Genomic DNA, 56,442 nt, shown 5'->3' with positions numbered 1-56,442 from the left:
GGCGATGCCTGCGAGTTCGTCGATGCGAACGCGCTCGCCACCCGCCTGTTCGGCGACACGATCTTCGCCAACCCGCTGCTGCTCGGCTATGCCTGGCAAAAGGGCTGGATTCCGCTCGGGCGCCAGGCGCTGCTGCGCGCCATCGAGCTCAATGGAGTGGCGGTCGAGAAGAACCAGCGCGCGTTCGAGATGGGCCGCCTGGCGGCCCACGATCCGTCAGCACTTGCAGAGAGCCGCAGGGCGCAGGAGACGGGCGCGGTCGTGGTGGACATGCCCGTGACGCTGGAGCGCCTGGTCGAAGAGCGCGCCCGGCTCTTGCGCAGCTATGGAGGCGAGGCCTATGCGCAGCGCTACCGGGCCGCGGTGGCGCGCCTGCGCGCTGTCGAAGCGGATCTTCCCAGGCAGCGCCGCCAGCCGCTGACCGAGGCGGTGGCGCGCAATCTCGCCAAGCTGATGGCCTACAAGGACGAGTACGAAGTGGCGCGCCTGCACAGCGCGCCCGAGTTCCTGGCAGCCTTGCGTGCGCAGTTCGAAGGCGAGCCGGGCAAGGATTACACGCTGAACTTCCACCTGGCGCCACCGCTGCTGGCACGGCCCGGCGCGGACGGACGGCCGGCCAAGCGCCGCTTCGGCTCATGGATGATGCCGGTGTTTCACCTGCTGGCGCGCATGCGCTGGCTGCGCGGGACCGCGTTGGACCCGTTCGGCATGAGTGCCGAACGGCGTCGCGAGCGCCAACTGGTCGAGGACTATTTTGCCCTGGTTGCCCTGTTCTGCGAAACGCTCACGGACGAGCGCATGGAGACGGCGCTCGCGTTGGCGTGGCTTCCGGAAAAGATTCGCGGCTACGGCCACGTGAAGGAAAAGGCCATGGACATGGCCGACGAGAGGCGTGCGCAGCTGATGGCACAGTATGGCGCGCCCGTATCCCAACGACAAAAAGCCTGAAGGAGAACTGCATGAAAATACTGGTACCCGTCAAACGCGTGGTCGATTACAACGTCAAGGTCCGCGTCAAATCCGACGGCAGCGGCGTGGATATCGCCAATGTCAAAATGTCGATGAACCCGTTCGACGAGATCGCGCTGGAAGAAGCCGTGCGCCTGAAGGAATCCGGCAAGGTCACCGAAGTGGTCGCCGTGTCGGTGGGCGTGGCCCAGTGCCAGGAAACTCTGCGTACCGGCATGGCGATCGGCGCCGACCGCGGCATCCTGGTCGAAACCAGTGTCGAGACCGAGCCGCTGGCCGTGGCCAAGATCATGAAGGCGCTGGCCGACAAGGAACAGCCGCAACTGATCATCCTGGGCAAGCAGGCGATCGACGACGATTCGAACCAGACCGGCCAGATGCTGGCTGCGCTGCTGGGCTGGCCGCAAGCCACCTTCGCATCGAAAGTGGTGCTGGAAGACGGTAAGGTGACCGTGACCCGCGAAGTGGACGGCGGCCTGGAAACGGTGCAGCTCACCCTGCCGGCCATCATCACCACCGACCTGCGCCTGAACGAGCCGCGCTACGTGACGCTGCCGAACATTATGAAGGCCAAGAAGAAGCCGCTGGAAACCGTCAAGCCGGAAGACCTGGGCGTCGACGTGACCCCGCGCCTGAAGACCCTGAAAGTGACCGAGCCGGCCAAGCGTTCGGCCGGCGTCAAGGTGCCGGACGTGGCGACCCTGGTGCAGAAGCTGCGCCTTGAGGCCAAAGTCATCTAATCATACTTAGGAAAAGAACATGGTCGCACTCGTCATTGCAGAACACGACAACGCCTCCCTCAAGGGCGCTACCCACCACACCGTGACCGCGGCCGCCCAGTGCGGCGCAGGTGGTGCAAATGAGGTCCACATCCTGGTCGCCGGATCGGGCTGCGGCGCCGCCGCCGAAGCCGCCACGCAGATCGCCGGCGTCTCGAAAGTGCTGGTCGCCGATGCGCCGCACTTCGCCGACGGCCTGGCCGAGAACGTCGCCGAGCAGATCCTGGCGATCGCCGGCAGCTACTCGCACATCCTGGCCCCGGCCACCGCCTACGGCAAGAACATCCTGCCGCGCGTGGCGGCCAAGCTGGACGTCGCCCAGATCTCGGAGATCACCAAGGTCGAGTCCCCGGACACCTTCGAGCGTCCGATCTACGCCGGTAACGCCATCGCCACCGTGCAGTCGAGCGACAGCGTGAAGGTCATCACCGTGCGCGGCACCGCGTTCGACGCCGCAGCAAGCGGCGGTTCGGCCGCCGTGGAACAGATCGCAACCAGCGGCGACATCGGCAAGTCGGCCTTCGTGGGCCGCGAACTGGCCAAGTCGGACCGTCCGGAACTGACCGCCGCCAAGATCATCGTGTCGGGCGGCCGCGGCATCGGCTCGGCCGAGAACTTCAAGCTGCTCGAGCCGCTGGCCGACAAGCTGGGCGCCGCCATGGGCGCATCGCGCGCCGCGGTGGACGCGGGCTTCGTGCCGAACGACTGGCAGGTCGGCCAGACCGGCAAGATCGTCGCCCCGACCCTGTACATCGCGGTCGGCATCTCGGGCGCGATCCAGCACCTGGCCGGCATGAAGGACTCGAAGACCATCGTCGCCATCAACAAGGACCCGGAAGCGCCGATCTTCTCGGTGGCCGACTACGGCCTGGTGGGCGACCTGTTCGACGTCGTTCCGCAACTCGTCGCGGAAATCGACTAGGCCCGTGGCCGGTGGTGCAGTGCCGACCCATCGGCGTTCCCGGAATACGCCATGACTGCAAGCACTCCATCCACCGATCCATCTCCGGCCGAAGAGCGTCAAGTACACATCCACCTACGCAAGATCCCGCTGCTGGCGGGGCTGTCGGGCGAGGAAATCATCCTGGTGAAGCAGGAAATCCGCATCCGCCAGTACGGCAAGCGCGACATCGTGCTGCAAAAAGGCGGGCATGGGGATGGCCTGCTGTTCCTGCTCTCGGGGCAGCTGCAGGTGGTGAACGTAACCGAGGACGGGCGGGCGATTGGCCTGCGCATGCTGGCGCCGGGGGATTTCTTCGGTGAGATCGCGCTGATCAACAATTCCACCCGTACGGCATCGATCGTCGCGATGTCCGAGGCGCTGGTGGGCTTCCTGCCGGCGGCCACCGCGCTGCACTTGTTCTCGCACTCGCCGTCGGTGGCAATGGGGATGCTCCGGCACCTGGCCGAAAAGATCGAGCGTGACTCGGAGTTCCGATCCCTGCTGAGCATTAACAACACGGCCAAGCGCATCTACACCTACCTGGTGCTGATGCAGAAGAACAAGCAGGACGACCCTGGCGCCCCGGCGGTGGTCGAGAACCTGCCGACCCACCAGGACATCGCCAACATGATCAATACCAGCCGCGAGACCGTGACGCGCGCGCTGGCCGCGCTGGCCCAGCAGGGCATCGTGCAGAAGGATGCGAACCGGCTGATCATCATCAAGCCGGACGCATTGCAGAAGCTCGTCAAGGGCTCCTGACGCGCGCGCTCAGCGCTCGAAGATCTCTTCCGGCGTGCGCACGCTGGTGCCGAGGATCGGCCCGACCAGCTCATGTCCCCAGGTCGACAGCTTTTCCGGGTTCAGCTCGTAGCCGTCGTCGTGCCATGGCTCGAGCTCGGCGATGCACTCGATGGCAAAGCCGGACGGCGTGAAGTGATAGAAGGACATATGCGGATCCTGGACGTGCTGGCCCAGGGTCATCATCATTTGCAGCCCCTTCTTGCGCACCAGGTCATAGGTTTCGCCGACGTCGCGCACCGAATTGACCGTGATGCCGACGTGCTGGACCCCGGCCTTGCCCGGCCCGAAACCGTAGGCGATGTCGTGGCTGGTGTGATTGTTGAGCTTGGCGCGGAAGAAGCCGGTCTTGCCCTTGCCGGCCCCGGCGCCGTAATAGCGCATGCCCATGATCCCGGTGAGGAAGTGTTCGAGTTCCGGCGTGTATTCGGGGGTGATCACCACCACGTGGCCTACGCCGCGCTGGCCGCAGGCGAAACCGCCGTGCGGGCGGCCCGGCTGGAACGAGCGCGGCATCCATTTCTGGGCGTAGAACAGCTCGTGCTGGTAGCCGACCGGATCGCGGAAGCGCACCAGTTCCTTCACGCCGCGGCGCTCGCGCAGCGCCTCGTCCGCGACCGTCACTTCGATGCCGTGTTCGCGGAAGCGCTCGACGGCGGCCTGGAATTCCAGCTTGCCGCGGGCTTCCCAGCCGAGGTAGGCGAGGCGGTCGATCTTCCCCGGATGGAAAGCAATGCGATGGCGCCGGTCGTCCATCCTGAAGTACAGCGAGTCAAGATCGCCCTCGGGTGAGGCGCCGATCTGGAAGCCCATCACTTGCGGGCCGTATTCGCGCCATGCATCCAGGTTCGCGGTTTCGAACCCGAGGTAGCCGATGCCGATGATGTCCATATGTCTTCCTCCTCCTACTGTTGTTGTGTGATCGGTGCGCCGGACTAGATGGCGAGCAGGCCGCCGTCGACCACCAGGTCGGAGCCGGTCATGAAGCGCGCTTCGTCGGATGCCACATACAGGGCGAGCGACACGACTTCCTCCGGTTCGCCGGGGCGGTCCTGCAGGACGCCGTCGAGGATGATCCGGCGCGTGACCGGATTGTCGACGAAGGCGGCGGTGCCGGGCGTCCTGACGAAGCCTGGACTGATGCTGACCGCGCGGATGCCGAGCGGCGCGCCTTCGACCGCCAGCTGCCGGGTGAAGGAAACGACGGCGCCCTTGGCGGCGCTGTGCGCGCTGATCCCGGCGGCTTTCGAGCCGCCCCATGCGGCGGTGGATGCGATGTTGATCACCACGCCGCCGCGCACCCCTAGGTGTCGCCATGCGTACTTGGTGGTGAAGAAAATGAGGTCGAGTTCGTTACGGATGGTGTAGTGCCAGTCCTCGATCGACATGTCGCCGACCCCGCCGAACTTCGCAGCCGAGGCATTGTTGTACAGGATGTCGATGCGGCCGAGTTCCTCCGCGCTTGACTCGACCCAGCGCCTTGCCTGTTCATGGTCGCCAAGATCCACCGGCGCATTGCCATGCAACGTAAAGCCCTCGGCCGCCATCAGGCGCGCCGTCTCTTCGTGCGCGGCGCGATCGACATCGCAGCCGACCACGGTGGCGCCTTCGCGGGCGAACTGCAGGGCCGCGACGCGCCCCTGGCCGCCACCGGTGCCCGTAATCAGGGCAACTTTTCCAGCTAATCTATTCATGGATCATCCCAGCAGGAAAGCGGGCCACCCGCGCAGGCGCCGCATGCGGCGCGCGAGCGGGCCGCATGTCGGGCATACCCATGGCGTGGACCGCCAGGGTTGAGATTCAGGCAGGCGCCTGGACCGCGATGGCTTCGGCCGGGCAGGCGGCGGCGCCTTCGCGCGCCGCTTCCAGCAGTTCGTCCGGCACCAGTTCGTTGTCGACATACACGATGCCGCCGGCGTCGAGCTTGTAGACTTCAGGGCAGAGGGCGGCGCAGAGGCCATAGCCGCAGCACTTGCTGCGTTCGATGATAACGCGGTGAAGCTGATGTTCGCTCATGATTCGTCTCTTTAATAATTATCCGACCGCTGGGGTCTGTGAGACGATTATGCACACAAATCGAAAATCTGTCACGTTTTGTGTGCGAGTGATTAGAACAGGATGTTGCCGGCCTTGGAGGCCAGCTTGCGCAGCAGCTCGCCGAGCTTTTCCACCCCGTCGCGGTCGTACTGCCCGCGGAAGGTGACGGCCGAGATGGCGTAGGCGATGGCGCCGCTGCGATCGTTCACCGGCGCCGCCACCGCCAGGATGCCGGCCGAGAAATAGCCGTCGTCGACAGACCAGCCGTTCTCGCGGGCGTCGGCCACCTGCTGCCGATAGTCCTCGAATGCGAGCGGGCGTGCCCAGCGCACCTTGTCGAAGGCGGCGCGCAGGCGCGTGTCGTCCAGGCCGAGCTGGGCGGCGAACAGGCGTCCGCTGGCGCCCATCAGCACCGGCAGGCGCTGGCCGATCGCCATGTCGATGCGCAGGTCCCCGGGACTCGTCTCTGCGCTGACCAGCACGATGCGGTCATTGCCCATGCGGCGCCACAAGGTGACCGTCACGTGGTGGGCCGCCGCGAACTCCTGCATCAGCGGCCGTACCACATCGAGGCGCTGGCCCTGGGTGACCAGGTGCTCGACCAGCTTGGCCAGGCCCAGGCCGGTGGTATAGGTCTTGGACAGGGGATCGAAGTCGAGCATCTCCTCGGCGACGAGGGTGCGCAGCGTGTTGAAGCAGGTACTGGGGTTGATCTCCAGTTCGCGCGCGATGTCGGCCGCGCGCTCCGGGGAGCCGGAGGTCGTCAGGAAGCGCAGGATGCGGATCGCATTGACGACCGGCTTGACCGTCACGCCGGTCGACGTGTCGGGACGCTCTTCGTTGCTGTTATCTACTGCCATGCGCGCTCCGGTAAGCGAAGGGCGAGCCCTTCGGCCACCAATCGCAATCTAAAATATCATTCTAAAGTTAGAATGGTTGAGCGGCAAGGACGGCGCGCGTGGCGTGCTAGTCTTTTACCAGCAGCAGGCTGCCGGCCAGCGGCCCGCCGCCGGACGCCACCACCGAAGCGTGATGGGGCGCCACCTGGCGCGCGCCGCCGCGTCCCCAGAGTTGGGTGCAGGCCTCGTGGACGTAGCCGAGCCCGTGGGTGCGCCCACCGGAGAGCTGGCCGCCGTTGGTATTGACCGGGATCTCGCCGCCGAGCGCAATGCGGTGCCCGCCCTCGACGAAGGGCCCGCTCTCGCCTCGCGGGCACAGGCGCAGGGCTTCCAGCCACATCATGGTCAGGATCGAGAAGCCGTCGTAGAGCTGCGCAGTGCCGACGTCGGCAGGCTTGATGTCGGTGCGCGCCCACATCATGTCGGCCGCATCGCGCGTGGCCATCGCGGTCAGGTCGATCTGGTCCCAGGACCATGGCTGGTGCAGGGCGGCGCCGATCGCCTCGATGCGGATCGGCGGGTTGGGGCCGTGCGCCGCCGCGTCGGCGCGCGACAGGATGATGGCGGTGGAGGCGTCGCAATGCACGTCGCAGTCGAGCATGCGCAGCGGGGTCGAGATCATGCGCGAGGCCATGTACTCGTCCATCGACAGCGGGGTGCGGAACACGGCCTTCGGATTGAGTACGGCATTGGCGCGGCAGGTGAGGGCGATCTGGGCCAGCTGTTCCGGCGTGGTGCCGTACTCGTGGAAGTGGCGCTGCGCATACATCGCCATCAGGTTGGCCCCCGAGAGCACGTTGAAGGGGGTGTACCACTGCCAGAAAAAGCTGTTGTCGCGGCCGACCGTCTTGTTGGTGAGCGCGCTGGCGCCCTTGTCGGTCTGGCGCCGGGTCGCTTCGGTAATGGTGCGGAACACCAGCACATGGCGGCACAGCCCGGCCGCGATCGCCATCGCGCCGTTGATCACGCCGGCCAGCGGCCCCGGTCCTTCGTAGCCGCCCCCATACCAGTTGACCTTCAGGCCCAGGGTGCCGATGAGCGCATTCGGACCGACCGGGGAGAAAGCATCGCCATTGTTGTTGTCGCCGGGCCAGCACGACACGCCGTCGATGTCGTCGCGGCTCAGTCCCGCGTCCGCGATCGCTTCCAGGCAGGCGTCGAGCGTGAGCCGCATCGCGGACTTGCTGGACGGGCGCCCGACTTCGGACTGGCCGATGCCGCTGATTGCGACGTCTTTTTCGTAGATCCGGTCGAACATCATGCCGCCTTCTCGAAAAGGGGAAGCCAGACATCCTCGACCTGCTCGAAGCGCACGCGCACCGGCATGCCGATGTGTACCTCGGCGGGTGGGGAGCCGACGATGTTGGTGACGAAGCGCAGTCCCTGCTGGTCCGCCAGCTCGACGATGGCCACCACGTAGGGTACTTTCAGGTCGGGGCGCCAGGGCTGGTGGTTGACGGTATAGGTGAACACTGTCCCCCGGCCCGACACCGGCCTGGGGCCGACCTCGGCGCTCAGGCACTGCGGGCACACCGGCGCCGGAGGGTGGAAGAAGCGTGCGCAGGCGTCGCAGTGGTGCATGCGCAACTCCTGCTGCGCGCCGCCTTGCCAGAAGGCGCTGTTGTCTGGAGTGAGCGCCGGGAGTTTTCTTGTCATGTGCTGGACTTTCGGGAAGATGCGGTGCAACTGCGACGCTGACGCTGTCGATGCAAGGATTCTACAACTATGTAGACAGAATTGGAAAATCTGTTTAAAGTTTTCAGCAAGTTCCTGCAATTGCTGTCCGTTGCCACCTGACCCGATCGGAAAGACCAGCCATGCCTGCACCACTCGACACCCGCATCATCGTCATCACCGGCGGCTTCGGCACGCTTGGCCGCGCCGTCGCGCAGCGCCTCCATGCCGACGGCGCACGGGTCGCGCTGCTCGACCGCGCACCCGCACCCCTGAGCGGCCTGCCCGCCGGCGCGTTTGCGCTCGGCGTCGTCGAACTGGCCGACGAACAGGCCTGCCACGCAGCTTATGGCCAGGTGCGCGAAGCGTTGGGCGGGATCGACGGCATCGTCAATGTCGCGGGCGGCTTCACCTGGGAAACCCTGGAAGGCGGCGCGCTCGCTTCCTGGGACCGCATGTACGACACCAACCTGCGCACCGCGGTGGCCAGCTGCCGCGCTGCGCTGCCGCACCTGCTGGCGCGCGGCGCCGGGCGCATCGTGAATGTCGGCGCGGCGGCGGCGCACAAGGCCGGCATGGGCATGGGCGCCTACGCTGCCTCCAAGGCCGGGGTGGCGCGGCTGACCGAAGCCCTGGCCGAGGAACTGAAAGACCGCGGCATCACCGTCAACGCGGTACTGCCGAGCATCATCGATACCCCGGCGAACCGTGCCGACATGCCGGACGCCGACGCCAGCCGCTGGGTGGCACCAAGCCAGCTGGCGGCGGTAATCGCCTTCCTGCTGTCCGGCGACGCCTCGGCGCTGACCGGCGCCTGCATCCCGGTGAACGGCCGGGTCTAGGAAGCAGGGCCGGCAAGCAGCGCGCCCGCGGGGGCGCCCGATCCACCACAAGGAGGGCCAGGCCGCCAGCGGCGGTACCGGCCCCATGGAGACAAGCAATGAGACTCGTTACCTACCGTGACGAACATGGCGCAATGCGCCCCGGCGCGCTGATCGAATCGGACAGCGCCATCGTCGACCTGAGCATCGCAGCCAGGAGCACCGGTCTCGGTGCCTGGCCGGCGTTCGGCAGCATCCTGGCCCTGGTCGAGGCGGGACCGGAAGCGATGGAGGAAGCGCGCCGCATGGTGGCGCTGGCGCCGAGCGCTGCGGTGATCGAGCGCGCGTCCGTGAAACTGTGCGCCCCGATCCAGCCGCCGCCCCAGATGCGCGACTGCTCCTGTTTCGAGCTGCACCTGAAGCAGAGCTTTGCCGCAGCCCGCCGCGCGCGCGTCGCCCACCTCCCGAATCCGGAAGAAGCGCTGGCCCAGATGAGCACCCGTGCCGACGAGCGCGTGGTCGCCACCTTCAACCGCCAGCCCATCTATTACAAGTGCAACCGCTTCGCCGTCATCGGGCCTGACGAGGACGTGATCTGGCCAGCTTACAGCAAGGCGATGGACTTCGAACTCGAATTCGCCTGCTACATCGGGCGCAAGGCCAAGGACGTCCCGCGCGAGAAGGCGCGCGACTACATCGTCGGCTACACGATCTTCAACGACATGAGCGCCCGCGATACGCAGGCGGTCGAAATGGGCGGCATGCTCGGCCCGGCCAAGAGCAAGGATTTCGACACCGGCAACGTGATGGGGCCTTGCCTGGTCACCGTCGACGAGCTACCCGACCCATATGACCTCACCATGGTCGCACGCGTCAACGGCGAAGAGTGGGGCAGGGGATCGACGCGCGACATGCGCTGGCAGTTCGAGGACCTGATCGCCCATATCTCGCGCTCCGAAACCCTGTATCCCGGCGAAGTGCTCGGTTCGGGCACGGTGGGCAACGGCTGCGGCCTCGAGCAGCTGCGCTACCTGAAGCCAGACGACGTCATCGAGCTCGAGGTCGAGGGCATCGGCACCCTGCGCACGAGAATCCGGCTGCCCTGAGCGGCACTGCAACAGTCACGCCGGTGCTACCTGCCGCAGAGCGGGGGCGCCGCTTCCACGACCTAACAGGAGACAATCATGGTCGCAACAAAGAACGGCGCGGCGATCGACTTCGCCGAGTTCAAGCAATCCTGGCGCGTACTGCTGCTTGCCATCACTGGCATCATGATCAGCATTAACGCCGCCCTGCTGTACGGCTTCGGCGTGCTGGTGATCCCGCTGCAGGCCGAATTCGGCTGGGAGCGCCCGGCGCTGCAGGCGGCGATCAGCTTCCTGTTCGGCGGCGCGGTGGTCGGCCTGCAGCTGGTCGGCTGGCTCAACCTGCGCTTCGGCATCAAGCGTGTCACCGTGGTGTCGCTGCTGACGATGGCGCTCGGCTACCTGGCCACGACCCAGATCGGCGGTTCGGTGTGGACCCTGTACGCGGCATTCTTTTTGCTGCCGATCGTGGGCATGGGCGCGCTGGCCGTGACCTGGACCCAGCTGCTCAACCTCTGGTTCCTGCGCAACCGCGGCCTGGCGCTGGCGCTGGGCCTGTCCGGTACCGGCATCACGGCCGCGGTCACGCCGCCGCTGTTTGCATGGGGCGTGGCGAACTGGGGCTGGCAGGCGCCCTTCGTCATCCTGGCGCTGGTCAATGTCGTGATCGGCATTCCGCTCACACTCGCCTGGTTCCGGCTGCCGGAGACGGCAGCCGCTGCCAAACCGGGGACCGCCGCAGCGGCCCCGCTCACGGGAATGGCCTTCCGAGAGGCGCTGGCCTCGCCCAAGTACTGGATCTGCAACCTGGCCTTGTGCCTGGTCGTCTCGGCCGTGATGGGTGTCGTCACGAGCACTGTACCGATGCTGCGCGACCGTGGGCTGGATGCCGGCGCGGCCGCCCAGGTGTTCGCCTGGTTCGGCATCGCGCTGGTGCTGGGCCGCCTGGTGGTCGGCTACCTGCTCGACCGCCTGTGGCCGCCGGGCGTGGCAGCCGTCAGCCTGGCGCTGCCTGCGATCGGCACCATGATCTTCCTGTCCGGGAACGACGATATCGCCATGCTCAGCCTCGCGGCGGCGCTTGCGGGACTCGGCGCCGGCGCCGAATTCGACATCGCCGCCTTCCTGATGGCGCGCTATTTCGGGCTGAAGGACTACGGGCGCATCTTCGGCCTGCACCAGGGCTTGATCACGGTGGCATCGGCCGGCGCACCGCTGGCCTTCGCCGCGATGTTCAGCGCCACCGGCGGCTACGGGGCCATGCTCACCTACTGCACCGCCAGTACGCTCGCCGGCGCCGCCATGCTCTTGACGCTGGGCCGCGGTCCCCGGGCTGCGGTGCAGCCGCAGGCCGCGCGCGCCTGACCTGCCGGGCCCCCAACGGGGCCCGCACTCCATCTTGTAAGGAAACCAACATGTCGCTTCAATCCGTAGTGATTGCCGGCGCCGGGCACGCCGGCGTACAGGTGGCGCTGTCCCTGCGCCAGGAAGGCTATGCGGGGCGCATCGCCCTGGTCAACGACGAACCCTGGCTGCCCTACCAGCGCCCGCCGCTGTCGAAGGCCTTCCTGCTGGGGAAGATCAGTGCGACGGCGATGCAGTTCCGCCCCGAGGAGTTCTACACCGAGCAGCGCATCGAGCTGCTGGCCGACCGGGGGATGGCGATCGACCGCCAGAACCGGCGGCTGGTGCTGGCCTCCGGCGCGGCGCTCGACTACGACCACCTGGTGCTGGCCACCGGCGCCCACAATCGCCCTTTGAGCGTGCCCGGGGCAGGCCTGTCGGGCGTGTTCGGGATCAAGACGCGGGCCGATGCCGACGCGGTGGCGCCGCTGCTCAAGATGGCGCGCCGGGTGGTCGTCATCGGCGCCGGCTTCATCGGCCTGGAGTTCGCCGCGGTGGCGGCGGCCGAAGGGGCAGCGGTCGAGGTGCTGGAGCTGGGCGAACGGCCCATGGCGCGCGCCATCTCGCCGCAGATGTCCGAGGTGTTCCGCAACGCCCACGAAAGCTGGGGCGTGCATTTCAACTTCCGCAGCGCAGTATCGGAAATCGAGGGCGACAACGGCAGGGCGGTGGCGGTCATCACGGCCGACGGACGGCGTTTGCCGGCCGACCTGGTCGTGTACGGGATCGGCGTGGTGCCGAACGTAACGCTCGCGCTGGAAGCGGGACTGAACATCGACAACGGCATCAAGGTGAGCGCCAGCCTCTTGACTTCCGACCCGAACATCTCCGCGCTCGGCGATGTCGCGGCCTTCCCCTGCCTGCAGAACGGGTCGCAGCTGACCCGGCTCGAATCGGTGCAGAACGCCTGCGACCAGGGCAAGCTGATCGCCGCGCGGCTGGTGGGCAAGCCCGCTCCGTATACCGCCTTGCCGTGGTTCTGGACCGACCAGGGCAGCCTGAAGCTCCAGATCGCCGGCCTGGCGCTGTGCGCCGACAACCATGTGGTCCTTGGGGATCCGGCCGCCGGCCAGGTGTCGGTCCTGTGCTTCCGCGGCGAGCAGCTGCTGGCAGTGGAGTCGTGCTGCCGCGCGGGCGACCACATGGCGGCGCGCAAGATCCTGTCGCGCCCGCCCGCGCTCACCCCGGCGGTGGCGGCCGCGCCCGGCTTCGACCTGAAGGAATGGGAGGTGGCCAACCGCTGATGCATGCAGTTTGCCTGCCCATGCCATGCCGCAGGCCCAAGGCTCGTCGAATCACACTATTCCAACAACAAGCAGAGAAAGTGGAGACAAACGTGAGCAATCAATCCGTATCGGAAGTCCCGGGCGTTCCCTGTTCCCTCGTGCTGGCGGCGGCCCTGTTGTCGGCCTGTGGGGGCGATGGCAAGGACGCGCCAGTGGCGCAGGTGCCATCGACCCGGCCTCTGGCGCCTGTCCTGTCCTGCAGCACCAGCAGCCTGCAGGCGGGCGCCGCCGGCGCGACCCTGACTGCGGCTTCCCTGGTCACCGCATCCAACGGCGCCTCTTACTGCCGTGTCGACGGCCATGTCACCACGCAAGGCCCGGCGGCTACCAGCAATCAGGTCAGGTTCGTTGTGGCCATGCCGCAGTCGTTCAAGGCGCGCTACTTCTTCGCAGGCGAAGGCGGCTCCGCCGGATTCATTCCTGCGCCCGACGAGAAACTGCTGGCCGAGGGCTACGCGTTTGCCGGGAGCGATGCCGGTAGTCCAACGCCCGGGCTGAACTGGATGTTCGCCGCCGACCGGACCAAGGCCACGGATTACGACCAGCGCGGCGTGCATGTCAGCTCCGCCGCCACGCAATCCCTGGTGAGCGCCTACTATGGCCTGAAGGATGCCGCCAACGCCAACCGCAAGATGTACCGCTATTTCGATGGCTGCTCCGGCGGCGGGCGCATGGGCCTCGTGGCAGCCTCCATCTACCCGGACGATTTCGACGGCGTGGTCGTGGGGGCGCCCGGCCTCAACGTGAACAACCAGGTGATGTTCGGCAAGGTGAGCAAGTACCTGATCGACCATCCCGATGCCTGGATCTCGCCAACGCAGCTGCAAGCACTTGACGCCGCACTGTTGCAGAAATTCGACGGGGCCGACGGTGCCGTCGATGGCCTGATCTCCGACCCGGGCAAGGTATCCATCGACGCGTCGATGTGGGCCTTGTTCACCCCGGCCCAGCAGGGATTGCTGCGCATCGTGGTGGACGGGATGGACGACTTTGGACAGACCTATCCCGGCTTCACGCTGGGGAACCCGAACGGGTGGACCGCCTTCATGTTCGGCACCACGCCTCCGCCGTGGTCGATGAATCCGGCGGACGGGCGCCTGCCGCCTGCCAGCTACCTGGTCTTCGATACGACCTCGCGCGGCATGTTCGGCCCGACCTACGACTTTGCCACGCGATTCAGTTTTGCCGACAGCCTCGACGTCAATGGCTGGAACGCAATGTACAAGAACGTCTACCCCGCATCGGGAAACATCAAGGTGGCCAACCTGAACCCCTTCTTCCAGCGCGGCGGCAAGATGTTGTTCTGGCATGGCACGGCCGACAATGGCATCTCCCTGACCGACACCCGGCGCTTCTACGCTGACCTGGCCGCGGCGCAGGGTGGGCAGGCCAAGTTGTCCCAGATGGCCCAACTGTTCGAAGTGCCCGGTACGCAGCACTGCGGTGGCGGCATCGGTGCGCAGGACGTAGCGGCCCAGGCGCTGCCGGCGCTGGTCGACTGGGTGGAAAATGGAAAGGCGCCGGCCCAGTTGATCGGCAACCGCGCAGCCGGTGCCGCACTCCCGGCGCGCAGTTTCCTGCTCTGTCCGTCTCCGCAACGCGCGGTATTCCGTGGCGGGGTAGCGAACCCGGGCGGCCTGGACGTCAACAATGCGGCGAATTGGGACTGCAAGTCATCCTGAATGAGGCGCGCATGCAGCCGTCCTGGGCGCATGCGCGGGACGGCTAACTTCAGGCAGATCCTTCGGGAACAGTGGCGCTGTCGAAGTCGGCGAGCCAGGCCTGGTCGTCGCCGCACAGCGCCTCCGGCTTTTCCGTGAAGTCCCAGGTCGAGCCGACCATGCGGATCGCCTGGGGCGCCCGGTGTGGCTGCTGCGCGTAGCAGCGGCCTGTCAGGTGGGCATGAGGTTCCTTGTCGATGTCTTTCAGCCGGCCCAGGGAAATCAGCGCACAGCGGCGCAGCACCAGCGCCGCTTCCGCTTCCTCGGCGGGGAGGGTGCCCAGGGCCCAGCGCGCCATGCCCTGGCGCATGTCGATGCCGGTATAGGGATCGGGCCCGAGGATGGTGCTGTTCTCGACCGACCAGTCGAGCAGCAGCCGGCCATCGCGTTCGAGAAAGGCATGGGTACAGCCATCGATGTGGCGCGGAATCTCGATGTCGTAGCGCCGCGCGCAATCGCCACGCGCGGCGGCGGCGACGGCCAGGCCGGCAAGGTCGAACATGTGGGTGCACTGCTGGGTCGCATCGGTGTAGAGGTTGACCGAATGTGCGATGTCGTCCAGGCGCATGCCGGCCAGACGCTGCAGTTCCGGCGCTGCGCCCGGGCAGGCGGTGAACGGGTGGCGTGGCGCTTCTCCGCGCACCGCGGTCACTTGTCCGCCCTGGTGGTCGACCACGACGCGGAAGTGGTGGAAGTCATCCTCCAGTACGGCGCGTACCTGTCCGCCCTGGCGGTCATGGCGGCCCGCCATTTCGATTCGCCTGCGAAAACGCTGCATGTGTAATTCCTGGTATGGGTTGTTGGCACTAATGTGTACAATAACAGAAAATCTGTATAAGAACCTATGTGGGCATATGTTCGATAACGAGGAGACTAGCGTGGGACTGTTGAATGACAAGGTGGCTTTGATTACCGGTGCCGGCGGCGGCATCGGGCGCGGCGTGGCACGCCGCTTCGCGCGCGAAGGCGCCGCGGTGGTGATTGCCGAGATCGACCGCGACAGCGGCGCCCAGGTGGCGCGCGAGGTCGAGGAGCTGGGCGGACGGGCGCTGTTCGTGCACACCGACGTGCTGCGCAAGGAATCGGTGCTGGCCGCGATTGACGCGGCGGTGGCGCGTTTCGGCGGCCTCGACATCCTGGTCAACAACGCCTTCGTGCCGACCCCGAACATCCTCCTCGAGGACAAGACCGACGAGATGCTCGACCAGACCTTGACCTCGACCATCAAGGCGGCCTGGTGGGCGATGCGCGCGGCCCTGCCGCACATGCGCGCGCGCGGCGGCGGCAAGATCGTCAACTTCTATTCGATCGACGTCGAGCTGGGCGCCTGGCTGCATGCCGACTACAACACCGGCAAGGCCGGCATCGTCGGCTTGACCCGCAGCGCGGCGGCCGAGTGGGGGCGCTTCAACATCACCGTCAATGCGATCGCGCCGACCGCGATGGGGGCCACCTTCCACAAGCTGGCGGCCGAGAACCCGGGATTCGCCGAACGGGCGGCCGCCATGCGTCCGCTCGGACGCTGCGGCGACCCGGAAGAGGACATCGGGCCGGTGGTGGTGTTCCTGTCCAGCGACATGTCGCGCTACGTGACCGGGGAATCCTTCCACGTGGACGGAGGCTTGCACCTGCCCGGCTACAACTCGAGACCGGCCAACGTGCCGGTGCGGGAAACTTAGAAGCCGCCACGGGCGGCGATTCACAGGAAAGCACCAATCATGCAGTCAGTCAGGCGCGCCAGCGTCAGCAACATCACCAGTACCAGCAAGGTCACCAGCAACGTCACCAGCAACCTCGCCAGCACCAGCGCCGATGGCAGGCGAAACCGCCGCGCCGAAACCACCATCGCGTCGATCCTCGCGGCGACCGAAGAGATGGTGCTGCGCGAGGGATCGGAGCGCATCTCCGTGCTCGATGTCTGCGCGCTGGCCGGGGTCTCGCGCGGCACCTTCTACCGCTATTTCGCCTCGCAGGAAGAGCTGCTTGACGCCTTTGCACGCCACAAGCGGGCCTCGTTCCAGCAGGCGATGTCCGATGCGGTGACGCCCTATGCCGAGCCGGGCGCGCGCTTCCATGCGCTGGTGCGCTACCTCGACGACTATGCGGCGCATGGCCAGGCGCGCCTGCTCCTGCGCGCCGCGCCCGAGTACACGCTGCGCCTGTTCGGCCGCCTGTTCAACGAATCGCTGGTGCGTATCGACGACCTGATGCGCATCGTGTTCGATTCTTGGGACCGGCGCTTGGGCATCCGCACCGACCGCGAACTGATCTGCGAGCTCCTGATCCGCTGCGTGCTGAGCGAGCTGGTGGTGCCCAACAAGCGTCCCGAAGACGGGGTGCAGCGCATTGTCGCCTTCCTGTATTCGATCGTCGAGTGCCAGTCGCGCGACGACGCGAAAAATAAAAGTTAAACACATTTGCCATTTCTGTCTATCTTTGGCAATATAGGTCCCGATGCAAAAGCACCGACCGAGTGCCGCGGGATGGAGACATGTGTTGCTTGTGGGTTGGCCGTGCCGATGGCCGGCCGATGTGTCCTGCCAATGCGCCTGCTGTCGGGATAACCAATCGTCACAGGGAGACACCACATGCTCATCGACCTTCACGCCCACGCCCCCCACCCCGATTACTACAACCAGCACCCGCACTGGGGCCCGTTCTTCGAACAGCGCCCGGATGGCGACATCAAGCTGCGCGTCGGCCACTGGATCCTGTCGCTCGGCTCGCCCGAACGTCGTGCGGCCCTGCAGAAGGCCCGTGCCGAAGGCAAGACCCTCGACATCAACCAGTACCTGGCGCGCTGGGCCGATCCGAAGACCCGCCTGGCCGGCATGGACGCTGCAGGGCAGAGCGCCCAGGTGGTGTCGGTGCCCTCGCACTGCTACATGTACTGGGCCGAGCCCGAATTCGGCGTGCCCTTCGCACGCAAGGTCAACGACGTGCTGGCCGAATACTGCTCGGCGGCCCCGAACCGCCTGATGGCCTGGGCGCATGCGCCGCTCAACGCGCCGATCGAGGCGGCCAAGGAAATCCGCCGCGCCTGCACCACGCTGGGCGCCAAAGGCCTGGTTGCGGGCGGCGCCAATTTCGGCGGCCTGGAATTCGACTCGCCCGAGATGGATCCGGTCTGGGAAGCCCTGTGCGACCTCGACCTGCCGATGTTCGTGCACGGCTATAACCAGTCGGTGACCTGGGGCGAGGATGCCAACACCGACCGCTACGAAACCACCGCCATCGTCGGCATGAACTACGACGAGACGAAGTGCTTCTGGAACATGATCAATGGTGGCGTGTTCGACCGCTTCCCGAACCTCAAGGTGTACATCACCCACGGCGGCGGCTTTGTGCCTTACCAGCTGGGGCGCCTGGCGCAGACCAATCCCAACCTGGACGTCGCGCACAACAAGAAGCCGGTGCTCGACTACCTGAAGAACTTCTACTTCGACGTCGAGCTGCACGAGCTGCCGATGCGCCAGGCGATGATCGAGATCATCGGCGCCGACCGCGTGCTGTACGGCTCCAACTTCGGCGGCAGCGACGCCGTCCGCCACGACCTGACCGACGGCCTGCGCATTTCCGACGAGGACCTGCAGAAGATCCGCTGGAAGAATGCCTGCGAGCTGCTGCACATCGATCCGGCCACGCTGGTCGAACCGGCGAAACCAGCGGCGCTGGCGGCATGAAGATCGCACGCTGCACTGACGGCGGTGCGCCGTTCTGGGCGCTGGTCGACAGCGAGGCGGGACTGCTCCGCCCGATCGCCGGCGCGTTTGCGGACTGGGGCCCGGCACTGACCCGTGCGATCGCGGCCGGATGCGCCGCGGCGGGCGAGGATGCGCTGCCGATCGACGGTCCGGCTCGGTCACTGGCCGGCGTGCGCCTGTTGCCGCCGGTTGAACCGGTCAACCGCGTGGTGGTGGCCGGCGCCAACTATGCCAAGCACCTTGCGGCCGACTTCGGACTCAAGACGCCGCCGCAACCCATCGCTTTCCTGAAAGCCTATGGCGCCCTGATCGGCGCGAACGATCCGATCCGCTACCCGCCGCTGACGAAGGAGCTCGATCACGAAGTCGAGCTGGTCGTGGTCATCGGTGACGCCGCGATCGTTGATGGCGACCCGCTCGCCGCCGTGCTGGGTTACGCGGTCGGCAACGACGTCTCGGCGCGCGACTTGCAGCGTAGCGGCCCGGCCGGCATCGGCATGGACCTGTTCGCGGCCAAGAGCCAGGATTGCAGCACCGGGGTCGGTCCGTGGATCGTCACACGCGACGAGTTCGGGCCCGGCAGTCCGCAGCTGCGCCTGACGCTCAAGGTCAACGGCCAGGTGCGCCAGGATGCCAGCACGGCGGAAATGACCTGGGATGTGGCGCAGCTGGTGCGTTTTGTCCAGGCCCGTTCGAGCTTCGCCGCCGGCGACATCCTGTTCACCGGTTCGCCCGCGGGCGTGGGGCAGGGCACGGGCGTGTACCTGGAGCCGGGCGACGTGGTGGAAGCGAGCGTCGAAGGTATCGGCACCATCTGCAACCTCGTCGGGCCCCGGCCCGGCGCATGAGGAGACAAACATGATCGACAAGAACCAATCCGTGGTGGTGGTCGGCGCCGGCCTGATGGGCACCGGCATTGCGCACGCTTTTGCCAGCAGCGGCTTCGCGACCCGCCTGGTCGACAGCAATGGCCAGGCGCTGGAGAAGGCGCTCCAGAATATCCATGCGATCCTTGACGGGGGCGTCAAGCTCGGCAAGCTTGCGGCGGACGTGGCTGAGGCGGCCAAGGCGCGCCTGACGATCCACACGTCCCTGGCCGAAGGCGCGCCAGGGGCCAGCCTGCTGGTGGAGACCGTGTCCGAGAACTTGGCGGTCAAGAAGGCGGTGCTGGCCGAGGCCGTGCCGCTTCTGCTTGACGGTGCGCTGCTGGCGACCAACACCTCGGCGCTGTCGGTGACCGAGATCGCGGCATCGGTGCCGCATCCGGAGCGGGTGATCGGGATGCACTTTTTCAATCCGGTCCACAAGATGAAGTTGGTCGAGCTGGTGCTCGGCATCGCCACCGATGCTGCCACCGTCGCGCTGACGCGCGAATGGGTCGAGGCCATCGGCAAGACCTCGATCCTGGTCAACGAATCGCCGGGACTGACCACCAGCCGCATGTCGGCGATGCTCGGCAACGAGGCGATGTGGATGCTGCAGGAGGGCACCGCCAGCGCCGAGGACATCGACACCGCGCTGCGCATGGGCTTCAACCATCCGATGGGCCCACTGGAACTGGGCGACCTGACCGGTTGGGATACCCGCCTGTCGGTGCTGCGTTACCTGCATTCGACGCTGGGCGAGAAGTTCCGCCCGTGCCCGCTGATCATCAAGATGGTCGCCGCCGGACGCCACGGCCGCAAGACCGGGCACGGGGTGTACCAATACGACGCGGCCGGGCAGCGCGTGCCGGGTTCGGGCCTGAAGGCGAGCAACCTATGAACGACATCTACATCGTCGAAGCGATCCGTACCCCGGTCGGTAAATACAAGGGCAGCCTGGCCGGCGTGCGCGCCGACCACCTGGGCGCCCACCTGCTGGGCGAACTGGTCGCCCGCGCCGGCATCGACGCCGCCGAGGTGGACGACGTCATCTTCGGCTGCGTCACCCAGGTGGGCGAACAGTCGGCCAACATCGCCCGCACGGCGGTGCTGGGCGCGGGCTGGCCGGCCGCGATCCCGGGCCTGACGATCGACCGCAAGTGCGGTTCGGGCGAGGTGGCCGTGCACATGGCCGCCGGCCTGATCGCCGCCGGCGCCGCCGATGTGGTGGTCGCGGGCGGCGCCGAGAACATGAGCCGGGTGCGCATGGGCGGCAACCGTGAAATCTACGGCGAGGCCTTCGGCGCGCTGGCGTCCGCCAGGTATGAGCTGACCAGCCAGGGCGAGGCGGCCGAGCGGGTGGCCGACAAGTGGGGGCTGGGCCGGGAACAGCTCGACGCCTATGCCGTCGAGAGCCACCGTCGCGCCGCCGCCGCCGCCGCCGCGGGGTGGTTCGAGCGCGAGATCGTGGCGGTGCCGGTTGCAAGCCTGAAGGACACCGCCTATGCCGAGCCGGCGCCGGACAGCTTCGGGGCCGACGAAACCATCCGTCCGGGCAGCAATGTCGAAAAGCTCGCCACCCTCAAGGCCAGCTTCCGCGACGACGGAAAGCTCACGGCCGGCAATTCGTCCCAGATCTCGGACGGCGCCGCAGTCCTGCTGCTGATGTCCGGCGCTGCGGTGGACCGCCTGCGGGTGAAACCGCGGGCGCGCATCCGCGCGTTCACGACGGTCGGCTCGGATCCGACCCTGATGCTGACCGGCCCGGTGGCCGCCACCCGCAAGGTGCTGGAGAAGACCGGGCTGGGCGTCGACGACATCGATTTGTTCGAAGTGAACGAAGCCTTCGCGCCGGTGCCGCTGATGTGGGCGCAGGAGCTGGGCGTGGCGCACGACAAGCTCAACGTCAACGGCGGGGCGATCGCGCTCGGCCATCCGCTGGGCGCCAGCGGAGCCCGGATCATGACTTCGCTGCTGCACGAGCTGGAACGGCGTGGCGCGCGCTACGGCCTGCAGGCGATCTGCTGCGCCGGCGGCATGGGAACGGCCACGCTGATCGAGCGCCTCTAGCACAGGCAGACACGGTGCGGCAGGCCGGCATAGAACCGGCCGCCGCAAGAAGCAGCACCTACAACGAGGAGACAGCAATGCACATCGACCTGAGCGGCAAGCGGGTGATCGTGACCGGTGCTTCGCGCGGCATCGGCTTGGCCATCGCGCGCAGCTTCGCGGCGGAGGGCGCGCGGGTTGCCGTCTGCGCCCGCAACCTGGAAGCGATCGAGGCTACCGGGCGCGAACTGGCGACCCGGGCGCAGTCCGTGATCGCGCGCGCGGTGGACGTCACCGATACGGCTGGCGTCAAGGCCTTCGTCGAGGAAGTCGCCGCGACCTGGGGCGGCGTCGACGTCCTGGTCAACAATGCGGGGCAGGGGCGTGGGGGCAACCTCGACACGCTCACGCCGGAACAGATCCTCGAGCACGCGAACATACTGCAAATGGGGCATTTCCGCTTCGTGCAGGCGGTGGTGCCGCACATGCGCCGCCAGCGCTGGGGGCGGATCATCGAGATCAACGCCCTGGCCGGCGCCATCCCGACGCCGGACGGCATCCCCTCGGTCATCAACCGCGCTGCCTGCCTGGCGCTGTCCAAGTCGCTCGGCATGTCGCTCGCCAGGGACAACATCCTCGTCAACTCGCTCAACATGGGATGGATCGATACCGGCCAGTGGGACCGCCACTACGGCGAGGTCGGACCCGGCGTCTCGCGCGCGGAGTTCGACGCCATGGCGCTGAAGGTGGTGCCGCTGGGACGCTTCGGCAAGCCGGAGGACGTGGCCGGCATGGCGCTGTTCCTGGCCAGCGACTACGCCTCCTTCATCAGCGCCGCATCGATCGACATCTCGGGCGGCCTGCAGGGGCAGATCGCCTACTACCCGACGCTCAAGCGCGAATTCGCCGAAATGGCCAAGAATCGCGTGATTCTAGATACAGAATCCTAATCGAATAGTAGAATTCCGCGATTAATCGCGCTACAATCAATTTGCATCACGCGTCTCGTTTCCGTTGGGCCGAAGACAGTCGAGCAGCACGGTTCACTGGAATGACAATCTGGCAGTGCTGAACGATTCAATAAAAGCGGTTCAACCGCTATAACAGGAGACAGGTCCATGAACCAAGCAAGCGGTATGCATCGCCACACCTGTCACGCGGTGCGGTCCATCGCGGCAGCCGCCGCACTTGCCTGCGCCGTCCCGGCGTCGGCAGCCGAAATCATCGTCGCCAATCCCGATATCAAGATCCGGCTCGACGCCACGATCCGCTACACCGGCGGCGTCCGCATGGAAGGGCAGGATAGCCGCCTGCTGCGCAACTACATCTACGACGAGGGCGATTCGAAGTTCGACAAGCACGACATGGTGACCAACCGCGTCGACGTGCTGACCGAGTTCGACGTCAGCTGGCGCAACAAGATCGGCGCGCGGGTGTCGGCCGCCGGCTGGTACGACGAAGCATATGACGACCACGAGGTGCGTTCGCCCGCCGGCCTCTTGACCGCTTACCGCAACGGCAGGTACAACAATGAGGTGAAGCGCTACGTGAACGGGCCGTCCGGCGAGATCCTCGACGCCTTCGTGTGGGGCAATGTCGACCTGGGGCCGGTGCCGCTGAACATCAAGGTCGGCCGCCAGACCAATGTCTGGGGTGAAGGGCTGCTGCTCGGCGCCCATGCGATTTCCTATGCCCAGTCTCCGGTGGACGGCGTCAAGGCCGCGATCAATCCGGGCGTCGAGACCAAGGAAGTGTTCCTGCCGATCGGCCAGGTGGCGCTGAGCGCCCAGGTGACCGACAATCTGACCCTGGTCGGCCAGTACTATTACGAGTGGAAGCCGACCCGGGTCCCGCATGCCGGCACCTATCTGATGGGCGCCGATACCGCACCCTCGTCGGATTACCTGGTGTTCCCGATCCCGGGCGTGGCGGCGCAGATGATCGAGGCGCGCAAGCCGGGCGACCACGGCAACTGGGGCGTCGGTGCGCGCCTGAACGTCGAGGCGATCGAATCGAGCTTCGGCGCCTACTATCGCCGCTTCGACGACTACTCGCCGGAGTTGGGCGTGCAGCTGCTGAACTTCAGCGGCCCGCTGCCGACCCAGGCACGTTTCGTGTACCCGGACAAGATTGATCAGTACAGCCTGAGCTTCAGCCGCGTGATCAAAACCGTGGCGGTCGGCGCGGAACTGTCGTATCGCAAAAACGGCGCCCTGAATACGCCGTCCTCGATCACGACGCCGACCGGCGCGCGCGGCGATACCTGGCACGCGGTCGTCAATGGCATCTACATGCTGCCGGCGACACCGCTGTGGGCGACCGGCACCCTGGTCGCTGAACTGGCCTATAACCGTCTCGATGAGGTCACCACCAACCCGGCGCTGTACCGTTCGGTGGGGGCGGCGAGCTGCGTGGATTCGCGCACCAGCGTGGCCCGCTCGGGCACCAAGGATGACGGCTGCTCGACCAAGGACGCATGGCTGATGGCCTTGCGCTTCACCCCGCAGTACCTGAATGTGCTGCCTTCGTGGGACCTGTCCGTGCCGGTGAGCGCCACCTACGGGATCTCGGGCAACGCCCCGTCCTCCGGCGGCGGCACCGAAGGCGAGCTGCGCTGGTCGATCGGCGCCACCGCCACCTACGCATCGAAGTATGAATTCTCGCTCCTCTATGCCGACCGCAAGCTGCCCGTCCGGGAGCTGAACGGACGGATCACCGGGGGCGCGGCCCACAGCAATTCGTCGGTCGGCGTCATCGACCGCGGCTGGCTGTCCTTTACCTTCAAGACGGCATTCTAAGCGCCGCAAACAGGAGACTCGACATGAACATCAAGCGACTCATCATCGGCTCGCTGGCAGGGCTGGCAGGCCTGGCCAGCGGCACGCAGGCCCAGGTCACCCCCGACGAGGCCAAGCAGCTCGGCAGCACGCTGACCCAGCTCGGCGCCGTCAAGGCCGGCAACAAGGAAGGCACCATCCCGGCCTATACCGGCGGCCTGCAGAAGGCGCCGGCCGGCTTCAAGGCGGGCAGCGGCGTCTGGGCCGACCCGTTCAAGGACGAGGCGCCTGTCCTGCGCATCGACGCCAGGAACTACCAGCAGCATGCCGACAAGCTGTCCGACGGCCAGAAGGAGCTGTTCAAGAAGCATTCGGGCTTCTACATGGACGTGTACCCGACCCATCGCACCGCCGCGGTGCCGGAGCGCGTGCTGGCCAAGACGGTGCGCAATGCGACCAGCTGCAAGACCGCCAAGGGCGGCCTGGCGGTGGACCAGGCCTGCCGCGGCGGCATCCCGTTCCCGATCGCGAAGACCGGCAACGAGATGATGTGGAACCAGCAGCTGCGCTACAAGGCCGACACCACCACCCGGTCCTCGCGCTCGTGGGTGGTCGACGCCAGCGGCAAGGCCGTCATGACCTCGCAGCAGCAGACCTTCGAGGAAACGCCGTACTACCACGAGGACCTGGATGGCCGCGACGAGCAGATGTACTGGCGCACCTACTCGGTCACCAGCGCGCCGATCCGCAAGGCGGGCGAAGTCACCGGCCTGATGGACTTCCTCGACCCGACCCAGAAGCCGCGCCGCGCCTGGAGTTATGCGCCGGGCCAGCGCCGCATCAAGCTCGCGCCCGAGTTCTCCTACGATACCCCGGTGGCCAGCATGGGCGGCGTCACGCTGTTCGACGAGCTGTTCGTATTCTCGGGCCAGATGGACCGCTTCGACTTCAAGCTGGTCGGCAAGAAGGAAATGTACGTGCCTTACAACGCCTACAAGCTGTACTTCGGCTGCGGCGTCGAGGAGCAGTTCAAGGAAAAGTACCCGAACCCGGCCTGCTGGCGCTGGGAGCTGCACCGCATGTGGGTGGTCGAGGCGACCCTGAAGCAGGGCTTCCGCCACGCCTACGCCAAGCGTACCTATTACATCGATGAAGACAGCTACGGCGCCATGCTGTACGACGCCTACGACCGCAGCGGCCAGCTGTACCGCTCGATCTTCAACTCGATGATCCAGCTGTACGACGTCGATGCGCCGTACACCGTGAAGAACGTGATCTTCGACTTCAACAAGGGCATGTATGCGCTGGTCAACGACGGCCTGGTCGGCGGCTATGCCGTGGTGACCAAGCCGCGCTCGAACCGCGACCTGAACCCGGAGACCATCGTGGCGAAGGAAACCGCGCGCTGATATAGCGCCGTTTTCCGCGAGTGCTGCCCGCCGCCTGCAGGCTGCAGCGGCGGCGCGGCAGCCGTCTAGATACATGCACGACCACGGAGTCTCCGGTGAACAGCTTCAAACTCTTTTCCTACGGCCCGGGGCGCCACGCCCCGGCGCCGTGCCGCGCGTCGATGACGACCCGCGCGGCGATCCTTTGCGCTGCCGTCCTTGGCGCCGCGCTTCCCGCCAGGGCGGAAGTCCTGGACAGGCCGGCCGAGCGCTCGGCGGCCGCATTCAAGCGGCCCATGACCGGCATCGCAGTCCAGGGCGACAGCGCGATTTCGGTGGGCGTACACGGAACCATCCTGGTGTCGCAAGATGCCGGCAAGACCTGGAAGCAGGCCGTCGTGCCGGTCTCCTCGGATCTGACGAACGTACGGTTCAGCGGTCCAAAACTGGCTTGGGCGGTAGGGCATGACGGCGTGGTCCTGCGCAGCCTGGATGCCGGCCAGACCTGGACCCGGGTCCTTGATGGACGCACCCTGCTCGCCGTGCTGGACAAGCACTATCGCGCCCAGGTCGCGATGGGTGTCGCGGACGCCGCCGCGATCGTCGACGAAGTCGCGCGCGCGGCGGCGCTGTCGGCGACGCCCGGCGTGCTGCCTTACCCCTTCCTCGACATTCGCATCGGCGCCGACGGCGAAGGCTTCGTGGCAGGCGCCTTCGGGCTGCTGCTGCGCACCGGCGACGGCGGCAAGACCTGGGAACCCTGGCTGGAAAAGGCCGGGAACGACCGCCGCATGCACCTGTATGCCCTCGAGCAGACCGCCGACGGCAAGCTGTACCTGGCCGGCGAACAGGGCCTGCTGCGCAGGCTCGACCGCGCCGCGGGCCGCTTCGTCGAGGTCGCGACGCCTTACGGCGGCACCTGGTTCGGCCTGGCCTCGAACGAGGCCGGGCTGGTCGCCTTCGGCCTGCGCGGCAACGCCTACCTCAGCGCCGACGGCGGGACGGCCTGGAAGCCGCTGGCGCTGGGCACCCAGGCAACCGTCGTGGGCGCGTTTGCCTGCGCACCCGGCGAACTGGCCTTCGTGACCCAGGCCGGCCAGGTCCTGATCCACCGCGGCGGCGCCACTGCCGATGCGCAGGTAGCCCGCAATGGCGAAATATTCGGCGCCGCGCCCGCCGGAAGCGGGCAGGTCGCCCTGGCCGGCACCGGCGGTGCACGGTTAGCGAAGCTGCCGGGCTGCGGCGCCGATGCCGCAAGAATGGGGAAGAACTGACATGGCCGCCCACAGCGAACAGCCGCGCATGCCCGTGATCCGGGACCTGCAATCCTTCGACCGCCGCTCGGGCAACCTGCTCGAGCGGGTCATCTTCAACAACCGCATCCTGGTGCTGCTAGCCTGCCTGCTGGCGACCCTGTTCCTCGGCTACTCGGCGACGCGGATCAAGGTCAACGCCAACTTCGAGCGCATGATCCCGCTCGGCAGCCCCTACATCCAGAACTACCTGGCCTACAAGGACCAGCTTCCGGGCCTCGGCAACACGGTGCGCATCGTGGTCGAGAACAAGACCGGCGACATCTACGACCCGGCCTTCCTCGAGGTCATGCGCAAGGTGAACGACGACCTGTACATGATCCCGGGCGTCGACCGCTCCTGGATGAAGTCGATCTGGATGCCGATCGTGCGCTGGCGCGAGGTGACCGAGGACGGCATCACCGGCGGCGCGGTGATGCCGGCCCAGTTCGACGGCAGCCCGGCCGAACTGGCCAAGCTGCGCGAGAACGTCGCCAAGGCCGGCATCATCGGCCGCCTGGTGGCGCTTGACATGAAGTCGAGCATGATCGTCGCGCCGATGCTCGACACCGACCCGAAAACCGGGGAAGCGCTCGACTACGGCGCTTTTTCCCAGCAGCTGGAACAGAAGATCCGCAGCTACGAGAGCGACAAGGTCGGCATCCACATCGTCGGCTTCGCCAAGATCGTCGGCGACCTGATCGAAGGCCTGAAGTCGGTGATGCTGTTCTTCGCCGTGTCGGTGGCGATCGCCACCGTGTTCGTCTACCTGTACACGCGCTGCCTGCGCAGCACCGCGCTGCTGGTGAGCGCGGCCGTCCTCGGCGTGGTCTGGCTGCTGGGGCTGATGCAGCTGCTCGGCTACGAACTCGATCCTTATTCGATCCTGGTGCCCTTCCTGATCTTCGCCATCGGCCTGTCGCACGGCGCCCAGAAGATGAACGGTATCATCCAGGACATCGGCCGCGGCACCCACCGCTACGTGGCGGCGCGCTACACCTTCCGCCGCCTGTTCGTCGCCGGCGTGACGGCCCTGCTGGCCAACATCGTCGGCTTCGCGGTGCTGATCATCATCGACATCCCGGTGATCCGCGACCTGGCGATCACCACCAGCATGGGCGTGTCGGTGCTGGTGTTCACCAAGCTGTTCCTGATCCCGGTGGCGCTGTCCTACATCGGCATCAGCCCGAAGGCGGCCCAGCGCGCGCTCGAGGAAGACCAGGAAATGGCCCAGGGCCGTTCGGTGCTGGGAAGGGTATGGGCGCGCCTGGACCGCCTGACCGAACGGCGCTGGGCGATTCCGACGATCGGCGTGGCGCTCGCCGTGACGGCGGTGTCGGCGGTGGTGATGCAGGACCTGCGCATCGGCGACCTCGACGCCGGCGCGCCCGAGCTGCGCCCGGATTCGCGCTACAACCGCGACAACGCCTACATCACCCAGCACTACGGCCTGTCGAGCGACCAGTTCGTCGTCATCATGAAGACCGCCGACGAAGGCTGCCGGCTGGTGTCGGCGCTGAACCGGATGGACGGCCTGGCCCAGCTGCTGCGCGCCGACCCGGCGGTGCAGACCACGACTTCGCTGGCCGAGACGGTGCGTTTCACCACCGCCGCCATGACCGAGGGCAGCGGCAAGTGGCTGACGATCAGCCGCAACCAGTCGATCACCGACGGCGCGATGTCGGCCGCCGCCATCGCCACGCCCGACATCACCAACCAGAGCTGCTCGGTATCGCCGCTGGTGGCCTACCTGGCCGACCACAAGGCCGACACCGTGGCCCGCATTCTGAGGACCGCCGAAGGCTATGCGCAGCTCAACAACACCGCGCCCGGCGCCAAGGAACCTGTCGAGTTCCTGCTGGCCGCCGGCAGCGCCGGCATCGAGGCCGCCACCAACATCGAGGTGGGCAAGAGCATCATCACGATGTACCTGGCGGTGTACGGCTCGACCGCACTGCTGTGCCTGGTGACCTTCCGCAGCGTGCGCGCCACCATCGTCGCCCTGATCCCGCTGGTCATTACGACCATCCTGTGCAAGGCGCTGATGGTCTGGCTCGGGATCGGCCTGAAGGTCGCGACCCTGCCGGTGATCGCGGTCGGCGTCGGGGTGGGCGTCGATTACGCGCTCTACCTGCTGTCCGTGCAGGTGGCCTGCCAGCGCCGCGGCGACAGCCTGCGCGCGGCCTACCGCCGCTCGCTCGATTTCACCGGCAAGGTGGTGGCCCTGGTCGGCCTGACGATGGCCGCCGGCGTCGTCACCTGGGCCTGGTCGCCCATCAAATTCCAGGCCGACATGGGCATCCTGCTGACCTTCATGTTCCTTTGGAACATGCTGGGGGCGCTGATGCTGACGCCGGCCCTGTCGTACTTCCTGCTCAATCCAAAAAGCGCACGTGAAGATGCGCGCCTGACCCCAACACTGGAGAAGAACTATGTTTGACCTGCTGCTGTCAGCCGACATGATGCTGCCCGACCCGGACGGCATGACCGAACTGCTGGTGAAGAAGCTCGGCGTGCACAGCCACCCGAACTGGCGCCAGGCCTTCGACAACCACCCGTACATCGCGCACTTCCTGCGCGTGCACAAGTCGCTGGCCGTGTCGCCGACGCGCCTGGAGCCGCAATGGCACCTGGACTACGAGAACCCGGGCGACCCGATGTTCCACGAGTTCCTCGAGAGCCTCAAGGACTACCAGGGACGGCATCGCCCGATGCTGACCCATTCGGTCGTGCTGGCGCTGCAAGGGCCGAAGTTCGATGCCTTCGTCGACAAGCTGATGCGCCGCGGCCTGGCCTTCCGCATGGCGCAGCGCACGCCGGAGATGCCCTTTGACCGCCTGTGGCTCGGCGCCACCCCCGAGCGGCCGCGCTACTCCCCGGAAGTGGACGGCGGCCTGTGCATCGAAGTGATGCCGACCGAGCCGCTGCAGATGCCGCCGGAAACCTTCGCTGCAACGCCGGCCCAGCCGCGCGATCCGCGTCCGGGCGACATGGTGCGCGTCAGCTCCCGCGCCTTCCTGGTGCGCGACCTCGACCACACGCTGCGCTGCTGCTCGAAGAACCTCGACTGGGAACCGCAGGGCGGGGTGGAACTGCTCGGCCGCGAAGGCCAGCGCCGCGCCATCATGCCGTTCACGGTGGCCAACAGCGCGGCGCTGCACGTAATCCAGCCGACCGCCTGGAACACCCCGGCGGCGCATTACCTGAACAACTGGGGCCCGGGCCTGTATTACATCCGCATCGCGGTGAATAACCTGGCGGCCAAGGCCGAGGACCTGCGCGAACGCGGCACCAGATTCACCTGGGTCGAGGAGTCGGAATCGGCCGATGGCAAGCCGCTGATCCGGATCGACGCATCCGAGCTGCGCGGGCAGCTCATCGAGTTCGAGGAAGCCTGACATGGACGTGCTCGACCAGAACCCGACAGCCGCCGCCACAGTGGCCGTGGTCAACAGCGCCGTCGCCATCGAACGCGAGGGCGCGCTGGCCTGGGTGGTGCTGACCCGTGCCGCCCAGATCAATGCCATCAACGACGACATCCGCCAGGGCGTGCCGCAGGCGCTGCGCGAACTCGACGCCGACCCCGAGGTGCGCGTCATCGCGATTCGCGGCGACGGACAGCGCGGCTTTTGCGCCGGCGCCGACATCAAGGAAAAACGCGCCCCCGAGAGCGCCATCGAGGTGCGCCGCCGGATGCAGGGCGCGCGCTGGATCGAGGCGATCGACGCCGTGCAGAAGCCGGTCATCGCGGCCGTCCATGGCTACTGCATGGGCGGAGGCATGGAACTGGCGCTGGCCTGCGACATCCGCTTCGCGGCGCCCGACGCTATCTTCAGCCTGCCGGAGACGGCGCTCGGCCTGATTCCGGGAGGCGGCGGCACCCAGCGCCTGGCGCGCGTCGTCGGCCCGGGGCGGGCGATGGACCTGCTGCTCACCGGCGAGCGGCTCGATGCCCGGGCCGCCAGGGATATCGGACTGGTCACCCGCATCGCGAGCGAATCCGGCGCGCTGGTCGAGGAAGTGCGCGCCTTCGCGCTGCGCATCGCGGCGCGCGCACCCGCCGCCACGCTGTCGGTCAAGCGGGCGGCGCGCAGCGCCCTCGAGCTCGAACTGCGCCAGGGCCTCGACCTCGAGCTCGACCTGTTCGCGATGCTCAAGCCAAGCGAGGACGCGCGGGAAGCCGCACTGGCTTTCAGCGAGAAGCGGCCGCCCCAATTCACCGGCCGCTGAAGGCGGCACACTGACGGAGACAGCAAGATGAATAACAAGAAACTGGAAGGCCGGGTCGCCATCCTGACCGGTGCCGGAAACGGACTGGGCGCCGAAGCAGCGCGCGTGCTCGCCGGGCATGGAGCGCAGGTGGCGATTGTCGACATCGACGGCGATGCCGCACGGCGCGTGGCGGCGCAGATCGAGGATCAAGGCGGACAGGCGCTTGCGGTGCCGTGCGATGTTTCCCTCGAGGCCGAGGTGCGCAACATGGTCGAAACGGTCGTCGGCCGCTTCGGCCGCGTCGACATCCTGCACAACAATGCCGCCGTGCTGAGCGTGGAACAGCGCCAGCGTGACCGCGACGTGATCAACATGGATGTCGAGGCCTGGGACCGTGCGATGGCGGTCAACCTGCGCGGCGCCATGCTGTGCAGTAAATACGCGATCCGCGAGATGCTCAAGAACGGCAAGGGCTCGGTGATTTTCGTCACCTCGGGCCTGGGTGTGCAGGGCGACCTGTCGCTGTCCGCCTACGCGGCGTCAAAGGCAGCCCTGATCATGCTGAGCCGCTCGGTGGCGGCGCAATATGGCAAGCAGGGCATCCGCTCGAACGCGCTGCAGATCGGCCTGGCCCCGGCCGAGAATGCGCACAGCAGCATGCCGGCGCCCCTGCTCGACATCCTGCGCGACAACCACCTGACCCCCGAGCTGGGAACACCGCGCCAGATCGCCGACGTGGTCGCCTTCCTGGCATCCGACGAATCCGCCTTCGTCACCGGCACCACGCTGGTGGCCGACGGCGGCTTCGGCAGCCACACGCCCTCGCTGGTGGCGATGAAGGCCCTGTTCGCGCAGACCGGCGCGAAGGGGATGTGATGAAGGCCGCCATCATCCATGAACGCGGCGCCGCCCCCGTCATCGGCGAGTTCCCCGAGCCGGGCCCGCAGGACGGCGCCGTACTGATCGAGGTCGACACGGCGGGCCTGGGCGGCTGGGACGTGCTGGGCGCCTACCGCCTCGGCGTGCAATACCCCTGCGTGATCCGCGGCGAGGGCGTCGGACGGGCGCCTGACGGACGGCGGGTCTACTTCGGCGAACGCTCGGTGCTGCCTTACGGCGCCTGGGCCGAGCGCACCCTGGTGCCGGCCGAGGAAGTGTGGGAGGTTCCGGACGATGTCGACGATCGCACCGCCATCACGATGGGCATCGCCGCCACCGGCGCCCTGGTGCCGCTCGAGCAGGCCAGGATCCAGCCGGGCGAGCAGGTACTGGTGCTGGGCGCCACCGGCACGCTCGGCCAGATCGCCCTGCAGCTGGCGCGCTATCTCGGTGCCGGTCGGGTGGTGGCGGCCGCGCGCTCGGCCGAGGCGCTGGCTAGATTGAAGGAGCGCGGCATCGCCGACGAGGTCGTGGTGCTGGGCGGCGCGGACGACGTCGCGGCGCTCAAGGCGGCCGCCGGCGAGGGCTTCGACGTGGTACTCGACCTGGTCTGCGGCCAGCCGATGATCAATGCGCTCAAGGCCACGCGCTGGGGCGCGCGCATCATGACGATCGGCACCGGGGCCGGGCGCCAGGTGAACCTCGACATCGCCGACCTGCTGTTCCGCACCCTGTCGTGCATCGGTACCGGCCAGCGTCCGCCGGCCGACCGCCGTGCGATCTGGGAACGGCTGCTGCGCATCGCGCGCGAGCAGGACATCCAGGTCGACTACGCCGACTTCGCCTTCGACGACGCAGGCAAGGCTTGGGCAGCGCAGGCCGGCGGACCGCATGCGAAGATCACCGCGCGCCTGCGTGGCTGAGGGAGTGTGCCGATGACGACTGGACAATGGTGGATCGTGGCGCTGTCGGAGCAGCTGGCTCCGGGCAAGACGCTGGCGGCGGTGTGCGACGGCCGGCAGCTGGCCCTGTTCCGGAATAGCGAGGGCGAGGCCTTCGCACTGGAAGACCGCTGCCCGCACCGGCGCGTGCCGCTGTCGCCGGGACTGGTCAAGCCGGGCGGACTGCAATGTCCTTACCACGGCTGGACCTTCGACGGCGTAAGTGGAAAATGTACCGACATCCCCAACCTGCGGCGCGAGGAGAAGATTCCACCGGCTGTGGCACAGGCTTACCCGGTCGCGGAACTGAACGGTTTCGTGCATGTCCTATTAGGTGATGCCGCGCGCAGTGGCGAATCCGATGCCGAACTGCCGGCAGCCGCCTACCGCGCGGGCGGACGCGAGTACAGCGGAACCGCCGTGGCGGGTATCGCCTTCGAGGAATACCTCGACGTCATGCTCGACGGGCCGGAATGCCTGCTGGACTTCCCGGGCGTCGCGATCACCGATTTCTTCCTGGGCGATCCACGCCGCGACGGCCGCCATCTGGTGCTCGACCGCGGCGCCGTCTGGAAGGGCAAGGGCATCGGACCGGCCTTCGTGCGCGACCACCCGCTGCTGGTGCGCACCCGGGTCCCGCTGGCTGGCGGCGACCTCATGGTGGAGCTGCTGGACGCCGGCGAGCGCGCGCTGGTGACGGTACTGGTCGCCGCCAGCGCCAACCGCCGCGGCACCACCAGCCTGGCATGGCGCGGGTTCGCCCACGCGCATGCGGGGGACGCGCCGCTGGGCTGGCGCCTGCGCCGGCTTGCCGGCAGTGCGCCGTTTGCCGTCAAGAGTATGATCGACGGACGTGCCGTCGCCGCCCTCGAGGTGGCGCCGTCGCGCGATCGCAGGCCGGTCGCGTCATCTGCGCAGGAAAGGAGCTTCGCATGAAGCCGGAAGACAAGGGAATACGCTTTGCCGCGCCGGACGAGAAACGCGACTGGGTGCCGGGTAACATCGACCTGCGCGATACCTGGTTCCCGGTGGCCTACAGCGCCGACATCGGCGGCCGGACGGTGCGCCGGGTCATCCACGCGCAGGACGTCTACCTGTGGCGCGAGCAGGGCCGCGTGCGCGCTGCCGAGCTGCATCCGGAACTGTCCGGGCAACTGCGCCGCCGGCCCAGCGCTTTCACAGGCGGATCGGGCCACTACCCGGTCCGGGAGCGCTATGGCTACGTCTGGGTCTGGTATGGCAATCCGGACAATGCGCATGAGGAGCTGATCCCGCGGATACCCTTCCTGCCCGCCGACGGCATCGGTATCCCACGCTACACCCAGCGCTCGGTGCGTTTCGATGCGTCCTCGCCGCTGTCGGTCGAAAACCTGATCGACCTGACCCATGCCGATTTCCTGCATGCGAACACGATCGGCGATGGCCAATCCGACAGCGACGTCGTCGAGTTCAGCTCGACCTCGGAGACGCTGACGCGCACCCGCATCGTGACCCGCAAGTCGGTGGCGCCGGTGATGCGCTGGATCGGGGGCGTGCGCGCCCAATACCAGGACCTGCGCGCGGTGCTGCATGTCCACCTGCGCAACAACCTCTGCATTTCCTACCCCAGCTTCGAGCCGGGCTACGCGATCCCGAACGTGCAGCCCTTCGTACCTGTCGGCAGGCACCGCAGCCGCGTCGACCAGACCAACTACACGGTGCATGCGCCGGCGCCGTTCCGCTGGCTGATGCCGCGCATCTCCTACGTCATCCAGCCGCAGGACAATTCGGTGCTGCGCCCGCAGAACGCGCGTTACTTCGACACGGGCCAGCGGCGCGACCTGAGCTCGCGCTTCGACGCGCCGGGCAACCGCTACCGCGTGCTGCTGGCGCGCCTGGCGCAGCGCCAGCAGCAGGGCGACTTCAGCTACGGCGCCGACGCCGATCCGGCGATGGACATCTCGCAGCTGCTCGGCATGAAGGCCTGAGTGCGGGCCGCGTCCACGGCGACTGCGCCGGGCACCTTCGGGATCACCCTGATCCTGGCCGGGCTGGCGATGCTGGGGCCGTTCTCGATCAACGCCTACCTGCCGTCCTTCCGCGAGATGGCCGTCGTGCTGCGGACCGATGCGGTGGCCTTGCAGCAGACCATCTCCGTGTATTTCTTCGCTTTCGCCTTCATGTCGCTCTGGCATGGGGCGATATCGGACTCCTTCGGCCGGCGCAGAGTGGTGCTTTGGGGCCTGGCGGTCTATGCGCTGGCCTCGCTGGGCTGCGTGTTCGCCACGGCCGTGGAGCAGTTGTGGCTGCTCCGCGCGCTGCAGGGATTCTCGGCCGGCGCCGGCATCGTCATCGGTCGCGCGGTGGTGCGCGACCTGCACGAAGGTCCGCTGGCACGGCGCATGATGTCGCAGGTCGTGATGATCTTCGGGGTCGCCCCGGCGATCGCGCCGCTGGTCGGCGGCGCGCTGCAGATCGCGTTCGGCTGGCGCTCGGTGTTCCTGTTCCTGGCGCTGCTGGCCGCCGGCCTGCTGGCGGCGGTGGTGCTGCGCTTGCCCGAAACCCTGCCGCCCGAGGCGCGCCGGCCGTTCGATGTGGCGGACCTCGGACGCGGCTATCTTGCACTGCTGCGCAACCGCGGTTTCGTGGCCTGGACCCTGGCGTACGCGCTGATGTTCGGGGCCTTCTTCATCTATGTCCTGTCGGCGCCGGTGTTTGTGATGACCCACCTCGGCCTTGGGGAAGGCGACTTCATCTGGCTGTTCGGGCCGGCCACGGCCGGGCTGGTGTTCGGTTCGGCACTGGCGGGCCGGGTGGCGGTGCGCTGGTCGCTCGGGCGCACGCTGGCGGCCGCGTTCACCCTGATGGGCGCGGCAAGCGGCTACAACCTGCTAGTGGCATGGACGGCGCCGGAGGGCGCAGGCTGGTATGTCGCCTACCTGTTCGTCTTCAACCTGGGGATGTCGCTGGCGATCCCGGCCATGACCATCCGCGGCCTGGACTGTGTGCCGGACCGCCGCGGCATGGGCTCCTCGGTCCAGCTGTTCGTGCAAACCGCTTTCAATGCCGTCCTCGCCGCCTTGATCGCGCCCTTGATGTGGGGTTCGCCGCTGTCGCTGGCTTGCGGCGCCGCCGGACTGTGGCTGTGCGCCGGCGCGGGCGTGATTGCCGCGCTGCGCCTTGCAAAAGAAAACCCGCCCGGCGCCTGACGGCGGCGGGCGGGTTCGCAAGGGCGGCCGCTTACAGGAAGATGCCGAGATTCGGCGTTCCCAGCACGGCCTGGTCGATGATGACCTCGCGCCGCGCCAGAAGGTAGCCTTCGTCGGTCTTGCGGATCACGTCGTGGCGTTCGCACGGGATCAGGTCGAACGTGTCCTTGTCGAAGCGGTTGCGGGTCAGCAGCAGGTAGCTGTGGACCTTGAACTCATTGTCCTTGTCGGTGCGGTAGACCCGGATGTTCGACACCATGTGCTTGGTGCGCGAGGGCGGATCCTCGCCCCAGGCGCTGCGCGTGTCCATCACCCGCATCACGCGCAGCATGATCGAACGGTAGTCGTCGAACATGTGCTGCACGGTGCGCACGACCGACTTGTCCTGGTCGCGCGTGGCGCGGGTATGGCGCAGGGGCACCGTGTATTCGATGTCCTTGGCGACCATCGCGATCCAGTCGCGCAGGCGCAGCGTGTCGAAGTATTCGGCTTCGTCGTACATGAATTCGACGATGTCGTTGTACACCTGGCTGCCGATGGCGACCCGGTTGGCGCGCACCGAAGGCGGCAGCGGCGTCGGTTCGAGCGGATTCTTTTCCATGTGAGTCTCCTGATGGTGTTGTAGGGGTTCGCGCTGATCGTTCATTCGGCGGTCATCAGCTCGTGCCAGTACTTCCACCATGCCCACTGGGTGTCGTCTTTCGTGAAGCCGTCGCCCACATGGCCGGGGCCGGGCCAGCCTTCCGGGGCGCCCTTGTCGAACTTGGCCTGGTACTTCAGGGTGATGGTCTTGCTGACCGCGCCCTTGGCCACCTCGGTCTGGTGCGGCCAGGTATCCGAGTCTTCCATCTCCACCATGCCCGAGGTGCCGAGCATCTGGACCGACTGGCGCAGCATGCGCGCCTTGAGTTCCGGCGGCGTGTCCTTCTCGGCGAAGATCCAGTTCATGAACTCGAGCTTGTCCGGTCCCTTGGGAATGTAGGCATGCAGCGCGCAGGCGCCGACGATGGTGCCGTCCGGCTGCGGCAGGTAGATGAACTCGAACAGGCCGTTCGGGAAGAAGCCGCCGACCTGCGGCGGGCGCCAGGACATCAGCTTGAGCTGGCCGTCGTCGAAACGTTCCAGCAGTTCGGGGACCATCTCGGGCGTGATGCCCGGCGGGGGCAGGGCCCTCAAGCGCTCGACCGGGGACAGCTCGGCCGGATCCTTGCCGGTCAGGCGGACGATCTTGCGGTCCAGGTCGATGCAGCGCATGGCGTGGCCGTGGTCGGTCCAGACTTCGCTGCCGTACATCTCGGGCGACAGGTCGGCGCCCTTGCCTTCGGCGTCCGGCTTCTTCGCGTAGGGGCCGACTTCGGCCAGCCAGCGGTGCAGTGTGAGCGTGTGGAAGCCATCGGCGGCCGATTGCTCGCAGGCGGTTTTCCAGTTGGCGTTCAGGCGGAAGCGCTGCGGCGGGCCGAGCACCTCGAGGCCGCCCTCCGTGCGCAGGAACAGGGTATCGAAATAGTATTTGGCGTCGCCGAAGAATTCCTCGAGGCTCGGGCCGTCGATGTTCCAGGTGGCGAAGATCAGGCCGCCGTACAGCGCCACGCGCGCCTTTTTCAGGCCCAGCTGGTCTTTCGGCGTCATGTTGCCGTGCATGCATTCCTTCTCGACGGGGGCGCCGATGAAGTCGCCGTTCGGCTTGAAGGCCCAGCCGTGGTAGATGCACATGTGAACGTTGGCATTGCCGGCGTCGTGCGTCTGCACCTTCATGGCGCGGTGCGGGCAGACGTTCAGGGAGACGTGGATCTCGTTGTCGCGGTCGCGCGCGACGATCACCGCATCGGAACCCATGTCGCGGGTGATGAAGTCGCCCTTGTTCGGGATCTCGGTCTCGTGACCCAGGAAGATCCAGGTCTTGGCGAAGATCCGCTCCATCTCCAGCTCGTACAGCTCCGGATCGGACAAGGCCCGTACCTTGACCTCGCGTGTCTCGTGATTGATCAGGTCCGAGATCCTGGTCCCGTCCCGCAGTCTCGTTTCGGCATTCTGGTGCATCGTTGTCTCCTTTGTTTTACCTTCTGTTTAATTGTACACAAATAAGAAGTATGTTCAACAAATGAATGCGGTGGGCGCGAATTATTTCACCGTGCGGGTACAAAGAAAGACAACGGTGCTAGGCCTGTTCCGTCGCCGCGCTTTCGGTGGGGCTGCGGCGCAGGACGACGGGAGTGCCGCCCAGGCGTTTTTTCACGAGCCACTGGGCCAGTGAGGCGTCCATGTAATCGGCATGGGCCGGGAACCAGCGGCTCAGTTCCCGCGCGAGGGCGCGGCAGGTCGCCTCATGCCCGCCGCCCGCCAGCAGGGCGCGCACTTCATGCACCGACGCCAGGACGGCCTTGTGTTCATCGATGTGGCACTCGGCGGCGGGGAAGCCGGTGGCGAGCATCGACTGGCGTTCGTCCTCGAAGTGGCGCTCGGCGTGGCCGGCGAAGTCATCGAGCAGGCGCGCGAGCTCGGCGTCGGGAGCCGCCAGCATGGCGCCGACGAGCTCGACGAACTCGCGGTGGGTGGCGTCCATGGCCTCATGGCCGACCAGGAAACGGTCGGACCAGGTGAAGAGTTCTTCGGTGTTCGCCGACATGTGCTTGCCTCGCTAAAAGAAATGTGTGACACTTTTTGATAAAGTGTCTACCAAAAATGGTAGCACAGGTTTGCAGGCCTTCTGCAAAATCGAAATCGAAAGGGAGCACGCACGATGGAAACGCAGATCGCCGGGGTACCGTTCCGGCTGATGGATGGCAGCGAAGCGACGCTGGCCGACTATGCCGGCAAAGTCGTACTGGTCGTCAACGTCGCTTCGCAATGCGGGCTCACTCCCCAGTACGAAGGCCTGCAGCGGTTGTTCGATATCCGGCGCGGCGACGGACTGGTAGTGGTGGGCTTCCCCGCGAATGATTTTGGCGCCCAGGAGCCGGGCAACAACGAGACGATTGCCCGTTTCTGCGAGACCAGCTTCGGCGTGGACTTCCCGCTTGCGCAAAAAGTCGCCGTCACCGGCCCCGGGCGGCATCCTCTGTACCGTGAGCTGACGCGGCTGCAGCCTCAGGCGATCGATCCTGCCGGCGGCGCCATGCGGGCCAGGCTCGCAGGCTACGGCCACCAGCCGGCTGATCCCTCGGATGTCCTGTGGAACTTCGAAAAGTTCCTGATCGGGCGTGACGGCCGCGTCACTGCGCGTTTCAGTCCGGACGTCGCGCCGGACCATCCAGTACTGGTGGAATCGATCGAACGTGAGTTACGGAAGACCTGAGGCTGCCGCATCCGGTCTTCTCCGAGAACGCCTCGGCGCGAGTAAGCAATTTCTATTGTTAGGAGCAGGGTATGAAACGAGAAGTGGTCATCGTCAGCGGCGTGCGAACCGCCATCGGCGGCTTCGGCGGAAGCCTGAAGGATTTTCCGCCAACCGAGCTGGCGGCACGCGTGACCCGCGAAGCGCTGCTGCGTGCACGCGTCAGCGGTTCGGAAGTCGGCCATGTGGTGTTCGGCAGCGTGATCCACACCGAGCCGAAAGACATGTACCTGGCGCGGGTGGCGGCCGTTAACGCTGGAATCGGTCATGAAACGCCTGCCTTGAGCGTCAACCGGCTGTGCGGTTCAGGCCTGCAGGCCGTCATCAGCGCGGCGCAGGCGGTGCTGCTGGGAGACGCGGATGTCGCCGTTGCCGGTGGCGCCGAGAGCATGAGCAGGGCGCCGCATTCCACGGGCGCCGTACGCTGGGGCAACCGCATGGGCGAGGTCACGTTCACCGACATGATGACCGGCGCCCTGACTGATCCATTCCACGCCGTTCATATGGGGATCACGGCCGAGAACGTGGCTGAACGTTACATGGTTTCGCGCGAGGAGCAGGACTCCCTGGCCCTGGAATCGCACCGCCGCGCCGCCAATGCGACCGCATCCGGATACTTTGCAGAGCAGATTCTCCCCATTGCCGTCAAGACCCGCAAGGGCGAAGTAAGCTTCCTGAATGACGAACATGTGCGCAGCGATACGACGATCGAAAGCCTGGGGGCGATGCGTTCTGCCTTCAAGAAGGAGGGCAGTGTCACCGCTGGCAATGCGTCCGGACTGAACGACGGCGCCGCCGCACTCGTGCTGATGGAGCGTAGCGTCGCCGAGCAGCGCGGCGTCAAGCCGCTGGCGCGCCTGGTGGCGTATGCACATGCGGGCGTCGATCCGGAATATATGGGCATTGGGCCGGTTCCTGCCAGCCGCAAGGCGCTCGAGCGCGCAGGCTTGAGCATAGCCGACATCGATGTGATCGAAGCGAACGAGGCGTTTGCGGCGCAGGCCTGTGCCGTAGCCAGGGAGCTCGGGCTGGACCCGGCCAGGGTCAATCCAAACGGCTCGGGCATCGGCCTGGGGCACCCGATCGGCGCGACCGGAGCGATCATCACGGTGAAGGCATTGTATGAGTTGCAGCGTACTGGCGGCCGTTATGCCCTGGTCACGATGTGCATCGGCGGTGGGCAAGGTATCGCTGCAATTTTCGAACGTTTGTAGCCTGGAAAATCTCCTATAAGGTGCTTCACCATGACCAAGTTGTTCGATGCTGGGCTGGACGTACTGATTCCGGCGACCGCCCTGACCAAAGGCGTGTACGTCGCGTCGTTCGAAAACCTGCGCATGACCGACGTCGAGTCGGTCGGCGGCAAGAACGCCTCGCTCGGCGAGATGATCTCGCAGCTGGCGAATGCCGGCGTGCGCGTGCCGGGCGGCTTCGCCACCACGGCCGATGCCTTCCGCGATTTCCTCGAGCATAGCGACGGCGGCCCATCCTTGGCCCAGCGCATCGCCACCCGCCTCGAAGGCCTCGACATCGACGACGTCCGTGCGCTGGCAAGCGCCGGCGCCGAGATCCGCCAGTGGATCGTCGACACCCCGTTCCAGCCGCGCCTGGAACAGGAAATCCGCGAGTTCTACGAACGCCTGGTCGCCGACTCCGACACCGAAGTCTCCTTCGCCGTGCGTTCCTCCGCCACCGCCGAAGACCTGCCGGACGCGTCCTTCGCCGGCCAGCAGGAGACCTTCCTGAACGTGGTCGGCATCGACAACGTGCTCGAAGCGATGAAGCACGTCTTCGCCTCGCTCTACAACGACCGCGCGATCTCCTACCGCGTTCATAAAGGCTTCACCCACGCCGAAGTGGCGCTGTCGGCCGGTGTGCAGCGCATGGTGCGTTCCGACACCGGCGCGGCCGGCGTGATGTTCACCATCGATACCGAGTCCGGCTTCAAGGACGTGGTCTTCGTCACCTCGAGCTACGGCCTGGGCGAGACCGTGGTGCAGGGTGCGGTCAATCCGGACGAGTTCTACGTGCACAAGCCGATGCTGGCGCAGGGCAAGCTGCCGGTCATCCGCCGCAACATCGGCTCCAAGCTGATCAAGATGGAGTTCACCAACGAAGCCAAGGCCGGCCGTTCGGTGCGCACCGTCGACGTTCCGATCGAGATGCGCAACCGTTACTCCCTGACCGATGCCGAAGTGGTCGAGCTGGCCAAGTACGCCGTCATCATCGAGAACCACTACGGCCGTCCGATGGACATCGAGTGGGGCAAGGACGGCCGCGACGGCAAGCTCTACATCCTGCAGGCGCGTCCGGAAACCGTGAAGTCGCAGCAGAAGGCCACCGATGCCCAGCAGCGCTTCAGTCTGAAGGGCACGGGCACGGTATTGACCTCCGGCCGCGCGATCGGCCAGAAGATCGGCGCCGGTCCGGTGCGCGTGATCCACGACCCGAGCGAGATGGAACGCGTGCAGCCGGGCGACGTGCTGGTGGCCGACATGACCGACCCGAACTGGGAGCCGGTCATGAAGCGCGCCTCCGCCATCGTCACCAACCGCGGGGGCCGCACCTGCCACGCGGCGATCATCGCCCGTGAGCTGGGCGTGCCGGCGGTGGTCGGCTGCGGCGACGCCACCGACGCGCTGAAGGACGGCACGTTTGTCACCGTCTCGTGCGCCGAAGGCGACGAAGGCAAGATCTACGACGGCCTGCTGGAAACCGAGATCACCGAAGTCTCGCGCGGCGAGCTGCCGCCGATCCCGACCAAGATCATGCTCAACGTCGGCAACCCGCAGCTGGCCTTCGACTTCCAGTCGGTGCCGAACAACGGCGTCGGTCTCGCGCGCCTCGAGTTCATCATCAACAACAACATCGGCGTGCACCCGAAGGCCATCCTCGAGTACCCGAACATCGACGTCGACCTCAAAAAAGCGGTTGAGTCGGTGGGCTGCGGCCATGCCTCGCCGCGCGCCTTCTATGTCGACAAGCTGGCCGAGGGTGTGGCGACCATTGCCGCGGCCTTCTGGCCCAAGCCGGTGATCGTGCGCCTGTCCGACTTCAAGTCGAACGAGTACAAGAAGCTGATCGGCGGTTCGCGCTACGAGCCGGACGAGGAAAACCCGATGCTGGGCTTCCGCGGCGCCGCGCGCTACCTGGCCGAGGACTTCGCCGAGTCCTTCGAGATGGAATGCATGGCCATGAAGCGCGTGCGCGAGGACATGGGCCTGACCAACGTCGAGCTGATGATTCCTTTCGTGCGCACCCTGGGCCAGGCCGAGAAGGTCATCGAGCTGCTGGCGAAGTACGGCCTGAAGCGCGGCGAAGGTGGAGGCGCAGGCGGCCTGCGCGTCATCATGATGTGCGAAGTGCCGTCCAACGCCATCCTGGCCGAGCAGTTCCTGCAGTATTTCGACGGCTTCTCGATCGGTTCGAACGACCTGACCCAGCTGACGCTGGGCCTGGACCGCGACTCCGGCATGGAGTTGCTGGCCAAGGACTTCGATGAGCGCGACCCGGCGGTGAAGGCCATGCTGTCGCTGGCAATCAAGGCCTGCCGCGCGCAGGGCAAGTACATCGGCATCTGCGGCCAGGGTCCGTCGGACCATCCCGACTTCGCGCAGTGGCTGGTCGATGAGGGTATCGAGTCGATGTCGCTCAATCCGGACTCGGTGATCGAGACGTGGCAGAGGCTGGCAGGGCACCAGGCGACATGATGAGATCAGGTTTCCCCGACGATTGCACGGCCGGGTCGATCCAAATTCAGGTCTAAAATGATATTCCGGAAGTGCAGCGGCTGGGCATCCAGCCTGGCCGGCCGATCACGATCGCGTCGCGCCGCGGGGAGGTGGTGCTCTACGCCCGCGCTGACGACAGTTCGCCGGTGGGCGCGGTCTTCGTACCGTTCTGCTACTACGAGGCGGCGATCAACCGCCTGACGAACGCAGCGCTCGATCCGTTCGGCAAAATCCCGGAATTCAAGTATTGCGCCATCAAGATCAGTCCCGGCGGAGTCATGGCCCGGCAAGGCAGTTACGGTGGCGGCCAGATCCTCGCCGGATACGCGAAAGCGGCAAAATGATTCGCCACGATCTGCCCAATGGTTATCCGCTATCGTCCTGCGCAAGCAGCAGCTTGTCCTGCCTTGTCATTAACATCCCAGGATGGGGTTCCTGTGTCAGAACTGGACAAAATCGCAATGGCTGCAGCGAGGTCTGGCGCATGGATGGATTGATGTAGTGCCAGCGTCAAGCAAGTGCGGGCGCCGGCAGCCACGGGTCGCTGTCCGGACGCGGGAACTGGGCGGCCATGAAGTCGACGAAGCTGCGCACCTTGGCTGACAGCAGGCGCCGGCTCGGGTAGACCATCATCACCGAAAGCTGGCCCACGTGGTGGCCCTGCAGCAGCTGCACCAGGCGGCCGCTCTCGAAGTCATCCTCGAGCGTAAACGAGGAGCGCAGCATGATGCCCATCCCGGCCAGCGCCCCCTGGCGCAGGATGTCCCCGCTGTTGGACACCATCCGGCTCGTGATGGGGACATGCACCACCTCGTCGTTCCACGCCACCGGCCAGGTGTGGCGCAGCTGCTCGAAGGCGAAGCAGGCAGTCGTGCTGCGCGATGTCTGATGGCTTGCCCGGGGCGCCACGGCGCGCCAGGTAGTCCGGCGCGGCGCTCAGCACCACGTTCGAGGTCGCGAGCTGGCGCACAATCATGCTGGCGTCCAGCTTTTGCAGGCCGATGAAGATGCCTACATCGAAACCCTGTTCGACCAGGTCGACATCGTGGTCGGCCAGCGTGACGTCGAGCACCACGTCCGGGGTGGCCTGTGCAAAGCGCGGCAGCAGCCGGGCGAGTTGCGCCTTACCGAAGGCAGGATGGCAGTAGATGCGCAGGGTGCCGCTCGGCTGTTGCGAGCTGGACGAGGCGGCGGCGTCGGCGTCGTCGATGTCGAGCAAAATCTGGCGCACCCGGTCGAGGTACTGCTGGCCGGTCTCGGTCAGCGACAGGCGGCGTGTCGTGCGGTTCAGCAGGCGGGTGCCGAGGTGGGTCTCAAGGTCGGCGACATTACGCGTGACGACAGCGGCCGACATCCCCAGCGCGGCGGCCGCTCCCGCAAAGCTGCCGTGGTCCACTACCTTCACAAACACGCGCATCGAGACCAGCCTGTCCATCCCTGCTCCTGATTATTCCAATATACGCAATTATACATTGCCCGAAAAGCTCTTTATTGCGGGCGCTGCAATGTCTAGACTGTTTGCATTCCCGAGCGACAAAGCTGTCCAACACGCTTCGCCTGCCCGGTCTTTCATCTTGAGGAGAAAGTCATGAACGCCAAGAGTTTCATTGCCGCTGCTGCTTTGTTCGTTTCCGCTGCTACCGCCTTCGCTGCCGACAATGCAGACGCGGACGCAAAGACTAATACCGCCATCACCGGCGCAAGCGCAGCTGCATCCGCCAGCGCATCGAAGCTCAACCTGCCGGCGGTTAGCGCTCCTTCCCGCATTTCGCGGGACGAGGTGCGCGCCGAAGCAGTCGAGGCCGTGAAGAAATACAAGCCGACGCTGGCGGGCCAGCTGGATCAATACAAGAATTGAAGCACGTGAGGTTCGGCCGCCAGGCCTGCCGGGATCGGTATTAATAAATCAAGGGCTTTCGATGCGTCGTCACTCCTTTTTTGTTTGCACCGAGGCCGTTGGCTGTCTCCATGAGGGGCAGGACATCGAGCAGTTCGAGCGGCACCAGCGCCACCACACGGCCGCCACTCCCGCCACCGGTCATACGCACGCCCCGACGGGTGGCGGAGAGTCAGTATGATGATCTCGAAGTTGTCTTGCATTGTGAGGGACTTGCGCGGTAGCCGAGCATGACTCGTGACATGGTATTTTCGTGGTACTGATGTGCTTGCCCGAGCGTTAAGGTCTTTATTAACAACGGATTAGCTCAGCAATTGATCATTGAGTGGGAGTGATCCGCAGATCGGCAATGACTGGCAGGCACAGGCATTAAAGATGACCCAAACCCCCGAATCCGGGGGCTTTTTATTGTCGAGGTCGAACGAAGCTGGTAATTGTGGATGATGGTGCCGGAGGGAACGATGCCAATGTAAGACCCGGGTCGAACGCAAGGCATGGATCGTTCGGGGCGCTTGCCAGGCACTGGCCATCGCTGGTGCCTGTCATGGTGCCGGGGCGGCGTGAAACTGGTCGCGCTTCGGCTGTTCGGCGAGGTCCGCATGCAGGATGCGGCGCAATTCCAGGATGGCCGCGGCTGTCTCCTGCACGCTGTGCCCCGAGACGATGACCTTCTCCGAGATGGCGCCTGGCAGATGCGCGCTGCGGTAGGGAACCAGCCCGTCGTCGGTATCGGCCAGTGCCCCGTCGGCAGTGGCACGGGCAATGATGGAGTGATAACGGACCTGCGGCGAGATCGGCAATTCCGCCGCGGCCCGCACGAAACGGTCGTCGTCCCTGAGATTGTCGAGGCTGTTCGGCAGGCGCTTGGTGCCCGCTGCAGCGCTTCCGGCGGCGTCGCCAGGAATGAGGTCGGCCAGTCCTTCCAGGACCGTCAACGGCAGGCGGATGATGTCTGCCAGCAGCAAGCCGAGCCGCCTGCGCGCGATGGGCGTACCCCGGTGCGGAGCGGCGAGGAACACGGCGCGCCGCGCCTCGGGCATCGGTGCGAAGTCGATCAGCGGAGCGAGACGCGCCTGGAGCCGCTGTTTCTGGCCGCTGTCGAAAGTGCCTTCCTCGATCAGCCGGCTCAGCGAACCGTCCTTCGCCGAGGACACCATCAGCCGTGCGATCAGCCCGCCCATGCTGTGCCCGATCAGCACCATGTCACGCGAAGCCGGGGCCGCGCTGCCGGGGTCGAAATGGCGGAGCGCGTCGTGGACCGCCCGGCGTATCTGGAAATGGCTGAGCGCGACCGGAAGGTTGGTCGGGTAGTAGACCTGCCAGACCTGGTAATGCCGGCGCAGCGTTTCGTCGCCCATGATCTCGTTGGCCATGTTGACCCAGGCGTCCGGGCTGCTGGCCAGGCCGTGGATCATGACGATGACGCGGCGCCCGGGGTCATAGGGCTGCATGAGATACAGGTGTGGCCGGTCGATGCCGAGCTTGCGTCCCAACAAGGCCTGTATCGATTGCCTGGCGAAGCCCGAGCGTGCCAGCCACAGGCCGTAGCCGGCCGTGAAGTGTCCTGCGAGCGGCACCTGCTCGTCATTCAGCGTGATCTGGTCGTGCTCGTAGGGATCGTAGGCGGTGATCGTCAATGCGTGGGTGGACAACACCTCGGCAATCGTCCTGCCCTGGAAGTGGGCCAGCGCGGTCAGCGCCCGATACGGCATGGCGCTCCAGGCCGCACTGCGCTGCGGCCCCGGCCGGCCCGGCGCGCCGGCGCGCGCCGCCGGGCCACGCAAGGACGCGTCGGCATCCGCGTCGATGACCGCGACCAGTTCGGCCCCGAACCCGTCGCGCCGGTACTGGCTACGCAGGCCGGAGAACGCCAGCGCGGAGGCGGGAACCAGCTCCTGCGGCCGCTCCAGTCCCGGTTCCATCCTGACACGGGAAAGGTCGGTCCGGATCGCCCACGTTCCAGCACGGATGAGCGCGCCGCCGCCGTCCGCCGGGGCGCGGCCGTGCTGCCGTGCGAACAGGATGACGGCGGCTTCCTGCACCGCCAGGTTGTAATAGTCGCGCACCTGCGTCTGCCGGTCCTCGAAAGCGCGCTGGCCAGGCTTGCGTCCAGTAAAGAACAGATAGGCATAGGCATGGCGTGCAGCTTCCAGCCAGGCGCCGAGCCGGGGTTCCGCAGCGCCGTCCTGCGTGCCGGTGGGCAGCGACAAGGCTTGCTGCACCCATAGTTCCGACAGCGCGGACAGGCGCCGCTCGTCTTCGATGGCTGCCGCGCGTGCCAGCGCAGCGATGCATTCGAGGGAAGGCTTGTCGGGCCTCGGACAGGCGCCGTCGAGCGCTGCGACCCTGATCGTTTCCAGCGTGGCCTGGCCGGGTCGGCCGCTGGTCAGGATGTCGCCGCGCTTGCGGGCGATGTACTCGCCCGGCTGGACCGGGCGCACCGCGACCCGGTCCTCGAACTGCTGCAGCACAGAGCAGCCGGCGAGCAGCGGCGCGACCAGCAGCAGGTGCAGCAGCCGACCGCCGATCGAGCGCGGGTTCATGTTCCTCCCCAGCCGGCACGCCGGGCAGGCCGGTCCGGACGCAGGCAAGCTCCGGGGTGCCGGCTCACTGTCCGGCTTTCCCGGCGGCGCCCCGCCATCCGCCGCCCAGTGCGCGGTACAGCCCGACGATGTTGTTGAGCTGGTCCTCGCGCACGCCGATCGCATCCAGCTCGGTCGAATACAGGCTGCGCTGGGCGTCCAGCTGCTCGAGGTAGGAGGCATAGCCGCTGCGATAGCGGTCGGTGGCGCGCGCGGTGGTGCGCAACAGGATCTCGCGCCGCTCGAGCGCACGGTCGAATTGTTCGGCCAGCCGCTGCGCTCCGCTCAGGGCGGTCTCCACGTCCTGAAACGCCGCCAGCACGACAGCGCGGTAGGCGTACGCCGCCTGGTCGCGCTGCGCGATCGCGACGTCCATCTGGGCGTTCAGGCGCCCGCCGTTGAAGATCGGTGCCAGGATGCTGCCGCCCAGGCTCCACACCGTGACCGGGTCGTAGTCGAGCGCATTGGTGAACAGCTGGCCCAGGCTGGCGGAGAGCGCGACCTGGGGCAGGAATGCCTGGCGCGCCGCGCCCAGGCCGGCGTCCGCCGCGGCCAGCGTCAGTTCCACGCTCCGGATGTCCGGCCGGTGGCGCAGCAGGTCGGAAGGGAGGGATGCCGGCACCGCGGGCAGCTGCAGGGTGCGCAGGCTGGCGCCCCGTTCCACCGGGCCCGGGAGGTCGCCGGTGAGCCGCCGCAGGGCGTTTTCCTGTGCTGCGATTGCCTGGCGCAGCTGCGGAATCGCCTGTTCCACCGCGGCATATTCGGCCTGCGCTTGCGTCAGCTCGTATTCGGATATGTAGCCGACTTCGGCCTGGTCGGACGCGAGCCGCAGCGCCTCCCTGCGCGACTCCACCGTTTCCAGGGACACGACCAGCCGGGCGTCGAGCGCGAGCAGCCCGATATAGGCTTGCGCCACCTCGGCCGCCACCGACAACGCCGCCGCGTCGCGGTCCGCCTGGCTGGCAACATACTGCAGGCGCGCGGCTTGCGTGAGCCGGCCGAGCCGCCCGAACAGGTCCGCCTGCCAGCTCACCTGGGCCTCGGGTTGCAGCGCCGTGCTGGTGGCGGCGCCGGCGGCGCCGAGGCTGCGTCCGCGCTGCGCGCCGAGGGCGACGTTCAGCGAGGGCAGCATGGCCGAGCGTGCCAGGGCGATGTTGGCCTGCGCCTCCTGCACGCGGGCGGCGGCACCGAGCACGTCGGTGTTGCGCGCCAGCGCCTGTTCGACGAGCCGTTCCAGCACCGGATCGCCGAAGGCGCGCCACCACGTCGGCGCTACGGTGGCGTTGCCGGTCGCACCGGCGCGCCACGCCGCGGGCGCGGCAACTGCCGCAGCCTCGGGCCGCTGGCGCTCGGCCGGCACGCAGCCGGACAGCAGCGCCGCGAGGAGAACAGCGGGTGCCAGGACGGAGGGCGGCAGCGGGCGCGTCCTCATGGGCGCTCTCCGGCGCCGGCGCTGGCCGTGTCGATGCGCGTGACCACCGACATGCCGGGTCGCAGCCTGGCCGCCAGTGGCTGGTCGGGATCGATGGTGATCCGCACCGGCAGGCGCTGGACCACCTTGGTGAAGTTGCCGCTCGCGTTGTCGGGACGGAGCACGCTGAATTCGGAGCCAGTGGCCGGCGCGAACCCCTCGACGCGCCCCGTCAGCCGCGTCTCGCCGAGTGCGTCGACCGTGAAGCGTGCGACCTGCCCCGGGCGGATGTCGCGCACCTGGGTTTCCTTGTAGTTCGCCACGACCCACAGGACGTCGGGCACCAGGAACATGAGCTGGGACCCGGCAGTGACGTACTGGCCCAGCCTGACGCTGGCCTCACCCAGCTGGCCGTCGCGCGGGGCGCGGATGACGGTGTTTTCGAGGTTGATCTGCGCCAGCCTGACCTGCGCCTCGGCCGATCCGATCTGGGCCTCGAGGCCTTCGCGCGAGACGCTGGTGGCTTTGGCGGACTCCTGGGCGATGCGGACCGCGGCGCGCGCCTTGACCACGTTCGCGACCGCCGCGCGCGCCGCCGCCCGGACCTGGTCGCGCTCGCGCAGCGACACCGAACCCCGCTGGGCCAGTTCGTCGACGCGCGCCTCGTCGGCCTGCGCGCGGTCCCGTTCGGCCTCGGCGGCCGACAGGTCGGCGCGGCGCGCTTCGATCTCGGCCTGGTTCTGTTCGGCGGTCTGGGTCAGGTTCGACAGGTTGGCCTGGGCGGCGGCGAGCTGTCCGCTGGCCTGGTCGAGCTGCTGGCGGTAGATCCGGTCGTCGATCTGCACCAGCACGTCGCCCGCCTTCACGCGCTGGTAGTCGCGCACCAGCACTCTCGCCACGTAGCCGTTGACCTGCGGCGCCAGCACGGTCATCTGGCCGCGCACATAGCTGTTCTCGGTGGTCACCACCGTGCTGCGGAACGGGCCGAGCTGCCAGGCCCACAGGATCAGGGCCACCCCGACCACGGCGACCAGCGCCATGGCGACGATGACCGGCCTGCTGGCCCGGTCGATCTTGGGCGGCTCGGCCGGCGGGGGCGGCAGCGGGCGGCCGTCCGAATCGACGAGGTCCTGGCGCTGCGGGGTGTCGGTCTTGGGGGCGGGGTTCGGATTAGTGGTGTCGGTCATGATGCGTCGGTGGGTTGGTCGGGCCCGGAGGCGGGCGGGGACGAGGCGGGCGGCGCCTTGCGGGCGGCAAGCGCCAGGCGCACGACATGGAACAGGGACCAGCCCAGGAAGACCAGGGCCATGATGCCGTTGAGCAGGAAGATGTCGTTGAAGGCCCGCACGTTGGCCTCGCGGGTGGCAAGCTGCGCGAGCTGGGCCGTGCCCTGCGCCTGGCGCAGTACCGGGTCGCCGACCACGCCGCCATAGACCTGGCCCTGCATCTGCAGGCGCTGGGCAACGAGCGGCTGGGTGGGGTCGACGCCGGCGTTGATGGCGGCCGAATACTCGTGTTCGCGGAACTGCTGGACGGTGCCGAGGATCGCCGGGCCTGCCAGCCCGCCGATGCTCTGGCTGATCGAAAACAGGACGACGAAGCTGATGATGTACTGCGTTCCCTGCTTCAGGGCCGGCATGATGCCGGCCAGCAGGAGCGGCCCCATGAACATGGCCGCGGCCGCCGAGAGCAGGAACTGGCTCAGGAACATGTCGTGCGGGCGCGTGAGGTTGGTGGCGTTCCAGTCCATCAGGCTGCCGGCCGCGATCAGCACCACCGACAGCAGGATCTGGGGGATGACGGTCTTCTGGTTGAAGGTCAGGGCGCTGGCGGCGATGCCGGCCACGAGTCCGGCCATCATCACCGCGTACAGCGGGACCAGCTGGTCGGTGCCCATGCCCAGGGTGCGCAGGAAGCCGGTGGCGCCGTAGGTCTGCTCGGACAGCAGGAAGCGCATGCCCATGGCGCCGATCACGAAACGGATGGTGGACAGGGTCCCCATCCAGCGGATCTGCAGCAGCGGGTTGGGGCGGTGCCATTCGACCAGCACGGCCAGCAGCGACAGCAGCAGGGCAGCGATCAGCGCCCAGGCGATCCAGGGCTGGGCCGACCACCACTGCACCCGCCCCTGCGCCAGCACGGCAACGACCAGCGCCAGGGCCGGGGCAAGCAGGGCAAAGGTCAGGAAATCGAGCGCCTCGAAGGTTTTGATGCGCTGCCCGTGAGGCAGCTTCAGCACCACGACCGCCGCCAGGCAGCACAGCGCGAGCCCGGCTTCGAACAGGTACAGCGAGCGCCATTCTCCCAGGTCGATCAGCGTCGGGGACAGTAGCCAGGCCAGCGGGGTCGCCAGTTGCGAGATGCCGAGCGCGATCACGAGTCCCTGGCCCATGCGCGCCTTGGGAAAGGCCTGCAGCACATACATCGTGCTGAGTGCGGTGATCGTGCCGGCGGCGAAACCGCTGGCGGCGCGCACGAACAGGGCGGAGGCGAAGCCATGGACGAACAGGTGCAGGATGCAGACGGCCGCGTAGAGCGAGAGGCCAATTTCAGCGAACAGGCGCAATCCGTACTGCTGCCGGAACTTGAACAGGACCAGGTTCGATGAAACGTTCACCATCAGGTAGGCGGCGACCAGCCAGGTGCCCTCGACTGGCGTCAGGCCGAGCGCACCCTGGATACCGGGCAGGTTGGCGCTCACCAGCGCGTTGCCCAGGCCGCCGGTGATGCCGAGCAGGACCCCGACCAGGATGTAGGCGGCACGCACCGGTGCGCTGTGCTTGAGCGCCGCGGCCGAGCCCGGCAGCATGGGACGCTCTTCCGGCGTCCAGTTCGGTATGGCGTAAGGCGAGGCGCTAATGATGATGTCCCCTTTGCCTGAAGGCGTCCCTTGCCCACAGCCTGATTGTGCACTGCCCGATATCCGGCGCCAAAAAGTAGTATTTCATGCTTACATTTATCGATGAAATGCCTGGGCGGAGCCTGCTGTGGTAAGTTCGTATGCAATCCTGCCCGTCACTGCCGCCCCCAGGGGCAGCGTGCGGCAGGCCACCAGTTTCGGCACCAAGACATGATAAGTGATACTCAAAGTTCCACTAAGGCTGACTTTAGCACGCCGACGAATGTGCGGTCGCACAATAACGCGACAGCCGCGCCCGAGGCCGAACAAGGGACGCTGCGCCGACGTGCCGACGCCGTGCAGAACCGGACCAAGCTGCTCGACGCGGCTGAAGCGGTGTTCCTGGAAGCCGGCGTCAAGGTTTCGCTCGACGTGGTCGCGGAGCGCGCCGGCGTGGGCCGGGCCACGCTGTTCCGGAATTTCCCCGACCGCGGCGCATTGATCGTCGGCCTGCTCGACCGCGCCATCGACGAGCTCGAGAGCGAGGCCGCTTCGGTCGCCCAGGATGCGCTTGCGCTGGGGGGCTTGCTGCACTTTGTCGCCGAGCGCATCGTCGTGCGCGCGCCGCTGACCGAAATCTGGATGACGCTCGACCACGACAACCCGGCACTGCTTTCCGCGCTCGAGCGCGTCGCGGCGGTATTCGAGAAACCGGTCGCGTGGGCGGTTGCAGGCGGCGCCTGCCGCGCCGACCTCGTGGTATCGGACGTCATCCTGCTGGTCTCCATGCTCAGCGGCGCCCTGTACGCCCGCGCACCCGATACGCGCCGCAGGATGGTCGAACGCGGCTGGCAGCTGGTATGCGAGGCGGCGCAACTGCGCGGAGCCCCGGCATCGCTCGGCGCTGCGACCTGCGAACCCGGCTAGCGCCCGGCGCGAAGCAGCCTGCCACGTCATGCCTGGCCTGCCTTTCCGGGCAGGCTTCCGGATGTCCTGGCTCACCGCGGCCGCGGTACAGGCCATGAATGGCGCGTCGCCTTGGAACAATTGAGCTGCGCGGCCCCATGATATTGGAGCCATCCGAAAAAAACCATGTGACAGGCGCGCTTGCGATTGAAGGCCCGCCAGAGGGTGTGAATTTTTCAACGTGGCGCACGGAGGTCGAGAGCCTGTTCAAGCACGTGCGCGCCATCATGTCCTTCGCGCGAGGAGCCCAGTTACATGTGCCTATTATCGAAACTGTCTGGGACGGCCGGGTCGAGGTAATAGTGCGATATCGGAGCGACGACGATAGCCATCCCATGGGCAGCTTCAAGCCTTTCACCTACGAGCGGATTTTCCGTCATGCGGTGGAGTCGCACTTCTTCGAAAAGCCTCGCGCTAAGAAAATCAACATCGCCATCGAGCAACCTTTAGCGTGTCGTCGTGTCTCACCAAGCACAGAAGTTTAGTGCCACCGGACGGTAGGCTGAAAAAGGAGATCCCTGTGCAAACCATTGATTCAACTGATGCGATACGGCCTGCAAAGCCGTCTAGACGGGTTCGACTCCCGTCCTCGCCTCCAGATCCTCATAGTACGGGCCCCATCGGGGCCCGTTTGCATTGGGTTCAACACCGTTCATTTTGAGCGGGACACCGCACTTGATAACGGCCAAATGGCCGTCGCCTGGCCGTTTATTTTGGCGCTGTACTCGTTATCTGTTGATGACCCCGAATGCAATACGCAGCAATTGCTCGACAGAAGCGACCCGCCCGCCATCGAGCGCCCGATGCCAGCCCAGGTAGTTAGGCAGACGGCGCGACGCCACGCCATGGAAACGCACCAGCCATTCCTTGAAACGGCGATGGTAGGCGTTCACATTTTGAATATGGATGGCGCCCTCGACACCGGTGCGGACCCGTTCGCCGGCGCTGACATTGACGGCCTGGTGCGCGATGCCATGGGCACGGGCGAAGGCGGGATAGGCGGCGTTGGCGTCCGTGACCAGCAACGCTTGCCGATCGAGTTTCGGCAGCAGGTGTTTCACCAGCTGGGCCACTTTCAGGGCGCCGCGTCCGGTGACGGCGTCGATGGTCTGGCCGCTGCGGTCGCGCGCCACCAGGATGCAGTCGAGATGATGCGAGATGCCAGGCAGCGCAGCCCTGCCGCCGCGCTTGCGGGGCGGGCGATCGAGCTTGCGTGACCCCTTCTGCGATTCGAGCAGGAACATTTCGTCAGCCTCGACGATGCCGGAAAGACGGGTTGGCCGGTCGTCCTTGACCCGGTCGAGAAAGCGATGACGCCAGCGAAACGCGGTATTACGGTGCACGCCGATACGCTTGGCCGCAGGGCGGACTGTGCGCGAATCGAGCACCGTTTCCAGATACTCGAGCCACTTGCCCTTGTGCCTGAGCCGCGCCAGCGGCGTGCCGGTCAGGTCGTTGAAAGTGCGCCCGCATGCGCAGCAGCGATAGCGTTGCAGGTTGTTGGCCTGGCCATGGCGGTGGCATCGCTCGCAGGCGCAATCCGGACAACGCCGCCCCTCTGACCGGATCTCGCCGATGAGGGCAATCACCCGGTCAAGCCCGGCTGCCGGATGCAGGGCGGCGAGTACCTGCTGGCGCTGCGGCTGATTCAGTTGCGGTAGCTGGGCGAACAGCTTCGCAAACTTCGGTGCTTTCATGGCGCGCTCCCGATCGATGGGGACTGGGATTGGACCGCGGGTCAGCTCAGCAGTTCAATGCTCATCCACATCTAACGGTTACAGCGCCTTTATTTTCGCTGTCGGATCCTATTGTTCAGGCATCATGGCGAACATCATCAAGCGACCCTACGGATATCAACTTTGCGTTGCGCGCAAGCTTCTTCCAAAGCGACTCTGGATAACCTTCGATGACGACGAGGCTGCCGAGCAGTATGGACGGTAGGTCGAAATCCTGCTGGCCCATCGTCCCCGCGTCCTCGCTGGAGAAGAAAAGCTCGAAGGGCGAGGTTTGGACGGCGCATCGCTGCGTGGCTGAGTACGGCCGCCACAACCCGGCCCGACTGTCTGACCAGAGGCTGCTCGACACGCTGCCAACCAGCGTCGCCACGGTCTCGACCAGCATGCTGAACTATGAGTGGGCCGAGGCATGGGTGCGGCAGATGAAGCGTGACCAGCACCAGGCGCCGTCGACCAACAGGCACAGGCACGGCGCGCTTGCCAGGTGCGTCGCCCCGGCTTTCGTGGAGACTGGTTTGTATGCTAGGAGTGCCGATTTTGTCTCGGCAGGTTCAATGCCTCGTTGATCAACCGGCGGACCACTAGCAAAGTGTGCACTCTCAACGTGTATTTTCTGGGTGGGGACTGTTGGCGCCACGGGTGTCGTAAGATCAGTGAACAACATCCACCGAGGGTAGTCACATGCGAGCCTTAATCCTGCTGGTCGAAGAAGACCGCCTCACTCGCGCGTCGATCTGCGACATGCTCAAATCGTTGGACTACCGGGTGCTCGGCGTTAGCACTTTCGCGCGCGCCCTGAGGCTTATGCTAACGAATGGGATTGGGTTCGACGCCCTTATCCTCTCGGTGAAGGGCGGCTGGGACGGTGATCCTGCCTATGCTGCTGAGGCAAAGGCGGCCCAGCCAGAGATCAAGGTAATCATCGCGTCCTCTCTTGCCGATCGGGGGCAAAATGCCTCCCTCGTGGATGCCTATGTGCCAAAGCCATTTATACTGGAATCTGTAGGTGAAGCACTTATCAAAGTCCTTCGGCATACTTGTCGGCAAGGATGAAACTGTAGAATGAGCGTCGCGATGATGCGCACCGTCAAATGCTTGTCGATATCGGCATTGTCCAAGGGCGCACGTATGGGACCGATCACGCTCGAGCATTTCAAGATGAGATGCTCATCCCCGAAGGGTAATATCGCGAGTGCTGGCGGAATCGATTGTACGTACCATGTTGGGCCGTGCCAGCTTTCGTGGAGCCGGATTAGTATGGCAAGCCTTATGTCTTGACCACCAACGCGCGCTTCACCACCACTTCCCGAAGAATGCGCGAATGCTCCCTGGCCTGCATGGCTTTCGTTTGGTATTCAGCCGCGCGCTCCATCTGCCCTGTCTGGCGCTCTCTTTCGCTCAGCTTGCTGAATAGCCGCTCCTGCTCATGGAGAGCGCGCACCGAACCCCAAATTGCATCTTCCACCGCGTCGCGTTGGAGTGTCTCCAGCACTTTGGCGCTGAAAGCGTGACCTGTGTGGCAGCGGTAGCGTATCGGCGCCTGAGGGCCGACCTCCCATAAGGCACCGGAACACTCCGGGCAGGTGAGCGAGGAGGGTTCGCCAATTTGCTCGAGATCATCCATAGCGCTATCCCTGCTGATGATGCGATTTTCGACACCTATCCACTTCGGAACATCGGGTACGGCCGTGTCATGGCCGCGGATTCCCGGCCGCACGCTCGCCGTGGCCAGCCCGACCAGCGCTGGAGCAATGTCAGCCGTGCGCAGTACCCGGTCGACATCGACGTGTTGCAGGGCGCTGGCAGGCATATCCATGGCTTTGGCTTCGAGCGGATCTTGCACGATCACCGTGCCGCCGCAGGCTTTTACGGCCTGCAAGCCAACTGTCCCATCATCCAGGTAGCCGCTTAGCAAGACACCGATCGTGTCGGCCAGAAATGCTGTCGCTGCCGAGCGAAAAAGCGGATCAATCGCCGGTCGGCAGTGGTTCTCCCTTGGACCATGCAAGAGCCGAACGTAAGATCTGCCGTCTCTGGTCACGACAGTGAGGTGTTCATCGGGCGGCGCGACGAGCACGCGTCCGGGGATGATCGGCTCGTCGTCAGTCGCATGTCGAACCGGCATTGCGCAACAGCGACCGGTGTTTGTCAACGTAGTTGTCGCGTCATCTCAAGCTGCTTGCTGTAGTGCTTCTGGCCGAATCCGTTCCGGATTCAACCAGACTTGATCGTCA

The 56,442-nt window shown here is 66.4% G+C and carries 51 protein-coding genes and 2 pseudogenes (1 of these 53 only partly in view); 35 read left to right on the top strand and 18 right to left on the bottom strand.

Annotated elements, in window-relative coordinates:
* The 4 genes in view from ABIB42_RS22225 to ABIB42_RS22210 are tightly spaced (at most 51 nt apart) and all read left to right on the top strand, a layout consistent with a single transcriptional unit that may run on beyond the window.
* Window positions 1-948, top strand: the final stretch of a protein-coding gene (locus ABIB42_RS22225) for an indolepyruvate ferredoxin oxidoreductase family protein (RefSeq protein WP_005666920.1). Its footprint begins 2,598 nt before the window's first position; the window shows 948 of its 3,546 coding nt (coding positions 2,599-3,546); its start codon lies off the left edge, out of view; its stop codon occupies window positions 946-948.
* Window positions 949-959: 11 nt separating this feature from the next.
* Window positions 960-1,709, top strand: a complete 750-nt coding sequence (locus ABIB42_RS22220) for an electron transfer flavoprotein subunit beta/FixA family protein (RefSeq protein WP_005666922.1) — start codon at window positions 960-962, stop codon at window positions 1,707-1,709.
* Between the two features lie 19 nt (window positions 1,710-1,728).
* Window positions 1,729-2,670, top strand: coding sequence for an electron transfer flavoprotein subunit alpha/FixB family protein (locus tag ABIB42_RS22215; protein WP_005666924.1), 942 nt, complete (start codon window positions 1,729-1,731; stop codon window positions 2,668-2,670).
* A 51-nt stretch (window positions 2,671-2,721) separates the two neighbouring features.
* Entirely contained in the window at window positions 2,722-3,453 is a 732-nt protein-coding gene (locus ABIB42_RS22210; RefSeq protein ID WP_005666925.1) for a Crp/Fnr family transcriptional regulator, read from the top strand.
* Window positions 3,454-3,462: 9 nt separating this feature from the next.
* Here the strand turns inward: ABIB42_RS22210 and ABIB42_RS22205 are convergent, their stop codons facing one another.
* From ABIB42_RS22205 to ABIB42_RS22180, 6 genes are all read right to left on the bottom strand, one after another.
* Window positions 3,463-4,383 carry a VOC family protein gene (locus tag ABIB42_RS22205; protein WP_005666926.1) on the bottom strand — a complete coding sequence of 307 codons (921 nt, stop codon included), beginning with the start codon at window positions 4,381-4,383 and terminating at the stop codon, window positions 3,463-3,465.
* Window positions 4,384-4,427: 44 nt separating this feature from the next.
* On the bottom strand, window positions 4,428-5,186 hold the full coding sequence (locus tag ABIB42_RS22200; RefSeq protein WP_005666929.1) for an SDR family NAD(P)-dependent oxidoreductase: 759 nt from the start codon (window positions 5,184-5,186) through the stop codon (window positions 4,428-4,430).
* 106 nt (window positions 5,187-5,292) lie between these two features.
* The gene (locus ABIB42_RS22195) at window positions 5,293-5,508 is read right to left on the bottom strand and encodes a ferredoxin (protein WP_005666930.1); all 216 of its coding nucleotides are present in this window, start codon (window positions 5,506-5,508) and stop codon (window positions 5,293-5,295) included.
* A gap of 92 nt (window positions 5,509-5,600) precedes the next feature.
* Window positions 5,601-6,389, bottom strand: coding sequence for an IclR family transcriptional regulator (locus ABIB42_RS22190; protein ID WP_005666932.1), 789 nt, complete (start codon window positions 6,387-6,389; stop codon window positions 5,601-5,603).
* Window positions 6,390-6,495: 106 nt separating this feature from the next.
* Window positions 6,496-7,689 carry a thiolase family protein gene (locus ABIB42_RS22185; protein ID WP_005666934.1) on the bottom strand — a complete coding sequence of 398 codons (1,194 nt, stop codon included), beginning with the start codon at window positions 7,687-7,689 and terminating at the stop codon, window positions 6,496-6,498.
* Window positions 7,686-8,084, bottom strand: a complete 399-nt coding sequence (locus ABIB42_RS22180; RefSeq protein WP_040776562.1) for a Zn-ribbon domain-containing OB-fold protein — start codon at window positions 8,082-8,084, stop codon at window positions 7,686-7,688. Before ABIB42_RS22180 ends, ABIB42_RS22185 begins: the two co-directional genes overlap by 4 nt.
* 161 nt (window positions 8,085-8,245) lie before the next feature.
* Between ABIB42_RS22180 and ABIB42_RS22175 the strand changes: the two genes are divergently transcribed.
* From ABIB42_RS22175 to ABIB42_RS22155, 5 genes are all read left to right on the top strand, one after another.
* On the top strand, window positions 8,246-8,944 hold the full coding sequence (locus ABIB42_RS22175) for an SDR family NAD(P)-dependent oxidoreductase (RefSeq protein WP_005666938.1): 699 nt from the start codon (window positions 8,246-8,248) through the stop codon (window positions 8,942-8,944).
* 98 nt (window positions 8,945-9,042) lie between these two features.
* Window positions 9,043-10,029: a fumarylacetoacetate hydrolase family protein gene (locus tag ABIB42_RS22170; RefSeq protein ID WP_005666939.1), complete on the top strand. Its 987-nt coding sequence runs from the start codon at window positions 9,043-9,045 to the stop codon at window positions 10,027-10,029.
* A 78-nt stretch (window positions 10,030-10,107) separates the two neighbouring features.
* The gene (locus ABIB42_RS22165; RefSeq protein WP_005666940.1) at window positions 10,108-11,373 is read left to right on the top strand and encodes an MFS transporter; all 1,266 of its coding nucleotides are present in this window, start codon (window positions 10,108-10,110) and stop codon (window positions 11,371-11,373) included.
* 50 nt (window positions 11,374-11,423) lie between these two features.
* Window positions 11,424-12,656 (top strand): NAD(P)/FAD-dependent oxidoreductase, encoded by a 1,233-nt coding sequence (locus tag ABIB42_RS22160; protein ID WP_005666941.1) that lies wholly within the window; start codon window positions 11,424-11,426, stop codon window positions 12,654-12,656.
* A gap of 92 nt (window positions 12,657-12,748) precedes the next feature.
* Window positions 12,749-14,380: a tannase/feruloyl esterase family alpha/beta hydrolase gene (locus tag ABIB42_RS22155; protein ID WP_005666944.1), complete on the top strand. Its 1,632-nt coding sequence runs from the start codon at window positions 12,749-12,751 to the stop codon at window positions 14,378-14,380.
* Between the two features lie 49 nt (window positions 14,381-14,429).
* On the opposite strand, the gene ABIB42_RS22150 is transcribed toward ABIB42_RS22155, so the two are convergent.
* Window positions 14,430-15,197, bottom strand: a complete 768-nt coding sequence (locus ABIB42_RS22150) for a DUF2889 domain-containing protein (RefSeq protein WP_005666945.1) — start codon at window positions 15,195-15,197, stop codon at window positions 14,430-14,432.
* Window positions 15,198-15,297: 100 nt separating this feature from the next.
* On the opposite strand from ABIB42_RS22150, the gene ABIB42_RS22145 reads away from it, so the two are divergent.
* The 18 genes from ABIB42_RS22145 (at window position 15,298) to ABIB42_RS22060 (ending at window position 35,712) form a co-directional block, all read left to right on the top strand.
* Window positions 15,298-16,098 carry an SDR family NAD(P)-dependent oxidoreductase gene (locus tag ABIB42_RS22145; protein WP_040776565.1) on the top strand — a complete coding sequence of 267 codons (801 nt, stop codon included), beginning with the start codon at window positions 15,298-15,300 and terminating at the stop codon, window positions 16,096-16,098.
* A 39-nt stretch (window positions 16,099-16,137) separates the two neighbouring features.
* Complete coding sequence (locus tag ABIB42_RS22140; RefSeq protein WP_005666950.1) at window positions 16,138-16,830, top strand: TetR/AcrR family transcriptional regulator; 693 nt, start codon at window positions 16,138-16,140, stop codon at window positions 16,828-16,830.
* Between the two features lie 177 nt (window positions 16,831-17,007).
* Window positions 17,008-18,102 (top strand): amidohydrolase family protein, encoded by a 1,095-nt coding sequence (locus ABIB42_RS22135; protein WP_429249004.1) that lies wholly within the window; start codon window positions 17,008-17,010, stop codon window positions 18,100-18,102.
* Entirely contained in the window at window positions 18,099-18,971 is an 873-nt protein-coding gene (locus tag ABIB42_RS22130; RefSeq protein ID WP_429249003.1) for a fumarylacetoacetate hydrolase family protein, read from the top strand. Before ABIB42_RS22135 ends, ABIB42_RS22130 begins: the two co-directional genes overlap by 4 nt.
* Before the next feature lie 10 nt (window positions 18,972-18,981).
* The gene (locus tag ABIB42_RS22125; protein ID WP_005666956.1) at window positions 18,982-19,887 is read left to right on the top strand and encodes a 3-hydroxyacyl-CoA dehydrogenase; all 906 of its coding nucleotides are present in this window, start codon (window positions 18,982-18,984) and stop codon (window positions 19,885-19,887) included.
* A complete protein-coding gene (locus ABIB42_RS22120; RefSeq protein WP_005666958.1) occupies window positions 19,884-21,056 on the top strand; it encodes a thiolase family protein in 1,173 nt (390 codons plus the stop codon). The genes ABIB42_RS22125 and ABIB42_RS22120 overlap by 4 nt, the downstream gene beginning before the upstream one ends.
* A 77-nt stretch (window positions 21,057-21,133) precedes the next feature.
* On the top strand, window positions 21,134-21,985 hold the full coding sequence (locus tag ABIB42_RS22115; protein WP_005666960.1) for an SDR family oxidoreductase: 852 nt from the start codon (window positions 21,134-21,136) through the stop codon (window positions 21,983-21,985).
* A gap of 168 nt (window positions 21,986-22,153) precedes the next feature.
* Window positions 22,154-23,833: a DUF1302 domain-containing protein gene (locus ABIB42_RS22110; protein ID WP_429249002.1), complete on the top strand. Its 1,680-nt coding sequence runs from the start codon at window positions 22,154-22,156 to the stop codon at window positions 23,831-23,833.
* 23 nt (window positions 23,834-23,856) lie between these two features.
* Window positions 23,857-25,221: a DUF1329 domain-containing protein gene (locus ABIB42_RS22105; RefSeq protein ID WP_429249001.1), complete on the top strand. Its 1,365-nt coding sequence runs from the start codon at window positions 23,857-23,859 to the stop codon at window positions 25,219-25,221.
* Between the two features lie 95 nt (window positions 25,222-25,316).
* Entirely contained in the window at window positions 25,317-26,474 is a 1,158-nt protein-coding gene (locus tag ABIB42_RS22100; protein WP_083415442.1) for a WD40/YVTN/BNR-like repeat-containing protein, read from the top strand.
* 1 nt (window position 26,475) lies between these two features.
* Window positions 26,476-28,932, top strand: coding sequence for an efflux RND transporter permease subunit (locus ABIB42_RS22095; protein WP_005666967.1), 2,457 nt, complete (start codon window positions 26,476-26,478; stop codon window positions 28,930-28,932).
* Window positions 28,925-29,890, top strand: a complete 966-nt coding sequence (locus ABIB42_RS22090; protein ID WP_071362788.1) for a lactoylglutathione lyase — start codon at window positions 28,925-28,927, stop codon at window positions 29,888-29,890. The genes ABIB42_RS22095 and ABIB42_RS22090 overlap by 8 nt, the downstream gene beginning before the upstream one ends.
* Before the next feature lies 1 nt (window position 29,891).
* A complete protein-coding gene (locus ABIB42_RS22085) occupies window positions 29,892-30,722 on the top strand; it encodes an enoyl-CoA hydratase/isomerase family protein (protein ID WP_005666971.1) in 831 nt (276 codons plus the stop codon).
* Window positions 30,723-30,749: 27 nt separating this feature from the next.
* Window positions 30,750-31,580 (top strand): SDR family NAD(P)-dependent oxidoreductase, encoded by an 831-nt coding sequence (locus ABIB42_RS22080; protein WP_429249000.1) that lies wholly within the window; start codon window positions 30,750-30,752, stop codon window positions 31,578-31,580.
* Complete coding sequence (locus ABIB42_RS22075) at window positions 31,580-32,506, top strand: quinone oxidoreductase family protein (protein ID WP_005666975.1); 927 nt, start codon at window positions 31,580-31,582, stop codon at window positions 32,504-32,506. The genes ABIB42_RS22080 and ABIB42_RS22075 overlap by 1 nt, the downstream gene beginning before the upstream one ends.
* Window positions 32,507-32,518: 12 nt before the next feature.
* The gene (locus ABIB42_RS22070; RefSeq protein WP_429248999.1) at window positions 32,519-33,460 is read left to right on the top strand and encodes a Rieske 2Fe-2S domain-containing protein; all 942 of its coding nucleotides are present in this window, start codon (window positions 32,519-32,521) and stop codon (window positions 33,458-33,460) included.
* Window positions 33,457-34,491, top strand: coding sequence for a hypothetical protein (locus ABIB42_RS22065; protein ID WP_005666981.1), 1,035 nt, complete (start codon window positions 33,457-33,459; stop codon window positions 34,489-34,491). Before ABIB42_RS22070 ends, ABIB42_RS22065 begins: the two co-directional genes overlap by 4 nt.
* A complete protein-coding gene (locus ABIB42_RS22060) occupies window positions 34,492-35,712 on the top strand; it encodes a multidrug effflux MFS transporter (RefSeq protein ID WP_005666982.1) in 1,221 nt (406 codons plus the stop codon).
* A 31-nt stretch (window positions 35,713-35,743) separates the two neighbouring features.
* On the opposite strand, the gene ABIB42_RS22055 is transcribed toward ABIB42_RS22060, so the two are convergent.
* The 3 genes from ABIB42_RS22055 to ABIB42_RS22045 all read right to left on the bottom strand — a co-directional run bounded on the left by ABIB42_RS22055 (window position 35,744) and on the right by ABIB42_RS22045 (window position 38,338).
* Window positions 35,744-36,313, bottom strand: coding sequence for a 3-phenylpropionate/cinnamic acid dioxygenase subunit beta (locus ABIB42_RS22055; RefSeq protein WP_005666984.1), 570 nt, complete (start codon window positions 36,311-36,313; stop codon window positions 35,744-35,746).
* A gap of 41 nt (window positions 36,314-36,354) precedes the next feature.
* A complete protein-coding gene (locus ABIB42_RS22050) occupies window positions 36,355-37,752 on the bottom strand; it encodes an aromatic ring-hydroxylating dioxygenase subunit alpha (protein ID WP_005666985.1) in 1,398 nt (465 codons plus the stop codon).
* A 118-nt stretch (window positions 37,753-37,870) separates the two neighbouring features.
* Entirely contained in the window at window positions 37,871-38,338 is a 468-nt protein-coding gene (locus tag ABIB42_RS22045; RefSeq protein WP_005666986.1) for a bacteriohemerythrin, read from the bottom strand.
* Window positions 38,339-38,452: 114 nt separating this feature from the next.
* On the opposite strand from ABIB42_RS22045, the gene ABIB42_RS22040 reads away from it, so the two are divergent.
* The 4 genes and pseudogenes from ABIB42_RS22040 to ABIB42_RS22025 all read left to right on the top strand — a co-directional run.
* Window positions 38,453-39,007, top strand: coding sequence for a glutathione peroxidase (locus ABIB42_RS22040; protein ID WP_005666987.1), 555 nt, complete (start codon window positions 38,453-38,455; stop codon window positions 39,005-39,007).
* 71 nt (window positions 39,008-39,078) lie between these two features.
* On the top strand, window positions 39,079-40,260 hold the full coding sequence (bktB, locus tag ABIB42_RS22035) for a beta-ketothiolase BktB (RefSeq protein WP_005666988.1): 1,182 nt from the start codon (window positions 39,079-39,081) through the stop codon (window positions 40,258-40,260).
* Between the two features lie 30 nt (window positions 40,261-40,290).
* A complete protein-coding gene (ppsA, locus tag ABIB42_RS22030) occupies window positions 40,291-42,756 on the top strand; it encodes a phosphoenolpyruvate synthase (RefSeq protein WP_005666989.1) in 2,466 nt (821 codons plus the stop codon).
* An 80-nt stretch (window positions 42,757-42,836) separates the two neighbouring features.
* Window positions 42,837-43,121 (top strand): annotated as a pseudogene (locus tag ABIB42_RS22025) (molybdopterin dinucleotide binding domain-containing protein); the annotation flags it as partial.
* Window positions 43,122-43,287: 166 nt separating this feature from the next.
* On the opposite strand, the pseudogene ABIB42_RS22020 reads toward ABIB42_RS22025, so the two are convergent.
* Window positions 43,288-44,212, bottom strand: a pseudogene (locus ABIB42_RS22020) (LysR family transcriptional regulator).
* 153 nt (window positions 44,213-44,365) lie between these two features.
* Here ABIB42_RS22020 and ABIB42_RS22015 point away from each other — a divergent pair.
* Window positions 44,366-44,635 (top strand): hypothetical protein, encoded by a 270-nt coding sequence (locus tag ABIB42_RS22015; protein ID WP_005666993.1) that lies wholly within the window; start codon window positions 44,366-44,368, stop codon window positions 44,633-44,635.
* 581 nt (window positions 44,636-45,216) lie between these two features.
* On the opposite strand, the gene ABIB42_RS22010 is transcribed toward ABIB42_RS22015, so the two are convergent.
* The 4 genes from ABIB42_RS22010 to ABIB42_RS21995 all read right to left on the bottom strand — a co-directional run bounded on the left by ABIB42_RS22010 (window position 45,217) and on the right by ABIB42_RS21995 (window position 51,476).
* Complete coding sequence (locus tag ABIB42_RS22010) at window positions 45,217-47,217, bottom strand: alpha/beta fold hydrolase (RefSeq protein ID WP_005666996.1); 2,001 nt, start codon at window positions 47,215-47,217, stop codon at window positions 45,217-45,219.
* 64 nt (window positions 47,218-47,281) lie between these two features.
* On the bottom strand, window positions 47,282-48,688 hold the full coding sequence (locus ABIB42_RS22005; protein ID WP_005666998.1) for an efflux transporter outer membrane subunit: 1,407 nt from the start codon (window positions 48,686-48,688) through the stop codon (window positions 47,282-47,284).
* The gene (locus ABIB42_RS22000) at window positions 48,685-49,854 is read right to left on the bottom strand and encodes an HlyD family secretion protein (RefSeq protein WP_005667000.1); all 1,170 of its coding nucleotides are present in this window, start codon (window positions 49,852-49,854) and stop codon (window positions 48,685-48,687) included. Before ABIB42_RS22000 ends, ABIB42_RS22005 begins: the two co-directional genes overlap by 4 nt.
* On the bottom strand, window positions 49,851-51,476 hold the full coding sequence (locus ABIB42_RS21995; protein WP_005667001.1) for an MFS transporter: 1,626 nt from the start codon (window positions 51,474-51,476) through the stop codon (window positions 49,851-49,853). The genes ABIB42_RS22000 and ABIB42_RS21995 overlap by 4 nt, the downstream gene beginning before the upstream one ends.
* Before the next feature lie 261 nt (window positions 51,477-51,737).
* Between ABIB42_RS21995 and ABIB42_RS21990 the strand changes: the two genes are divergently transcribed.
* Window positions 51,738-52,433 carry a TetR/AcrR family transcriptional regulator gene (locus ABIB42_RS21990; protein ID WP_184238900.1) on the top strand — a complete coding sequence of 232 codons (696 nt, stop codon included), beginning with the start codon at window positions 51,738-51,740 and terminating at the stop codon, window positions 52,431-52,433.
* A gap of 98 nt (window positions 52,434-52,531) precedes the next feature.
* On the top strand, window positions 52,532-52,957 hold the full coding sequence (locus tag ABIB42_RS21985; protein ID WP_157225560.1) for a hypothetical protein: 426 nt from the start codon (window positions 52,532-52,534) through the stop codon (window positions 52,955-52,957).
* Window positions 52,958-53,200: 243 nt separating this feature from the next.
* On the opposite strand, the gene ABIB42_RS21980 is transcribed toward ABIB42_RS21985, so the two are convergent.
* Window positions 53,201-54,169, bottom strand: coding sequence for an IS1595 family transposase (locus ABIB42_RS21980; RefSeq protein ID WP_184238898.1), 969 nt, complete (start codon window positions 54,167-54,169; stop codon window positions 53,201-53,203).
* A 115-nt stretch (window positions 54,170-54,284) separates the two neighbouring features.
* Window positions 54,285-54,593, bottom strand: coding sequence for a hypothetical protein (locus tag ABIB42_RS21975; RefSeq protein WP_040776208.1), 309 nt, complete (start codon window positions 54,591-54,593; stop codon window positions 54,285-54,287).
* 296 nt (window positions 54,594-54,889) lie between these two features.
* Between ABIB42_RS21975 and ABIB42_RS21970 the strand changes: the two genes are divergently transcribed.
* On the top strand, window positions 54,890-55,261 hold the full coding sequence (locus tag ABIB42_RS21970) for a hypothetical protein (protein ID WP_005667006.1): 372 nt from the start codon (window positions 54,890-54,892) through the stop codon (window positions 55,259-55,261).
* Between the two features lie 214 nt (window positions 55,262-55,475).
* Here the strand turns inward: ABIB42_RS21970 and ABIB42_RS21965 are convergent, their stop codons facing one another.
* Entirely contained in the window at window positions 55,476-56,333 is an 858-nt protein-coding gene (locus tag ABIB42_RS21965; protein ID WP_429248998.1) for a chemotaxis protein CheB, read from the bottom strand.
* Window positions 56,334-56,442: the final 109 nt, after the last annotated feature.

The organism is Massilia sp. UYP32, from assembly GCF_050434365.1.
GTDB lineage: Bacteria > Pseudomonadota > Gammaproteobacteria > Burkholderiales > Burkholderiaceae_D > Telluria > Telluria timonae.
This window is presented reverse-complemented; position numbering and strand designations above follow the sequence as displayed.

Coding starts and splice junctions, on each gene's coding strand:
- ppsA (WP_005666989.1), top strand. CDS start 40,291: ATGACCAAGTTGTTCGATGCTGGGCTGGACGTACTGATTCCGGCGACC.
- ABIB42_RS22175 (WP_005666938.1), top strand. CDS start 8,246: ATGCCTGCACCACTCGACACCCGCATCATCGTCATCACCGGCGGCTTC.
- ABIB42_RS22165 (WP_005666940.1), top strand. CDS start 10,108: ATGGTCGCAACAAAGAACGGCGCGGCGATCGACTTCGCCGAGTTCAAG.
- ABIB42_RS22070 (WP_429248999.1), top strand. CDS start 32,519: ATGACGACTGGACAATGGTGGATCGTGGCGCTGTCGGAGCAGCTGGCT.
- ABIB42_RS22080 (WP_429249000.1), top strand. CDS start 30,750: ATGAATAACAAGAAACTGGAAGGCCGGGTCGCCATCCTGACCGGTGCC.
- ABIB42_RS22150 (WP_005666945.1), bottom strand. CDS start 15,197: ATGCAGCGTTTTCGCAGGCGAATCGAAATGGCGGGCCGCCATGACCGC.
- ABIB42_RS21975 (WP_040776208.1), bottom strand. CDS start 54,593: ATGCTGGTCGAGACCGTGGCGACGCTGGTTGGCAGCGTGTCGAGCAGC.
- ABIB42_RS22195 (WP_005666930.1), bottom strand. CDS start 5,508: ATGAGCGAACATCAGCTTCACCGCGTTATCATCGAACGCAGCAAGTGC.
- ABIB42_RS22210 (WP_005666925.1), top strand. CDS start 2,722: ATGACTGCAAGCACTCCATCCACCGATCCATCTCCGGCCGAAGAGCGT.
- ABIB42_RS22160 (WP_005666941.1), top strand. CDS start 11,424: ATGTCGCTTCAATCCGTAGTGATTGCCGGCGCCGGGCACGCCGGCGTA.
- ABIB42_RS22205 (WP_005666926.1), bottom strand. CDS start 4,383: ATGGACATCATCGGCATCGGCTACCTCGGGTTCGAAACCGCGAACCTG.
- ABIB42_RS21985 (WP_157225560.1), top strand. CDS start 52,532: ATGGCGCGTCGCCTTGGAACAATTGAGCTGCGCGGCCCCATGATATTG.
- ABIB42_RS22185 (WP_005666934.1), bottom strand. CDS start 7,689: ATGATGTTCGACCGGATCTACGAAAAAGACGTCGCAATCAGCGGCATC.
- ABIB42_RS22220 (WP_005666922.1), top strand. CDS start 960: ATGAAAATACTGGTACCCGTCAAACGCGTGGTCGATTACAACGTCAAG.
- ABIB42_RS22130 (WP_429249003.1), top strand. CDS start 18,099: ATGAAGATCGCACGCTGCACTGACGGCGGTGCGCCGTTCTGGGCGCTG.
- ABIB42_RS22135 (WP_429249004.1), top strand. CDS start 17,008: ATGCTCATCGACCTTCACGCCCACGCCCCCCACCCCGATTACTACAAC.
- ABIB42_RS22200 (WP_005666929.1), bottom strand. CDS start 5,186: ATGAATAGATTAGCTGGAAAAGTTGCCCTGATTACGGGCACCGGTGGC.
- ABIB42_RS22000 (WP_005667000.1), bottom strand. CDS start 49,854: ATGACCGACACCACTAATCCGAACCCCGCCCCCAAGACCGACACCCCG.
- ABIB42_RS22050 (WP_005666985.1), bottom strand. CDS start 37,752: ATGCACCAGAATGCCGAAACGAGACTGCGGGACGGGACCAGGATCTCG.
- ABIB42_RS21980 (WP_184238898.1), bottom strand. CDS start 54,169: ATGAAAGCACCGAAGTTTGCGAAGCTGTTCGCCCAGCTACCGCAACTG.
- ABIB42_RS22095 (WP_005666967.1), top strand. CDS start 26,476: ATGGCCGCCCACAGCGAACAGCCGCGCATGCCCGTGATCCGGGACCTG.
- ABIB42_RS22125 (WP_005666956.1), top strand. CDS start 18,982: ATGATCGACAAGAACCAATCCGTGGTGGTGGTCGGCGCCGGCCTGATG.
- ABIB42_RS22115 (WP_005666960.1), top strand. CDS start 21,134: ATGCACATCGACCTGAGCGGCAAGCGGGTGATCGTGACCGGTGCTTCG.
- ABIB42_RS21990 (WP_184238900.1), top strand. CDS start 51,738: ATGATAAGTGATACTCAAAGTTCCACTAAGGCTGACTTTAGCACGCCG.
- ABIB42_RS22090 (WP_071362788.1), top strand. CDS start 28,925: ATGTTTGACCTGCTGCTGTCAGCCGACATGATGCTGCCCGACCCGGAC.
- ABIB42_RS21970 (WP_005667006.1), top strand. CDS start 54,890: ATGCGAGCCTTAATCCTGCTGGTCGAAGAAGACCGCCTCACTCGCGCG.
- ABIB42_RS22010 (WP_005666996.1), bottom strand. CDS start 47,217: ATGAACCCGCGCTCGATCGGCGGTCGGCTGCTGCACCTGCTGCTGGTC.
- ABIB42_RS22140 (WP_005666950.1), top strand. CDS start 16,138: ATGCAGTCAGTCAGGCGCGCCAGCGTCAGCAACATCACCAGTACCAGC.
- ABIB42_RS22015 (WP_005666993.1), top strand. CDS start 44,366: ATGAACGCCAAGAGTTTCATTGCCGCTGCTGCTTTGTTCGTTTCCGCT.
- ABIB42_RS22045 (WP_005666986.1), bottom strand. CDS start 38,338: ATGTCGGCGAACACCGAAGAACTCTTCACCTGGTCCGACCGTTTCCTG.
- ABIB42_RS22190 (WP_005666932.1), bottom strand. CDS start 6,389: ATGGCAGTAGATAACAGCAACGAAGAGCGTCCCGACACGTCGACCGGC.
- ABIB42_RS22120 (WP_005666958.1), top strand. CDS start 19,884: ATGAACGACATCTACATCGTCGAAGCGATCCGTACCCCGGTCGGTAAA.
- ABIB42_RS22170 (WP_005666939.1), top strand. CDS start 9,043: ATGAGACTCGTTACCTACCGTGACGAACATGGCGCAATGCGCCCCGGC.
- ABIB42_RS22105 (WP_429249001.1), top strand. CDS start 23,857: ATGAACATCAAGCGACTCATCATCGGCTCGCTGGCAGGGCTGGCAGGC.
- ABIB42_RS21995 (WP_005667001.1), bottom strand. CDS start 51,476: ATGCTGCCGGGCTCGGCCGCGGCGCTCAAGCACAGCGCACCGGTGCGT.
- bktB (WP_005666988.1), top strand. CDS start 39,079: ATGAAACGAGAAGTGGTCATCGTCAGCGGCGTGCGAACCGCCATCGGC.
- ABIB42_RS21965 (WP_429248998.1), bottom strand. CDS start 56,333: ATGCCGGTTCGACATGCGACTGACGACGAGCCGATCATCCCCGGACGC.
- ABIB42_RS22040 (WP_005666987.1), top strand. CDS start 38,453: ATGGAAACGCAGATCGCCGGGGTACCGTTCCGGCTGATGGATGGCAGC.
- ABIB42_RS22180 (WP_040776562.1), bottom strand. CDS start 8,084: ATGACAAGAAAACTCCCGGCGCTCACTCCAGACAACAGCGCCTTCTGG.
- ABIB42_RS22075 (WP_005666975.1), top strand. CDS start 31,580: ATGAAGGCCGCCATCATCCATGAACGCGGCGCCGCCCCCGTCATCGGC.
- ABIB42_RS22110 (WP_429249002.1), top strand. CDS start 22,154: ATGAACCAAGCAAGCGGTATGCATCGCCACACCTGTCACGCGGTGCGG.
- ABIB42_RS22055 (WP_005666984.1), bottom strand. CDS start 36,313: ATGGAAAAGAATCCGCTCGAACCGACGCCGCTGCCGCCTTCGGTGCGC.
- ABIB42_RS22005 (WP_005666998.1), bottom strand. CDS start 48,688: ATGAGGACGCGCCCGCTGCCGCCCTCCGTCCTGGCACCCGCTGTTCTC.
- ABIB42_RS22215 (WP_005666924.1), top strand. CDS start 1,729: ATGGTCGCACTCGTCATTGCAGAACACGACAACGCCTCCCTCAAGGGC.
- ABIB42_RS22085 (WP_005666971.1), top strand. CDS start 29,892: ATGGACGTGCTCGACCAGAACCCGACAGCCGCCGCCACAGTGGCCGTG.
- ABIB42_RS22065 (WP_005666981.1), top strand. CDS start 33,457: ATGAAGCCGGAAGACAAGGGAATACGCTTTGCCGCGCCGGACGAGAAA.